This is a genomic window from Salmonella sp. FC25216, from assembly GCF_057751355.1.
On record NZ_JBDGON010000003.1, the window covers coordinates 287,304 to 344,974 of the forward strand.

55 protein-coding genes, 1 tRNA gene and 2 pseudogenes (2 of these 58 cut by a window edge) are annotated in these 57,671 nt (G+C 50.6%); 28 read left to right on the forward strand and 30 right to left on the reverse strand.

Annotation, left to right across the window (positions count from 1 at the left end; translation table 11 throughout):
- The 5 genes from endA to ruvX all read left to right on the forward strand — a co-directional run.
- Positions 1–442 carry the 3' portion of a deoxyribonuclease I gene (gene endA / locus AC3G3F_RS07595; RefSeq protein ID WP_023247112.1) on the forward strand. 266 nt of this gene lie to the left of the window's left edge, so 442 of the gene's 708 nt are visible here — the last part of the coding sequence; its start codon lies off the left edge, out of view; it ends in the stop codon at positions 440–442.
- 75 nt (positions 443–517) lie between these two features.
- A complete protein-coding gene (gene rsmE, locus AC3G3F_RS07600; protein WP_023247111.1) occupies positions 518–1,249 on the forward strand; it encodes a 16S rRNA (uracil(1498)-N(3))-methyltransferase in 732 nt (243 codons plus the stop codon).
- Between the two features lie 19 nt (positions 1,250–1,268).
- Positions 1,269–2,216: a glutathione synthase gene (gshB, locus tag AC3G3F_RS07605; RefSeq protein ID WP_053508145.1), complete on the forward strand. Its 948-nt coding sequence runs from the start codon at positions 1,269–1,271 to the stop codon at positions 2,214–2,216.
- A gap of 215 nt (positions 2,217–2,431) precedes the next feature.
- Positions 2,432–2,995, forward strand: coding sequence for a YqgE/AlgH family protein (locus AC3G3F_RS07610; protein WP_053508147.1), 564 nt, complete (start codon positions 2,432–2,434; stop codon positions 2,993–2,995).
- Positions 2,995–3,411 (forward strand): Holliday junction resolvase RuvX, encoded by a 417-nt coding sequence (gene ruvX, locus AC3G3F_RS07615; RefSeq protein WP_023247108.1) that lies wholly within the window; start codon positions 2,995–2,997, stop codon positions 3,409–3,411. Before AC3G3F_RS07610 ends, ruvX begins: the two co-directional genes overlap by 1 nt.
- A 47-nt stretch (positions 3,412–3,458) precedes the next feature.
- On the opposite strand, the gene AC3G3F_RS07620 is transcribed toward ruvX, so the two are convergent.
- Positions 3,459–4,145 (reverse strand): IclR family transcriptional regulator, encoded by a 687-nt coding sequence (locus tag AC3G3F_RS07620; RefSeq protein WP_023247107.1) that lies wholly within the window; start codon positions 4,143–4,145, stop codon positions 3,459–3,461.
- A 131-nt stretch (positions 4,146–4,276) separates the two neighbouring features.
- Positions 4,277–5,257, reverse strand: a pseudogene (locus AC3G3F_RS07625) (type IV pilus twitching motility protein PilT).
- 17 nt (positions 5,258–5,274) lie between these two features.
- Here AC3G3F_RS07625 and AC3G3F_RS07630 point away from each other — a divergent pair.
- From AC3G3F_RS07630 to hemW, 5 genes are read left to right on the forward strand one after another with little or no spacing between them, the layout of a single operon-like run.
- Positions 5,275–5,979, forward strand: coding sequence for a YggS family pyridoxal phosphate-dependent enzyme (locus AC3G3F_RS07630; protein ID WP_023247105.1), 705 nt, complete (start codon positions 5,275–5,277; stop codon positions 5,977–5,979).
- Positions 5,980–5,997: 18 nt separating this feature from the next.
- Positions 5,998–6,564 (forward strand): YggT family protein, encoded by a 567-nt coding sequence (locus tag AC3G3F_RS07635; RefSeq protein WP_001094848.1) that lies wholly within the window; start codon positions 5,998–6,000, stop codon positions 6,562–6,564.
- A complete protein-coding gene (gene yggU / locus AC3G3F_RS07640) occupies positions 6,561–6,851 on the forward strand; it encodes a DUF167 family protein YggU (RefSeq protein WP_023247104.1) in 291 nt (96 codons plus the stop codon). Before AC3G3F_RS07635 ends, yggU begins: the two co-directional genes overlap by 4 nt.
- A 7-nt stretch (positions 6,852–6,858) precedes the next feature.
- Positions 6,859–7,452, forward strand: coding sequence for an XTP/dITP diphosphatase (locus AC3G3F_RS07645; RefSeq protein ID WP_001174766.1), 594 nt, complete (start codon positions 6,859–6,861; stop codon positions 7,450–7,452).
- Complete coding sequence (gene hemW, locus AC3G3F_RS07650) at positions 7,445–8,581, forward strand: radical SAM family heme chaperone HemW (protein ID WP_088733708.1); 1,137 nt, start codon at positions 7,445–7,447, stop codon at positions 8,579–8,581. Before AC3G3F_RS07645 ends, hemW begins: the two co-directional genes overlap by 8 nt.
- Before the next feature lie 115 nt (positions 8,582–8,696).
- Here the strand turns inward: hemW and ansB are convergent, their stop codons facing one another.
- The 4 genes from ansB to trmB form a co-directional block, all read right to left on the reverse strand.
- Positions 8,697–9,743, reverse strand: coding sequence for an L-asparaginase 2 (ansB, locus tag AC3G3F_RS07655; protein ID WP_023247102.1), 1,047 nt, complete (start codon positions 9,741–9,743; stop codon positions 8,697–8,699).
- Between the two features lie 189 nt (positions 9,744–9,932).
- The gene (locus tag AC3G3F_RS07660; protein ID WP_053508153.1) at positions 9,933–10,652 is read right to left on the reverse strand and encodes a YggN family protein; all 720 of its coding nucleotides are present in this window, start codon (positions 10,650–10,652) and stop codon (positions 9,933–9,935) included.
- 49 nt (positions 10,653–10,701) lie between these two features.
- Positions 10,702–11,028: a YggL family protein gene (locus AC3G3F_RS07665; protein ID WP_001107559.1), complete on the reverse strand. Its 327-nt coding sequence runs from the start codon at positions 11,026–11,028 to the stop codon at positions 10,702–10,704.
- Positions 11,028–11,747, reverse strand: coding sequence for a tRNA (guanosine(46)-N7)-methyltransferase TrmB (gene trmB, locus AC3G3F_RS07670; RefSeq protein WP_023247100.1), 720 nt, complete (start codon positions 11,745–11,747; stop codon positions 11,028–11,030). The genes AC3G3F_RS07665 and trmB overlap by 1 nt, the downstream gene beginning before the upstream one ends.
- Positions 11,748–11,901: 154 nt before the next feature.
- Here trmB and mutY point away from each other — a divergent pair, with 154 nt between their 5' ends.
- The 4 genes from mutY to AC3G3F_RS07690 all read left to right on the forward strand — a co-directional run bounded on the left by mutY (position 11,902) and on the right by AC3G3F_RS07690 (position 15,928).
- Positions 11,902–12,954: an A/G-specific adenine glycosylase gene (gene mutY, locus AC3G3F_RS07675; RefSeq protein WP_079796056.1), complete on the forward strand. Its 1,053-nt coding sequence runs from the start codon at positions 11,902–11,904 to the stop codon at positions 12,952–12,954.
- 27 nt (positions 12,955–12,981) lie between these two features.
- The gene (locus tag AC3G3F_RS07680; protein ID WP_000091706.1) at positions 12,982–13,257 is read left to right on the forward strand and encodes an oxidative damage protection protein; all 276 of its coding nucleotides are present in this window, start codon (positions 12,982–12,984) and stop codon (positions 13,255–13,257) included.
- A 112-nt stretch (positions 13,258–13,369) separates the two neighbouring features.
- Positions 13,370–14,455 carry a membrane-bound lytic murein transglycosylase MltC gene (gene mltC, locus AC3G3F_RS07685; RefSeq protein ID WP_044136154.1) on the forward strand — a complete coding sequence of 362 codons (1,086 nt, stop codon included), beginning with the start codon at positions 13,370–13,372 and terminating at the stop codon, positions 14,453–14,455.
- Between the two features lie 216 nt (positions 14,456–14,671).
- Positions 14,672–15,928, forward strand: coding sequence for a nucleoside permease (locus tag AC3G3F_RS07690; protein WP_063390819.1), 1,257 nt, complete (start codon positions 14,672–14,674; stop codon positions 15,926–15,928).
- 81 nt (positions 15,929–16,009) lie between these two features.
- Here AC3G3F_RS07690 and AC3G3F_RS07695 read toward each other — a convergent pair whose 3' ends face one another.
- Positions 16,010–18,145 carry an ornithine decarboxylase gene (locus AC3G3F_RS07695; RefSeq protein ID WP_488394747.1) on the reverse strand — a complete coding sequence of 712 codons (2,136 nt, stop codon included), beginning with the start codon at positions 18,143–18,145 and terminating at the stop codon, positions 16,010–16,012.
- A 425-nt stretch (positions 18,146–18,570) separates the two neighbouring features.
- On the opposite strand from AC3G3F_RS07695, the gene AC3G3F_RS07700 reads away from it, so the two are divergent.
- From AC3G3F_RS07700 to AC3G3F_RS07710, 3 genes and pseudogenes are all read left to right on the forward strand, one after another.
- Positions 18,571–19,278, forward strand: coding sequence for a DUF554 domain-containing protein (locus tag AC3G3F_RS07700; RefSeq protein WP_023247095.1), 708 nt, complete (start codon positions 18,571–18,573; stop codon positions 19,276–19,278).
- 105 nt (positions 19,279–19,383) lie between these two features.
- Positions 19,384–19,459, forward strand: a tRNA-Phe gene (locus AC3G3F_RS07705).
- 159 nt (positions 19,460–19,618) lie between these two features.
- Positions 19,619–20,878, forward strand: a pseudogene (locus AC3G3F_RS07710) (tyrosine-type recombinase/integrase).
- A gap of 17 nt (positions 20,879–20,895) precedes the next feature.
- On the opposite strand, the gene AC3G3F_RS07715 reads toward AC3G3F_RS07710, so the two are convergent.
- Together AC3G3F_RS07715 and AC3G3F_RS07720 are read right to left on the reverse strand one after the other, a co-directional pair.
- Positions 20,896–21,066, reverse strand: a complete 171-nt coding sequence (locus tag AC3G3F_RS07715) for a hypothetical protein (protein ID WP_157719768.1) — start codon at positions 21,064–21,066, stop codon at positions 20,896–20,898.
- Positions 21,067–21,359: 293 nt separating this feature from the next.
- Positions 21,360–22,244: an integrase domain-containing protein gene (locus AC3G3F_RS07720; protein WP_079817054.1), complete on the reverse strand. Its 885-nt coding sequence runs from the start codon at positions 22,242–22,244 to the stop codon at positions 21,360–21,362.
- 642 nt (positions 22,245–22,886) lie between these two features.
- Between AC3G3F_RS07720 and AC3G3F_RS07725 the strand changes: the two genes are divergently transcribed.
- Positions 22,887–23,066, forward strand: coding sequence for a hypothetical protein (locus tag AC3G3F_RS07725; RefSeq protein WP_077950812.1), 180 nt, complete (start codon positions 22,887–22,889; stop codon positions 23,064–23,066).
- A 33-nt stretch (positions 23,067–23,099) separates the two neighbouring features.
- On the opposite strand, the gene AC3G3F_RS07730 is transcribed toward AC3G3F_RS07725, so the two are convergent.
- From AC3G3F_RS07730 to AC3G3F_RS07740, 3 genes are all read right to left on the reverse strand, one after another.
- Positions 23,100–23,321, reverse strand: a complete 222-nt coding sequence (locus AC3G3F_RS07730; RefSeq protein ID WP_063390984.1) for a helix-turn-helix domain-containing protein — start codon at positions 23,319–23,321, stop codon at positions 23,100–23,102.
- Between the two features lie 2 nt (positions 23,322–23,323).
- Positions 23,324–23,779, reverse strand: coding sequence for a hypothetical protein (locus AC3G3F_RS07735; RefSeq protein WP_488394829.1), 456 nt, complete (start codon positions 23,777–23,779; stop codon positions 23,324–23,326).
- Positions 23,780–23,788: 9 nt separating this feature from the next.
- Positions 23,789–24,900, reverse strand: a protein-coding gene (locus AC3G3F_RS07740; protein ID WP_488394750.1) for an IS3 family transposase whose coding sequence is annotated in 2 segments (ribosomal slippage) — positions 23,789–24,639 and positions 24,639–24,900 — 1,113 coding nt in all. Because the reading frame shifts where the segments join, the coding sequence is not laid out codon by codon here.
- Between AC3G3F_RS07740 and AC3G3F_RS07745 the strand changes: the two genes are divergently transcribed.
- Positions 24,874–25,221 (forward strand): hypothetical protein, encoded by a 348-nt coding sequence (locus AC3G3F_RS07745; protein WP_053528732.1) that lies wholly within the window; start codon positions 24,874–24,876, stop codon positions 25,219–25,221. The two genes, AC3G3F_RS07740 and AC3G3F_RS07745, sit on opposite strands and share 27 nt — an antisense overlap.
- Before the next feature lie 116 nt (positions 25,222–25,337).
- On the opposite strand, the gene AC3G3F_RS07750 is transcribed toward AC3G3F_RS07745, so the two are convergent.
- From AC3G3F_RS07750 to ripC, 5 genes are all read right to left on the reverse strand, one after another.
- Complete coding sequence (locus tag AC3G3F_RS07750; protein ID WP_053508164.1) at positions 25,338–26,480, reverse strand: Fic family protein; 1,143 nt, start codon at positions 26,478–26,480, stop codon at positions 25,338–25,340.
- Positions 26,481–27,053: 573 nt separating this feature from the next.
- The gene (locus AC3G3F_RS07755) at positions 27,054–27,434 is read right to left on the reverse strand and encodes a VOC family protein (RefSeq protein WP_024149592.1); all 381 of its coding nucleotides are present in this window, start codon (positions 27,432–27,434) and stop codon (positions 27,054–27,056) included.
- Between the two features lie 64 nt (positions 27,435–27,498).
- Positions 27,499–28,824 (reverse strand): itaconate CoA-transferase RipA/Ict, encoded by a 1,326-nt coding sequence (gene ripA, locus AC3G3F_RS07760; protein ID WP_077958016.1) that lies wholly within the window; start codon positions 28,822–28,824, stop codon positions 27,499–27,501.
- A 24-nt stretch (positions 28,825–28,848) separates the two neighbouring features.
- Positions 28,849–29,376 carry a (R)-specific enoyl-CoA hydratase RipB/Ich gene (ripB, locus tag AC3G3F_RS07765; protein WP_023247092.1) on the reverse strand — a complete coding sequence of 176 codons (528 nt, stop codon included), beginning with the start codon at positions 29,374–29,376 and terminating at the stop codon, positions 28,849–28,851.
- A 23-nt stretch (positions 29,377–29,399) separates the two neighbouring features.
- Positions 29,400–30,242 carry an itaconate degradation C-C-lyase RipC gene (gene ripC / locus AC3G3F_RS07770; protein WP_023247091.1) on the reverse strand — a complete coding sequence of 281 codons (843 nt, stop codon included), beginning with the start codon at positions 30,240–30,242 and terminating at the stop codon, positions 29,400–29,402.
- A 91-nt stretch (positions 30,243–30,333) separates the two neighbouring features.
- On the opposite strand from ripC, the gene ripR reads away from it, so the two are divergent.
- The gene (gene ripR / locus AC3G3F_RS07775) at positions 30,334–31,212 is read left to right on the forward strand and encodes an itaconate degradation transcriptional regulator RipR (protein WP_023247090.1); all 879 of its coding nucleotides are present in this window, start codon (positions 30,334–30,336) and stop codon (positions 31,210–31,212) included.
- Positions 31,213–31,259: 47 nt separating this feature from the next.
- Here the strand turns inward: ripR and AC3G3F_RS07780 are convergent, their stop codons facing one another.
- Both AC3G3F_RS07780 and AC3G3F_RS07785 read right to left on the reverse strand, forming a co-directional pair.
- A complete protein-coding gene (locus AC3G3F_RS07780) occupies positions 31,260–32,999 on the reverse strand; it encodes an arylsulfatase (RefSeq protein ID WP_488394754.1) in 1,740 nt (579 codons plus the stop codon).
- Positions 33,000–33,067: 68 nt separating this feature from the next.
- Positions 33,068–34,252, reverse strand: coding sequence for an anaerobic sulfatase maturase (locus AC3G3F_RS07785; RefSeq protein ID WP_079813150.1), 1,185 nt, complete (start codon positions 34,250–34,252; stop codon positions 33,068–33,070).
- A 511-nt stretch (positions 34,253–34,763) separates the two neighbouring features.
- On the opposite strand from AC3G3F_RS07785, the gene AC3G3F_RS07790 reads away from it, so the two are divergent.
- Complete coding sequence (locus tag AC3G3F_RS07790; protein ID WP_023247087.1) at positions 34,764–35,447, forward strand: helix-turn-helix transcriptional regulator; 684 nt, start codon at positions 34,764–34,766, stop codon at positions 35,445–35,447.
- A 105-nt stretch (positions 35,448–35,552) separates the two neighbouring features.
- Here AC3G3F_RS07790 and AC3G3F_RS07795 read toward each other — a convergent pair whose 3' ends face one another.
- The 4 genes from AC3G3F_RS07795 to AC3G3F_RS07810 form a co-directional block, all read right to left on the reverse strand.
- Complete coding sequence (locus AC3G3F_RS07795) at positions 35,553–36,110, reverse strand: DUF3156 family protein (RefSeq protein ID WP_023247086.1); 558 nt, start codon at positions 36,108–36,110, stop codon at positions 35,553–35,555.
- The gene (locus tag AC3G3F_RS07800; RefSeq protein WP_053528736.1) at positions 36,088–37,587 is read right to left on the reverse strand and encodes an APC family permease; all 1,500 of its coding nucleotides are present in this window, start codon (positions 37,585–37,587) and stop codon (positions 36,088–36,090) included. The genes AC3G3F_RS07795 and AC3G3F_RS07800 overlap by 23 nt, the downstream gene beginning before the upstream one ends.
- A 208-nt stretch (positions 37,588–37,795) precedes the next feature.
- Entirely contained in the window at positions 37,796–38,170 is a 375-nt protein-coding gene (locus AC3G3F_RS07805) for a cupin domain-containing protein (protein ID WP_023247084.1), read from the reverse strand.
- Between the two features lie 14 nt (positions 38,171–38,184).
- Positions 38,185–39,486, reverse strand: coding sequence for an NAD(P)/FAD-dependent oxidoreductase (locus tag AC3G3F_RS07810; protein WP_070804367.1), 1,302 nt, complete (start codon positions 39,484–39,486; stop codon positions 38,185–38,187).
- Between the two features lie 161 nt (positions 39,487–39,647).
- On the opposite strand from AC3G3F_RS07810, the gene AC3G3F_RS07815 reads away from it, so the two are divergent.
- Positions 39,648–41,132: an aldehyde dehydrogenase family protein gene (locus AC3G3F_RS07815; RefSeq protein WP_079796059.1), complete on the forward strand. Its 1,485-nt coding sequence runs from the start codon at positions 39,648–39,650 to the stop codon at positions 41,130–41,132.
- A gap of 148 nt (positions 41,133–41,280) precedes the next feature.
- Here AC3G3F_RS07815 and iraD read toward each other — a convergent pair whose 3' ends face one another.
- The 5 genes from iraD to AC3G3F_RS07840 all read right to left on the reverse strand — a co-directional run bounded on the left by iraD (position 41,281) and on the right by AC3G3F_RS07840 (position 45,680).
- On the reverse strand, positions 41,281–41,715 hold the full coding sequence (iraD, locus tag AC3G3F_RS07820; protein WP_070804389.1) for an anti-adapter protein IraD: 435 nt from the start codon (positions 41,713–41,715) through the stop codon (positions 41,281–41,283).
- A complete protein-coding gene (locus AC3G3F_RS07825; protein WP_488394757.1) occupies positions 41,715–42,191 on the reverse strand; it encodes an Hcp family type VI secretion system effector in 477 nt (158 codons plus the stop codon). The genes iraD and AC3G3F_RS07825 overlap by 1 nt, the downstream gene beginning before the upstream one ends.
- A gap of 737 nt (positions 42,192–42,928) precedes the next feature.
- Complete coding sequence (locus AC3G3F_RS07830; protein ID WP_053508179.1) at positions 42,929–43,852, reverse strand: polysaccharide deacetylase family protein; 924 nt, start codon at positions 43,850–43,852, stop codon at positions 42,929–42,931.
- 38 nt (positions 43,853–43,890) lie between these two features.
- Entirely contained in the window at positions 43,891–44,769 is an 879-nt protein-coding gene (locus tag AC3G3F_RS07835) for a carbon-nitrogen hydrolase family protein (RefSeq protein ID WP_023247078.1), read from the reverse strand.
- Between the two features lie 314 nt (positions 44,770–45,083).
- Positions 45,084–45,680, reverse strand: coding sequence for a TetR/AcrR family transcriptional regulator (locus AC3G3F_RS07840; protein WP_023247077.1), 597 nt, complete (start codon positions 45,678–45,680; stop codon positions 45,084–45,086).
- 372 nt (positions 45,681–46,052) lie between these two features.
- On the opposite strand from AC3G3F_RS07840, the gene uidA reads away from it, so the two are divergent.
- The 3 genes from uidA to uidC are packed head-to-tail and all read left to right on the forward strand — an operon-like array spanning position 46,053 to position 50,535.
- The gene (uidA, locus tag AC3G3F_RS07845) at positions 46,053–47,864 is read left to right on the forward strand and encodes a beta-glucuronidase (protein ID WP_063390825.1); all 1,812 of its coding nucleotides are present in this window, start codon (positions 46,053–46,055) and stop codon (positions 47,862–47,864) included.
- Positions 47,861–49,234, forward strand: a complete 1,374-nt coding sequence (gene uidB / locus AC3G3F_RS07850) for a glucuronide transporter (RefSeq protein WP_023248531.1) — start codon at positions 47,861–47,863, stop codon at positions 49,232–49,234. Before uidA ends, uidB begins: the two co-directional genes overlap by 4 nt.
- A gap of 35 nt (positions 49,235–49,269) precedes the next feature.
- Entirely contained in the window at positions 49,270–50,535 is a 1,266-nt protein-coding gene (uidC, locus tag AC3G3F_RS07855; protein WP_079813153.1) for a glucuronide uptake porin UidC, read from the forward strand.
- Between the two features lie 78 nt (positions 50,536–50,613).
- On the opposite strand, the gene AC3G3F_RS07860 is transcribed toward uidC, so the two are convergent.
- Positions 50,614–51,918 carry an MFS transporter gene (locus AC3G3F_RS07860; RefSeq protein ID WP_023248533.1) on the reverse strand — a complete coding sequence of 435 codons (1,305 nt, stop codon included), beginning with the start codon at positions 51,916–51,918 and terminating at the stop codon, positions 50,614–50,616.
- Between the two features lie 405 nt (positions 51,919–52,323).
- Here AC3G3F_RS07860 and uxuA point away from each other — a divergent pair, with 405 nt between their 5' ends.
- From uxuA to uxaC, 3 genes are all read left to right on the forward strand, one after another.
- Positions 52,324–53,508: a mannonate dehydratase gene (uxuA, locus tag AC3G3F_RS07865; RefSeq protein WP_023248535.1), complete on the forward strand. Its 1,185-nt coding sequence runs from the start codon at positions 52,324–52,326 to the stop codon at positions 53,506–53,508.
- A gap of 110 nt (positions 53,509–53,618) precedes the next feature.
- A complete protein-coding gene (locus AC3G3F_RS07870) occupies positions 53,619–55,091 on the forward strand; it encodes a fructuronate reductase (RefSeq protein WP_079817064.1) in 1,473 nt (490 codons plus the stop codon).
- Between the two features lie 11 nt (positions 55,092–55,102).
- Positions 55,103–56,515: a glucuronate isomerase gene (gene uxaC, locus AC3G3F_RS07875; protein WP_023248537.1), complete on the forward strand. Its 1,413-nt coding sequence runs from the start codon at positions 55,103–55,105 to the stop codon at positions 56,513–56,515.
- A 296-nt stretch (positions 56,516–56,811) separates the two neighbouring features.
- On the opposite strand, the gene AC3G3F_RS07880 is transcribed toward uxaC, so the two are convergent.
- Positions 56,812–57,671, reverse strand: partial view of a methyl-accepting chemotaxis protein gene (locus AC3G3F_RS07880; RefSeq protein WP_023248538.1) — the 3' portion only. The gene runs 196 nt beyond the window's last position; 860 of the gene's 1,056 nt are visible here — the last part of the coding sequence; the start codon falls outside the window, past its right edge; it ends in the stop codon at positions 56,812–56,814.

Here is a 57,671-nt window from a genome sequence, read left to right on the forward strand (position 1 = left end):
GCAATTCGGCCATCAGCGCCAGTGCTGGCAGGATGGCGGGCGAAAAAACTGCGCTAAAGACCCGGTCTATCGCAAAATAGAAAGCGATATGCATAACCTGCAACCCGCGATTGGCGAAGTGAACGGCGATCGCGGCAACTTTATGTATAGCCAGTGGAACGGCGGCGAAGGCCAGTACGGGCAGTGCACCATGAAAGTGGATTTTAAAGCAAAAATCGCCGAGCCGCCCGCCCGCACCCGCGGCGCAATCGCCCGCACCTATTTTTATATGCGCGACCAATACCAACTGAAACTTTCCCGTCAACAAACGCAGCTTTTTAACGTCTGGGATAAGCAGTACCCCGTTACCGCCTGGGAGTGCGAACGCGATGCGCGTATCGCGAAGGTGCAGGGCAATCATAATCCCTATGTGCAACGCGCTTGCCAGGCGCAAAAGAGCTAACCTACACTAGCGGGATTCTTGTTAACCCATGCCCTGGATATCCAAACGCCGGGGCCATGACGCGGATTTTTTATTATGCGTATTCCCCGCATTTATCACCCAGAATTGTTAACGTCCGGTACGCAAATTTCGTTATGCGAAGATGCGGCCAACCATATTGGTCGTGTACTGCGCATGGGGCCGGGACAAGCTTTACACTTGTTTGACGGCAGCAATCAGGTCTTCGATGCTGAAATCATTAGCGCCAGTAAGAAAAGCGTTGAAGTGCAAGTGATGAAAGGCGAAATCGACGATCGTGAATCGCCGCTGCATATCCATCTGGGCCAGGTGATGTCGCGCGGTGAAAAAATGGAATTTACTATCCAGAAATCGATCGAACTGGGTGTAAGCCTCATTACGCCACTGTTCTCTGAGCGCTGCGGCGTTAAACTGGACAGTGAACGTCTGAACAAAAAGCGCCAGCAGTGGCAAAAGATCGCCATCGCCGCCTGCGAACAATGCGGGCGTAATCGGGTGCCGGAAATTCGCCCGCCGATGGCGCTGGAAACCTGGTGCGCCGAGCAAGATTCTGGGCTGAAGCTCAATCTTCATCCGCGCGCCCATGCCAGCATCAACACCCTGCCGCTGCCGGTTGAACGTGTCCGACTGCTGATCGGCCCGGAAGGCGGGCTGTCGGCGGACGAAATCGCGATGACCGCGCGCTATCAGTTTACTGATATTCTGTTAGGACCTCGCGTTCTGCGTACTGAGACAACTGCGCTCACCGCCATTACCGCGCTACAGGTGCGTTTTGGCGACTTAGGATGAAGCGTTAACGGAGAAAATAATGATCAAGCTCGGCATCGTGATGGACCCCATCGCAAACATCAACATCAAGAAAGACACCAGTTTCGCTATGCTGCTGGAAGCCCAACGCCGTGGTTATGAACTTCATTATATGGAGATGGCCGACCTGTATCTGATTAACGGCGAAGCGCGCGCCCGCACGCGAATGTTGAGCGTGGAGCAAAACTACGATAAATGGTATGAATTGAATGACGAGCAGGACCTGCCGCTGGCCGATCTGGACGTCATTTTGATGCGCAAAGATCCGCCGTTTGATACCGAGTTTATTTACGCGACCTATATTCTGGAACGCGCCGAAGAGAAAGGCACGCTGATCGTCAACAAACCGCAGAGCCTGCGCGACTGTAATGAAAAACTGTATACCGCCTGGTTTTCCGATCTGACGCCGGAAACTCTGGTAACGCGCAATAAAGCGCAGCTCAAAGCATTTTGGGAAAAGCACGGCGATATCATTATGAAACCGCTGGACGGTATGGGCGGCGCGTCCATTTTCCGCGTTAAGGAAGGCGATCCTAACATGGGCGTTATTGCCGAAACGCTGACCGAGCTGGGCAACCGCTACTGTATGGCGCAAAACTATCTGCCCGCGATCAAAGAGGGCGATAAGCGCGTACTGGTCATCGACGGCGAGCCGGTGCCTTACTGCCTGGCGCGTATTCCGCAGGGTGGCGAAACCCGCGGAAACCTGGCGGCTGGCGGTCGCGGCGAACCCCGTCCGTTGAGCGAAAGCGACTGGGAAATCGCCCGCCGCGTTGGGCCGACGCTTAAAGCCAAAGGGCTTATTTTCGTCGGTCTGGATATTATCGGCGACCGCTTAACGGAAATTAACGTGACCAGCCCAACCTGCGTGCGTGAAATTGAAGCGGAATACCCGATCTCTATCACCGGGATGTTGATGGACGCCATTGAAGCGCGCCTGGCGAAGTAAAACGATTATTGCCCGGTGGCGTGCGCTTACCGGGCCTGCGCAATCACGCAACCCAGATCGGATAAGGCGCGTCAGCGTAGCCATCCGGCAATCTATTGCCCAATAAGGCGCAGCCGCCCTTCGGCAAAAGACGGCTTATATGAGTGACAACCGTCCGCTTTCCCCACATACTGAACGCTGTCGCTTTTTTGAACCAGGAAACAGAACCTCTGACAATGAATTTACAGCATCACTTTCTTATTGCCATGCCTGCGCTCCAGGACCCGATTTTCCGCCGTTCCGTGGTGTATGTTTGCGAGCACAACCAGGACGGCGCTATGGGGATTATTGTTAATAAACCTTTGGAAAACCTGAAAATTGAAGGGATTCTGGAAAAACTGAAAATTACGCCGGAACCGCGCGATCCGGCGATGCGCCTTGATAAAGCCGTGATGCTGGGTGGCCCGCTGGCGGAAGATCGTGGGTTTATTCTGCATACTCCGCCGTCACGTTTCGCATCCAGTATTCGTATCTCAGACAATACCGTGATTACCACCTCCCGCGATGTGCTGGAAACGTTAGGTACGCAACAGCAGCCTTCCGATGTGCTGGTCGCGCTGGGCTACGCCTCCTGGGATAAAGGCCAGCTTGAGCAGGAACTGCTTGATAACGCCTGGCTTACCGCGCCTGCCGATCTCAATATTTTATTCAAAACCCCCATTGCCGAGCGCTGGCGCGAAGCGGCGAAACTTATTGGCATTGATATTCTGACCATGCCTGGCGTTGCGGGGCATGCCTGATGAGCGGCACCTTACTGGCCTTTGACTTCGGCACAAAAAGTATCGGCGTTGCAATAGGACAACGCATTACCGGCACCGCCCGTCCGCTTCCGGCACTCAAAGCACAGGATGGCACGCCTGACTGGACGCTCATTGAACGTTTGCTGAAAGAGTGGCAGCCGGACGAAATTATTGTCGGACTACCGCTCAATATGGATGGCACTGAACAACTGCTGACGGCGCGAGCACGTAAATTCGCCAACCGTATTCATGGGCGTTTCGGGGTAACTGTCACGCTTCACGATGAACGACTCAGCACCGTTGAAGCGCGCTCCGGTCTGTTTGAACAAGGTGGGTATCGCGCCCTGAACAAGGGCAAAGTGGACTCGGCGTCCGCCGTGATTATCCTCGAAAGCTATTTTGAACAGGGGTATTAAAGCCGTTTTTGTCAGCAGGCCGGATAATGCGGTCACGGTTGCCGGGCCTACTGGGCAATAAGCTGGTTTAATGCCTTAAGCGTCTGTAAACGCGCCGCCGCCTCCGCCTCATCAATCCGCCACATTCCCGCAAAGGCCAGCGCTGCGGCGTGTCTGCCCAGCGGTTGCGCCATAGAAACTTCACCGTCAGCGTGATGCCACAGCACGTATCCCCGCTGGCGCTGCTGTGCCACATGCGGCGCCAGATTACGCCACTGCTCCGGAGTAAAGCGCTGCATTAGCGCCTCATCGCTTTCCGCCGCCAGTAACGCCATCCCTGGTACCGACTGCCAGGCCGGATACATGCGAAACCCCGCCAGCGCCTGACTTACCTGCGAACCCGGCGTAGAGTGATAAATATAGATAATCTGGTCTTCCCATAGCACGCCTAACGCTACCACGATGTCTTTGGGCGCATGTCGCTCAAGGATGGGGAACGCATGAGAAAACAGCGCTGAACCGCGAATCGCCTGCGCCGCTAAAGCGTGAATGCCTGGCCCGGGTACATAGCGTCGGTGCTCATCCTGCATCGTGAGTCCAATAGAAGCCATCGTCATTAACAGGCGATTAACGCGCGTGGTATTTATATCCATCAAGCGGGCAAGTTCGCGACATCCGATAGCACGGTCGCTGGAGACCAGATATTGCAGACAGCGAATGCCATCTATCAGGCTTTGATTCGGTTGTGATGACATCGTTAAATGGCTTCGCTGTGGTCTTAACAAAGCTGCGATTTTAACGCCGGTTCGCCAGGATACAAGCCTGCACGCCGTTCTATCCACCGCGCCAGCCAACACTTTACAAAACCAGTACGCAACCATGCTCGCTACAGCCGTCCCTGCGCCTGACGCCATTGCGCGCTCTGGGCGAACGTCATCATCCCCTGCTGCTGCCCGGTTTGTATCACGTGGGCCAACTGATGGAGTTTACCTTCTCGGATCAAATTCCCTGTGGCTGGCGTATTAATCAGTAATTCAAACAACGCCACGCGCCCATCCTGCCTGTCAGGCTCCAGTTTTTGCGATAGTACGGCGCGCAGGCTGCCCGCCAGTTGGCCACGTACCGGTTCTTTTTCCTGCGCCGGAAAACTATCCACCAATCTTTCCACCGCCTGCGCCGCGCCGCGAGTATGCAGGGTTGCCAGTACCAGATGTCCCGTTTCCGCCGCTGTCAGCGCCAGGCGAATGGTTTCGCTGTCACGCAACTCTCCCAGCAAAATGACATCGGGATCTTCACGCAACGCCGCGCGCAGCCCGGCGGCGAAAGTGGCGCAATGCTGGTTGATCTACCGCTGCTGTATCAGGCAACGCTTGCTGGCGTAACGGTACTCAATAGGATCTTCCAGCGTCAGAATATGTTTATCGGCATGTTGATTAAGATACCCCACCATCGCCGCCAGCGTGGTGGATTTCCCGCTGCCAGTGGCGCCAGTGACCAGAATCAGTCCGTTCTCACTGGCAAGCAGTGCTGGTACTATCGGCGGCGTCTGGATTTCCGCCAGATCAGGACAACGCTCGGGCAAGAGCCGTAGCGCCAGCGACGTTCCCTGTTGATGTGTGAACGCACTGGCGCGCAGGCGCCGCGTACCGGCCAGCGAAACGGCGAAATCAAGCTGGCCGTGCGTTCGCCACTGATATTGTTGCGCGTCATTAAGCCAATCAAGCAGAAGCCTGTCGACATCAGGCGCAGTAAAAGGCGCGATCTCCATCCGTCCTTGTTTGCGCCATCGCGCAGGCCAGGCGTTACACAGGTGTAGATCCGAGACGTTATGCTTTACACTAAGCGTCACAATTTCTTCCATATTCATATAAACATCCTCGGAAAATGAACGATATCGCGCATAACCTGGCACACATCCGGGACAAAATCTCCGCCGCAGCGACGCGTTGCGGCCGCTCTTCAGAAGAAGTTACGTTGCTTGCAGTGAGTAAAACCAAACCTGCGAGCGACATCGCAGAAGCCATTGCCGCCGGACAACGGGCATTTGGTGAAAATTATGTACAAGAGGGGGTGGAAAAAATCCGCCACTTTCAGGAAGCGAAAGTGGAAGGCCTGCACTGGCACTTTATTGGCCCTTTACAGTCCAACAAGAGTCGTCTGGTGGCCGAGCATTTCGACTGGTGTCATACCATCGATCGCTTGCGTATCGCCTCGCGTCTGAGCGAACAGCGTCCGGATAATCTGCCGCCGCTAAATGTTCTGATCCAGATTAATATCAGCGATGAAAACAGCAAGTCAGGCATTCCGCTGGCGGAACTGGATGAGCTGGCCGCTGCGGTGGCTGCATTGCCACGTCTGCGGCTTCGCGGACTGATGGCGATCCCGGCGCCAGAGTCAGATTATGTAAGGCAGTTTGAAGTCGCACGTCAAATGGCTGTAGCATTTGCCGGGCTGAAAGCGCGCTACTCTGACGTTGATACCTTATCTCTGGGTATGAGCGACGATATGGAGGCCGCGATTGCGGCAGGTAGCACAATGGTGCGCATCGGCACCGCTATCTTTGGTGCTCGTGATTACACAAAAAATTAAGGAAAACTGAGGAACGCCATGAATACGTTGACCTTCCTGCTCTCAACGGTAATTGAGCTGTATACCATGGTGCTATTATTGCGCGTGTGGATGCAGTGGGCCCGCTGTGACTTTTACAACCCTTTCTCCCAGTTCGTGGTGAAAATTACGCAGCCCATTATCGGACCGCTGCGCCGTATTATCCCGCCAATGGGGCCGATTGACAGCGCTTCCCTACTGGTGGCGTTTATTCTTAGCGTTATTAAGGCGATAGTGCTGTTTAAGGTGATTACGTTTCAGGCGATTATCTGGATCGCCGCGGTGCTTATCTTACTTAAAACAATCGGCCTGCTGATCTTCTGGGTTCTGCTGGTCATGGCCATCATGAGCTGGGTGAGCCAGGGTCGTAGCCCGATTGAATATGTATTGATTCAGCTTGCCGAGCCGCTGCTCAGCCCGATTCGCCGTATACTGCCTGCGATGGGCGGCATCGACTTCTCGCCGATGGTTCTGGTGCTGCTGCTGTATGTCGTTAATATGGGGATCGCTGAAGTCTTACAAGCGACAGGCAACATGTTGCTGCCGGGGTTGTGGATGGCGTTATGAGTGCTGTGACTCGCTACGAAGACGGTCTGGTGTTACGGCTTTATATTCAGCCGAAAGCCAGCCGCGACAGTATAGTGGGCTTACATGGCGACGAGGTGAAAGTCGCCATTACCGCCCCGCCGGTTGACGGTCAGGCAAACAGCCATCTGGTCAAGTTTCTCGGCAAACAGTTCCGCGTGGCGAAAAGTCAGATCGTCATCGAAAAAGGCGAGCTGGGCCGTCACAAACAGGTAAAAATTATTCACCCGCAACAGATCCCGCCGGAAATTGCGGCGTTAACTGAGTAGGTATTCCATGCAAAAAGTTGTTCTCGCGACCGGCAACGCCGGTAAAGTGCGTGAGCTCGCGTCGCTGTTAAGCGATTTTGGGCTTGATGTGGTAGCGCAAACGGAACTGGGCGTCGACTCCGCGGAAGAAACCGGCCTGACGTTTATTGAAAACGCGATTCTCAAAGCGCGTCATGCCGCTAAAATGACCGGTCTGCCCGCCATTGCCGATGACTCCGGTCTGGCCGTTGACGTTTTAGGCGGCGCGCCAGGTATCTATTCCGCGCGCTATTCTGGCGAAGACGCGACAGATCAGCAAAACCTGGAAAAACTGCTGCATACTCTACGGGATGTTCCGGACGACAAACGCCAGGCGCGATTCCATTGTGTGCTGGTTTATCTGCGTCATGCGGAAGATCCCACACCGATAGTCTGTCACGGTAGCTGGCCTGGCGTTATTACTCGCCAGGCGGCCGGAAATGGTGGATTTGGCTATGATCCCATTTTCTTCGTACCGTCTGAAGGCAAAACCGCCGCAGAGCTAACCCGTGAAGAAAAAAGCGCGATTTCCCATCGTGGACAAGCGCTCAAGCTGCTGCTGGATGCGTTACGCAATGGCTAAACTACCGCCGCTCAGTCTTTATATTCATATTCCCTGGTGCGTACAAAAATGTCCGTATTGCGACTTCAATTCCCATGCGTTGAAGGGCGAGGTGCCGCATGACGACTACGTCCAGCATCTGTTAAGCGATCTGGATGCCGACGTCGCCTGGGCGCAAGGACGTGAAATAAAGACCATTTTTATTGGCGGCGGTACGCCAAGCCTGCTTTCCGGGCAGGCGATGCAAACGCTGTTGGACGGCGTGCGTGCGCGCCTGAATCTGGCGGCGGATGCGGAAATTACCATGGAAGCGAACCCTGGCACGGTCGAAGCCGACCGCTTCGTCGACTATCAGCGCGCCGGCGTAAACCGGATCTCCATTGGCGTGCAGAGCTTTAGTGAACCTAAGCTGAAACGTCTTGGCCGTATTCACGGCCCACAAGAGGCGATGCGGGCAGCAATACTGGCAAATGGGCTTGGGCTACGCAGCTTTAACCTGGACTTGATGCATGGATTGCCGGATCAAACGCTGGAAGAGGCGCTGAACGATTTGCGACAAGCGATTGCGCTTAATCCGCCGCATCTCTCATGGTATCAATTGACGATTGAACCCAACACCCTGTTCGGTTCGCGTCCGCCGGTTCTACCGGACGATGACGCTCTGTGGGATATCTTTGACCAGGGCCACCAATTATTAACCGCCGCTGGCTATCAGCAATACGAAACGTCGGCCTATGCCAAACCCGGTTATCAGTGCCAGCATAATCTGAACTACTGGCGCTTTGGCGACTATCTGGGTATTGGCTGCGGCGCCCACGGTAAAGTCACCTTCCCGGACGGCAGGATCTTGCGCACTACCAAAATTCGTCACCCACGCGGTTATATGCAGGGACGTTACCTGGAAAGCCAGCGTAACGTTAGTGATGACGATAAACCCTTTGAGTTCTTTATGAACCGTTTTCGGTTGCTGGAACGCGCGCCTCGCGCCGAGTTTGTCGACTATACCGGGCTTAGCGAAGATATAATTCGTCAACAGATGGATGAGGCTATCACACAAGGTTATCTGACCGAGAGTGAAGATAGCTGGCAGATCACCCGGCACGGTAAGCTATTTTTAAATTCGCTGCTGGAGCTGTTTTTAGCGGAATGATGCCGTAAATGCGCAGGCCGGATAGGACCTTGCGCCCCATCCGGCAAACTACCGGATGGCGCTACGCTTATCAGACCTACAAAATTAGAGTGATAAGCGTAGCCGCCTTTAACGATTAGTACTGATTAAACATCGTTTGGATCTGTTTCGGATCTTTGGTCTGGGTTAACGCCAGTTGCAGTAAAACACGTGCTTTTTGCGGGTTCAGCGTGCCGGAGGCGACAAAGCCGTATTTTGCATCATCTACTTCCGCATCCTGCGTGGTTGCGCCAGTCGGCACACGTGAGGAACGCACCACTACCGTACCGTTATGCGCGGCGGTCGCCAGGGTATCAAAGACCGTTTTATACAGGTTGCCATTACCCACGCCTGCACTCACGATCCCGTCGTAACCTGCATCTACCAACGCTTTTGCTGGCAGATCGGACGCATTCGCATAGTTATAAATGATACCAACTTTCGGCAGCGCGGTCAGCCTGGACACGTCGAATGGGGTGGAGGTGGTATGTTTACGCTCTGGCGTACGCTGGTAGTCAATTTTACCGTTGTGAATATAACCCAGCGGGCCGTAGTTAACCGCTTTAAACGTCGCCACGTCAGTCGTATTGGTCTTAGTGACGTCGCGTCCGTCCATGACGGTATCGTTCATTACCACCAGCACGCCGCGGTTGGCGGACTGTTTATCAGCCGCTGTTACTACCGCATTATAGAGGTTAAACGGACCATCTGCGCTCATTGACGTGGAGGGCCGCATCGCGCCGACCAGTACCACGGGTTTATTGCATTTAACGGTCAGATCGAGGAAATAAGCGGTCTCCTCCATCGTATCAGTGCCGTGGGTGATCACGAAACCGTCGGTACTGTCGCACTCAGTATTGATTTTTTTCGCCAGCGTGAGCCAGACCTCATCGTTCATATCCTGCGAGCCAATGTTAACGACCTGCTCGCCTTTCACTACCGCAATGTCCTTCAGTTGAGGAACGGCATCCACCAGATTTTCGACGCCGACTTTACCTGCCGTATAATTTGATTTTGTTGCTGAATCACCGCCGCCAGCAATCGTTCCGCCGGTCGCTAAGATGGTGATATTCGGTAAAGCGAACGCCGCGCCGCTGAAACCCATTACCAGAGCAGCTAATGCCGTTTTCCTGAAAAACTCCATGTTATATCTCCAGTTATGTCAATTGGTCGCATTATCCCAATATTGCAGACGAATAATGTGACGACATACGATTAACTAGCGATATATATCTGACAGAGAGGATTTTTTAGAGATGGGTAACAAAATACAGGAAAAAACAGAATAAAAAGGCGCAGATGCGATCTACGCCATTGTTTAAAAATGGGAAGATTATTTCAGGCTGCCGACCAGCGCTTTGCGGTTGTCTTCCAGGGTCACCACGCGGCTACAGACATCTTTGCCAAATTGCTGGAAATCTTTCTCCTGGTTTTTCCATTCGTTCTGGATGGCAGTTTGCAAACCACCGAGACTGCCCATCACGCCCTGTAAAGGGTTACCGCCGCCTTTAAGCACCGCTTTGGCGCCCATTTCGTTAATGCTGTCCTGCAAAATACCGCCCATCGTCTGGTTCACCAACTGCTGACCGTCGGCTCGCACCTGGTCGATAGCCTTATAATGGAACGTCAGGCCGTCCGTACGATGTTCGATAATGCGGTTCATTTGCGCTTTTAATTGCGCATCAAGCTTCGTCAGGCGGCTGCGCATGTTACTGCTTTCGCCCACCTCTTTAGCGATGATTTTATCCAGCGCCACGCGGCCTTTTTCGACGCGCGATCGGGCGCCCTCATCAATCCACGGCAGCGCGCTTCGCAGCTCCGCCTGGTAATCTTTCGCCTGCTCGCGCTGCGCGGCGCTAAGGGTGTACTGCTTACCATTGTACATCACATTGCCGTCCGGCGTGATCACCAGGTTGCCGTTTTCACCTTTCACCTGCACCGTTTGTGGACTCAGGATCACATCGTCACGCGGTGTGACGCTGCATTTGTAATCTGCGTGAGCGGCCATCGCCGTAAACGTTAGCACTGTCGCCAGCAGCGTTTTGCGCATCATAACTTTCCCTCAAGACAAAGCGGGTCGGCATATGCCGACCCTGTACTTATTAGTCCCACCAAACGTCGAAAAGTTCGCTGGTACGGACTTCTTCAAGGTTGCGCGCTTCCAGCCACTTACGCACAATCGCCTGATGTTCTTCAGTACATTTACCGATTTCCTGCATACAAATCAGCCCTTCCCAGGCCAGGTAGCCGCTGCCATCAAACGCCAGCTTATTAGGCTCAATAACGTCATTAATAAAGTCATCGACAGTCTTATCGATCTGCTCTTCAGATGTACCTTCCGGAAAACGCCATGCCACCGAAAATCCTAATTCCTGGAATTCGTCAATGTGCATTTTTTTACGCAGACGACGACTACGGTTCTTTGCCATTACTTCACCCTCTCGAACATTAAGTCCCATACGCCATGACCAAGACGATGGCCACGTTGTTCAAATTTCGTTACCGGGCGCGATTCCGGGCGCGGTACATAATCATTGCTCTCTGACAGATTTTTGTACCCGTCGATAGAAGACATTACTTCAAGCATGTGTTCCGCATACGCTTCCCAGTCGGTCGCCATATGGAAAACGCCGCCCAATTTCAGCTTGCTCAATACCAGTTCAGCAAACGGCACCTGAACGATACGGCGTTTATTATGACGCGCTTTATGCCACGGGTCAGGGAAAAAGAGCTGAACCATCGATAAGGAATTGTCAGGAATCATTTTATGCAAAACTTCTACCGCGTCGTGGCACATGACGCGCAGGTTTTCAACGCCCTCTTCATGAGCGGACGCCAGACACGCGCCGACGCCGGGCGAATGCACTTCAATACCGAGGAAATTCTGCTCCTGGCGCGCTTTCGCCATCGCCACGAGAGACGCCCCCATGCCAAAACCAATCTCCAGCGTCACCGGCGCTTCGCGACCAAACAACGTGGCGAAATCTACCGGCGCTTCGCTGAACTCGACGCCCATCACCGGCCAGTAGTTTTCCAGCGCGTGTTCTTGCCCCTTTGTCAGTCGCCCCTGGCGACGAACAAAACTACGAATACGGCGCAGTGGGCGGCCGTTTTCATCAAATTCCGGTGAAATGACGTCGTTTTTCATAAAAGTGTAGTCTGCTGTGTTTGAGTTCTGAAAACGGGCATTATCCAAAGTTAGTTGCCGGATGCAAGCATGAAGCGCACTGCGGAAAGTTCCGGTTTACACCCTGCGGCCTCTGTGCTGCAATCTTGCCCCCGGCAATAATGAATGAGTTTCCATGCAAGCGTCTCAATTTTCAGCCCAGGTTCTGGACTGGTACGACAAATACGGGCGGAAAACGCTGCCCTGGCAAATTAACAAGACGCCTTACAAAGTATGGCTCTCGGAAGTCATGTTGCAACAAACGCAGGTGACGACGGTTATTCCTTACTTTGAGCGATTTATGGCGCGCTTTCCCACGGTGACAGATTTAGCGAATGCGCCGCTGGATGAAGTACTCCATTTGTGGACCGGGCTCGGCTATTACGCCCGCGCGCGTAATTTGCATAAAGCGGCGCAACAGGTGGCGACGCTTCACGGTGGAGAATTCCCGCAAACTTTTGACGAAATCGCCGCGCTCCCCGGCGTCGGGCGTTCAACCGCCGGCGCGATTCTCTCCCTCGCGTTAGGTAAACATTATCCGATTCTTGATGGAAACGTTAAACGTGTGCTGGCTCGCTGTTATGCTGTTAGCGGCTGGCCTGGAAAAAAAGAGGTGGAGAATACGCTGTGGACGTTGAGCGAACAAGTAACGCCCGCAAGTGGCGTGGAGCGTTTTAATCAGGCGATGATGGATCTGGGCGCGATGGTTTGTACGCGTTCAAAGCCAAAGTGCACCCTGTGTCCGCTGCAAAGCGGTTGTATCGCCGCTGCGAATGAAAGCTGGTCACGCTATCCGGGCAAGAAACCGAAACAGACATTACCGGAGCGTACCGGCTACTTTTTACTGCTACAGCATCATCAGGAAATTTTCCTGGCGCAGCGCCCTCCCAGCGGTTTATGGGGCGGATTATACTGCTTCCCGCAGTTTGCCAGTGAAGATGAACTGCGCGAATGGCTGGCGCAACGGCATGTTAACGCTGATAATTTGACCCAGCTTAACGCGTTTCGCCATACATTTAGCCATTTCCATCTGGATATTGTGCCTATGTGGCTTCCCGTGTCGTCACTGGACGCCTGCATGGATGAAGGCGGCGCGCTCTGGTATAACTTAACGCAACCGCCGTCAGTCGGACTGGCGGCGCCCGTGGAGCGCTTGTTACAGCAGTTACGTACCGGAGCGTCAGTTTAACGCCCCGGTCGATAAAGAGGATGACTTATGAGCAGAACGATTTTTTGTACTTACCTGCAACGCGACGCTGAAGGACAGGATTTTCAGCTCTACCCTGGCGAGCTGGGAAAACGTATCTATAACGAGATATCCAAAGACGCGTGGGCGCAGTGGCAGCATAAGCAGACCATGTTGATTAACGAGAAAAAGCTCAACATGATGAACGCCGAGCACCGTAAACTGCTGGAGCAGGAGATGGTGAGCTTTCTGTTCGAAGGGAAAGACGTTCATATCGAAGGTTATACGCCGGAAGATAAAAAATAGGCCCGTTGCCGAATGACGCTGCGCTTATTCGGCCAGTGAACTATGCCGGATAAGCCCCTGGCGCCGCTGTCCGGCAACGTAGCATAACGACAACACAACATGCACTCCCGGAATGATGAAAAAATTACTCGCGCTTGCTGTTATTGCGCCGTTGCTCATCTCCTGTTCCAGTTCGACCAAAAAAGGCGAGACGTATAATGAAGCCTGGGTCAAGGATACCAACGGCTTTGATATTTTGATGGGGCAATTTGCCAACAACATTGAAAATCTGTGGGGATATAAGGAAGTCTTGATCGCGGGGCCGAAAGACTACGTCAAATATACCGACCAGTTCCAGACCCGCAGCCACATCAACTTTGATGATGGGACCATTACCGTTGAAACCATCGCCGGGACGGAACCTACCGCACATCTGCGCCGGGCCATTATTAAAACGTTGCTCATGGGTGACGATCCAACCTCCGTCGATCTTTACTCCGATGTCGATGACATTAAAATTTCCAAAGAACCCTTCCTGTATGGTCAGGTCGTCGACAATACCGGTCAGCCTATTCGCTGGGAAGGCCGCGCCACAACATTCGCGGATTACTTGCTGAAAACGCGGCTCAAAAGCCGCAGTAACGGCCTGCGTATTATTTACAGTATCACCATTAATCTGGTGCCTAACCACCTTGATAAACGCGCGCATAAATACATTGGTATGGTACGCCAGGCCTCCCGTAAATACGGCGTTGACGAGTCGCTGATTCTGGCGATTATGCAAACGGAGTCCTCGTTTAACCCGTATGCGGTCAGCCACGCGGATGCGCTAGGCCTGATGCAGGTGGTGCAACACAGCGCCGGGAAAGATGTGTTCCGTTCTCAGGGTAAATCCGGCACGCCAAGCCGCAACTTCCTGTTTGACCCCGCCAGCAATATCGATACCGGCACAGCGTATCTGGCGATGTTGAATAATGTGTATCTGAGCGGTATCGAGAATCCGACGTCGCGGCGCTATGCGGTCATTACAGCCTACAATGGCGGCGCAGGCAGCGTATTACGCGTATTCTCGAACGATAAGACTCAGGCTGCGAATATGATTAACCGCATGTCACCGGGGGATGTGTACCAGGTATTAACTACCCGACATCCGTCTGCGGAGTCGCGCCGCTATCTGTATAAGGTAAATTCTGCCCAGCGATCGTATCGCCGCCGATAAACCATCGCCTCCCGCCTCTGGCTGGTCACATAACAGGGGCGGGACAGGCGAAAAGTGTTAACTACGTCACTCTTTCGCTTTGCAATCAGAAATTGTTTGCAAATATTTGTCACAGGTAACAAAAAAAGCCCTCCTCATTGATAGAATTACACCAAATCACAACGGCAAATGTGCCTTTTAAAACACCCATCCGCTCTCAGGTGTGAGGAAATTAACATGAATCTTAAGCTGCAGCTTAAAATACTCTCTTTTCTGCAGTTCTGTCTGTGGGGAAGCTGGCTCACTACCCTGGGCTCGTATATGTTCGTCACCTTAAAATTTGACGGTGCATCTATTGGCGCAGTTTATAGTTCACTGGGGATTGCCGCCGTCTTTATGCCGACCTTGTTAGGGATTGTGGCTGACAAATGGCTGAGCGCGAAATGGGTCTATGCCCTGTGCCATATCGTCGGCGCCATCACGCTGTTTATGGCCGCGGAAGTCACTACGCCAGGGGCGATGTTCTTTGTGATCCTGCTTAACTCGTTGGCCTATATGCCGACGTTGGGCTTGATCAACACGATATCGTATTACCGCCTGCAATCTGCCGGCATGGATATTGTGACTGACTTCCCGCCTATCCGCATCTGGGGCACCATTGGCTTTATTCTGGCGATGTGGGGCGTGAGTTTCTCCGGTTTCGAGCTGAGCCATATGCAGCTTTATATCGGCGCGACGCTTTCCGTTCTGCTGGTACTGTTTACCTTTACCCTGCCGCACATTCCGGTGGCGAACCAACAGAAAAACCAGAGCTGGACATCGATGCTGGGCCTTGACGCTTTTGCGCTATTTAAAAATAAGCGGATGGCGATTTTCTTCATCTTCTCCATGATGCTGGGCGCGGAACTCCAGATCACCAACATGTTTGGCAACACCTTCCTGCATAGCTTTGATAAAGATCCGCTGTTCGCCAGCAGCTTTATCGTGCAGCACGCCTCGGTGATGATGTCGATTTCGCAGATTTCTGAAACGTTATTCATCCTGACCATTCCGTTCTTCCTGAGTCGTTATGGTATTAAGAACGTTATGCTTATCAGTATCGTGGCGTGGATGCTGCGTTTCGGCCTGTTCGCTTATGGCGACCCAACGCCGTTCGGTACCGTCCTGCTGGTACTGTCGATGATCGTGTACGGCTGCGCCTTCGATTTCTTCAACATTTCTGGCTCGGTGTTTGTCGAAAAAGAAGTACGCCCGGAAATCCGCGCCAGCGCGCAGGGGATGTTCCTGATGATGACCAACGGCTTCGGCTGTATCCTGGGCGGCATTGTGAGCGGTAAAGTGGTGGAGTATTACACTCAAAACGGCATTACCGACTGGCAGACCGTGTGGCTCATCTTCGCGGGCTACTCGTTGGTGCTGGCCTTCGCGTTCGTAGCCTTGTTCAAATATAAACATGTTCGCGTTCCGGCGGGTTCTCAATCCGTCGCGCATTAATAGTTGCCCGATTTCGCAGGCCGGATAAGACGCGAAAGCGTCTTATCCGGCATTAACGCCTTATCTGGCCTGCAGGCAACGTTATTTTAAAACATACCCGTACAACCGTTTAATTCCATCGGTATCGGTCTCGCTGTACACTCCCTGCAATTCCGGCGAAAAACCGGGCAACAAATTGATGCCCTCTTCCAGCGCCAGAAAATAACGCTGCGCCGCGCCGCCCCAAATCTCCCCCGGCACCACGCATAGTACGCCCGGCGGATATGGTAATGCCCCCTCGGCAGCAATACGCCCATCCGCCTCACTGAGGCGCACCAGTTCTACATCGCCGCGAATAAAGGCGCTGTTGGCATCCTGTGGGTTCATCGCCACATGCGGCAGGCTTTCTTTGCGGAACATCGCCTTTTGCAGATCCTTAACGTCGAAGCTAACGTACAGGTTGTGCATCTCCTGACATAGCTCACGCAGGGTGTAATCGCGGTAACGCACCGGGTATTTCTGAAAAACCGTCGGCAATACATCCGCAAGCGGCGTATCGTCTTCAATGTGTCGTTCAAATTGTGCCAGCATCGCGACTAGCCGCGCCAGTTTCTCTGCGCTCTCGGCAGGCGTCAGCAAGAATAGAATCGAGTTGAGATCGCACTTCTCAGGCACAATACCGTTCTCACGCAAATAGTGGGCAAGAATGGTCGCCGGGATGCCGAATTCGGTGTATCGCCCGCTATCGGCATAAATACCTGGCGTGGTCAGTAACAGTTTACAGGGGTCGACAAAATACTGGTCATCCGCGTAGCCTTCAAAGCCATGCCATTTCGCCCCAGGTTCAAAACTGAAGAAACGACGATCGCTGGCAATGCTCTCCGTCGGATATGCCTGCCACGGCTTGCCGTCAACCTCCAGTGGAATAAAGGGCTGAAGCAGTTTGCAACGGGCGAGGATGGCTTTACGCGCGTCAATGCCCAGTGCAACGCTCTCCGCCCACAGGCGGCGACCGCTCTCCCCTTCGTGGATTTTGGCATTGATATCCAACGCCGCAAACAGCGGATAGAACGGGCTGGTTGAGGCGTGCAACATGAAGGCGTTGTTCAGGCGTTTGTGCGGGCAAAAACGCGCCTGGCCGCGAATATGGTTATCTTTTTTGTGGATCTGCGAGGTTTGTGAGAACCCCGCCTGTTGCTTATGTACCGATTGGGTCACAAAGATCCCTGGGTCGTTTTCATTGAGCTCCAGCAGCAACGGCGAGGTATCCGCCATCATATTGATAAACTGCTCATAGCCTACCCACGCGGAGTCAAACAGGATGTAATCGCAGAGATGCCCGATTTTATCCACCACCTGACGGGCGTTGTAAATGGTACCGTCATAGGTACCAAGCTGAATGATTGCCAGGCGGAACGGACGCGGCGCATCGGCTCTTTCCGGCACCACGTCACGAATCTGGTCACGCAGGTACGTTTCATCAAAACAGTGCGCATCAATACCGCCAATAAAACCAAACGGGTTGCGCGCCGCTTCAAGATAGACCGGCGTCGCCCCAGCCTGAATCAGAGCGCCGTGGTGGTTGGATTTGTGATTATTACGATCAAACAGCACCAGATCGCCGCGCGTTAGCAGAGCGTTGGTGACCACTTTATTCGCTGCCGAAGTCCCATTTAGCACAAAGTAGGTTTTATCCGCATTAAACACTTTTGCCGCAAATTTCTGCGCGTGTTTAGCAGAACCTTCGTGTATTAGCAGATCGCCAAGTTTCACATCGGCGTTACACATATCCGCACGAAACAGGTTTTCACCAAAAAAGTCATAAAAGTGACGGCCTGCGGGATGTTTTCTAAAAAATTCGCCATGCTGGTGCCCCGGACAAGCAAAGGTGCTGTTACCCATGTCGACATACTGGGTCAGGGTGTCATAAAAGGGAGGCAGAAGCTCCGCTTCGTAGCGACAGGCAGCGTTTTCCAGCTCCAGCCATTCCTGCGCGTTACCGCCTATTACCGCCGTAACGCCGGCAGGCGCACTGACGAGTTCATCCGTAAGCATAAACACCGGCAGGTGAAAACCAGTGCGTTTAAGCAACGCCAGAATGCCGCTATGGCTGTCGGCAGCGGTAATGACGACTGCGGCCACATCGGTAAAGTCGGTACTGTCCAGCGCCACCACGTTTCGGTGGGTGGAGAGTCGGGAGATGAGTTCACCGCTGGCGGCAATATTCATTGATTTCATAAGCGCAAATACCCGTTTCGGGAGTAGAGTAACCCCGGACAAGGCCCGATGCCTTGCCCAACGAGATGCCGGGTCAAACTGGATACCAGCTCCGACCGCCAGACATCAGTAAAAACAGACTGTTTCTGATTTTACTGTTGTCCTGCAGTGAGCGTGCGCTGCCCTCACCGCATAGCGGGGACGACAAAAAAAAGGAAAGAAAGGGGCAAACCTCGCGCAGTCAGGCGACAGTGAAGACAATATAAAGGCGCTATGTTCATCCCGGCGAGCCCCATGCTGGCAGGAGAAATTTCGCGCAATCATGGCACCTTTCACCAGACGGCGCAAGGTAAAATCAGCGCTCCACACGTCACAGATAATCAAGCTATCAACAGCTTAATCGCGCGATAATAGGGCAATTTAAAAAATAAATAACAGGAGTTAGTGTGGTAATTGGACCTTTTATTAACGCTGGCGCAATTTTATTCGGCGGCGTTTTTGGCGCGCTGTTAAGTCAGCGTCTGCCAGAACGGATCCGCGTCTCAATGACGTCTATTTTTGGCCTGTGTTCTCTGGGAATTGGTATTCTGCTGGTGATGAAGTGCGCTAATCTTCCGGTGATGGTGCTGGCGACACTGGTCGGCGCGCTTATCGGCGAGTTTTGTTTGCTGGAAAAAGGCATTAATGGCGCAGTCGCGAAAATCCAACAATTATTTATGGCATCGGGTAAGAAACCGACACATGAGTCATTTATTCAAAGTTATGTCGCTATCATTGTACTGTTTTGCGCCAGCGGCACCGGTATTTTCGGCGCAATGCATGAAGGGATGACCGGCGACCCGAACATTTTGATCGCTAAATCTTTTCTGGATTTTTTCACCGCCATGATTTTCGCCTGTTCGCTTGGCATCGCCGTTTCGGCGATTTGCGCACCGATGTTGATTATCCAGTTAACGCTTGCCGCCTGCGCCACCCTCATTCTTCCGCTGACCACGCCGGCAATGATGGGCGACTTTAGCGCAGTGGGCGGACTGCTGCTGGTGGCAACCGGCTTGCGTGTATGCGGGATCAAAATGTTTCCGGTGGTGAATATGCTCCCGGCTCTGTTGCTGGCAATGCCGATTTCCGCCGCATGGGCGGCATTTTTTGCCTGACGCGGCGTGCAATAACAACAAAGTGGTGATAGATTGTGCAGTCTGCGTTGATTTGAAGAAATTTCGTTGACGAAGCGAGGCGATTACGGTTTAATGCGCCTCGTTGCCCGGATAGCTCAGTCGGTAGAGCAGGGGATTGAAAATCCCCGTGTCCTTGGTTCGATTCCGAGTCCGGGCACCACCTTTCGTTTTTTATGCTTCCTTATAAATCCCTGTGTGTATGTAATTCAATAAGTTAGCATAAAAATCTTTCCTGATACATTTTGGTTTATCTCTGTGTATCCGGAAAATTGTGGGTCAGATTGAGGGTTCATTCAGTTCGATGAACGGAGAGGCCCTCATGTTGACTGACAGTAAAATCCGCGCCGCGAACCCCCTCGCAAAATCCTACAAACTCACCGATGCACAAGGTCTGTATCTGACGGTATCCGCCAGCGGCTCTAAGCTGTGGTATTTCCGCTATCGTTTTGAAGGTAAGGAAAACCGTCTGGCCTTCGGCCCCTATCCGCAGGTTACGCTGGCAGAAGCCCGAGAAAAGCGCGATGCGGCGCGTAAGCTGTTGGTATCCGGTGTTTGCCCTTCCCTGCCCCGTAAGGCGGAGAAAGCCGCCGTTGACGGTACGCGCACCTTTCAGTACATCGCCACCGCATGGCACACCAGTTGCCTGAAACTCTGGTCTGCTGACCACGCCGATAAAATCCTCACCTGCCTGAAACGCTACGTCTTCCCTGATATTGGCACAATGGACATTGCAGAGGTTGAAACCCGCCATCTGGCGCAGCTTGTTAAATCCATCGACGATAAAGGCGTTCATGACGTTGCCGGTCGGGTGCGTCAGCATCTGACCAAAATCATGCGTCATGCGGTGCAGCAGGGGATTATCAAATATAATCCGGCTTACGATCTGGATGGCGTCGTGACCCCGGTTGTGACCCAACACCATCCCGCCCTGCCCCTGAAACGCCTGCCGGAGCTGCTGGACAAGATTAAAGGCTACAAAGGGCGGGAACTGCCCCCTCTGGCGCTGGAGTTGAATCTGCACGTCTTTCTGCGTTCCAGTGAGTTACGCCTCGCCCGCTGGGATGAGTTCAACCTGAAAGCCCGTATCTAGACGGTACCTGCACAGCGGGAAGCGGTTAAAGGTGTGAGATTTTCATCGCGTGGCGCAAAGATGAAAGATGAGCATCTGGTGCCGCTGTCTGCACAGGCTGTCGCCCTGCTGGAGCAGATAAAGGAAATTACCGGAGAGTCCGTTTTCGTCTTTGCCGGTGCGCACTCAATGAACAAGCCGATGAGTGAAAACACCATCAACAAGGCGCTGCGAGTGATTGGCTACGACACCAAAACTGAGGTTTGCGGTCACGGCTTCCGCACGATGGCCTGTAGCGCCCTGAATGAATCCGCACTGTGGTCTAAGGATGCCATCGAGCGCCAGATGAGCCACAAGGAGCGAAACGGCGTGCGGGCGGCGTATGTGCATAAGGCGGAGCATCTGGAAGCCCGTATGGAAATGATGCAGTGGTGGTCGGATTATCTCGACGTGAGCCGCGAGGGGTACGTTGCGCCGTACATTTATGCGCGGCGGCATAAGGCAGCCTGAGCCAGTAGCAGCGTAATTTATTGAGAATGGAAAAGCGGTTTCCGGTTGTCCGGGAACTGCTTTTTTGCATTTAAAGATTTTATCTGCACCAGTTCATTATCATCGCTTACCTGCACCAATCCGCCGTCGCCTGTCGGTGTCAGGATTATGCCAGATACCACCGGATAAATACCGAACTGTGCCAGCATCAGCCTTTTAAGCCCTTTGGCCCTTTCCGGTCTGGCGCTGTTACCCTTAGCCGCCCTTTACCTTTATCTGGCCTTTTCCCTTTTGCTGGCGCAATCCCCAGAAAAAATACCGTAACATTGCCCCAGAATCCTGTTAATAGGCTATACCGTTCGTAAGTACCGTTATTAAGAGGAAACCGTACAAAAACCGATTAATACCCCCAGGATTAATAGGAAACTACCCAAAATTATTTGAGGCAAATAATTTTGCCCGAAAACCGATGGATAACTCGCTCTTTTCAAGGCAACGCCTATCAGCCAGTATCCTTTCGCCCGTAAACCTGCGCCACATACCGCCCGCGCCCGTCGCCGTGACCCAAATCCATCGCCGTCATTGCCAGCACTTCCTTCTCACAAAATCCCTGCGCCAGATAATGACGGATCGCATCCTGCGCCCACGCATAGCGCAACGAGTGCGGGGAATATGTGCCAGTTAACCCGAGACGTGACGCCTGACTGTGCCAGTACTTCATCGCACTTTTCAGATCCAGCTTATCTATCAACCTGCCGTGGCGATCTTCAGCCACGGTCAGCGCATTATCCAGCGCTTTTCTGACAGCGCCAGTATCAAGAATAATCGTCTCGCGGGGCCGCCTGCCTTCGGTACCGAACACCACGGTTAACCGGGGATCGCCGCGTTCCAGCGCCTGCCGCCACGTTTTCAGCGACTGTACGCTCTGCACCGCCTCCTGCGAACGTAATCCCATCAGCCTTGAGAACTCCAGCGCAGCCGCCATCCCCGGATCTTTTACGCGGGCCATCTCCAGCACGTCGCGATAGTGCTCCGGCGTGATAACCAGCTTTGTACCGTTACGGGATGCGCCAGACAGACCAAGAGAACGTTTGTTCAGCCGCTCACTCTGCGCCAGCCTGTCACGCCCGGCCTGTTTCAGAATGCAGCGCACCGCCGCCATCTCGTTTTGCAGGGAACGCTTCGTGATGCCCTGCGCCAGCCGTTCACGGACATAGCCTTCAATATGCCGCGCCTTAAGCTGCTCCACCCGGCGGATCTGCACATTCTGTGCCAGTACCAGACGTTCACAAAACCGCTGCGCCAGCTTAATGCGGTCGTGAACGGTCTTATGGCTACCGCCTGCCTGCTGCGCCAGTCGCTTCATTTCCTGTTCCAGTATTCCCATATTTTCCCCTTTTCATGATTGCTGCAAACTCATCCCAAAAACCCAAAACTTATACCGCTTTCCCCGGCGCACAGGCCAGTAGCCCCTGTTTTTTGTCGGGGCTGCGAACGATACCTGAGCGCCGGGGCGGCAGCCGTTGAGGTGTGGTGGGGCTTCGGTTGTGCTCTCAGAGCAGCCGCCCGCTTGTGCGGGTTATCCCCCGGATCGTCCAGATCCGCCTCGGTATCGGTTCATGTTCTCCTTATGGGTAAAATGGCCTGAAAAGGCAGTGTCAGAATCCAGCAATGGGCCTGTTCAGTTGAGTTTTCTGGTGCAGGTCGAAAGGGCTGCGTGCGTCACTTTCCCGCTCTGCGCGGTTAAAGTGACGCACTGGACTGGCGCAGTGTTTTTAAAATCGCAGGCTGGTGCAGTTTTACGGCCACGCGGCAGCAAAGCCTTGCGGCAATGCAGGCCGCAACCCGTAAAAGTTAAGCGTACTGACCGTCAGCAAGTGCAGACTAACCGGAATGATTCCGGCGTAGTGGAAGCCCTGACCAGTGAACTGGCGCAGTTAAGGGAGGAATTGCCTGTAAAGTTCAGCCTCTGCCGCAGTGTTATGCGACCCGGCATTTTTGCAGAGGTCCTGCCGGTAAGGCGACCATCTTGATTCATCAGGCGCTTCTTTCAGGTCATGAAGCGTTGGGCGCTGTCGACGACAGCATGGAGCAGGAGGGAGACTACGCCAGTGCCGCTGGCGCAGAAAGGAAAAACTGTTTTTGCATCAAAAAGGTTATTTGCGAACCTGAACTGCCGCGCTTCGCTTGTCTTCTCCCGATCTTCTGACAGCAAAGCCATCAGAAGATCGGGAGCGATGATTTAGCAATTTTCAGGCTTACGGTAACGGGAAGGCCAGATTTGCTCTGGCGCAGTACCCAACGCTTCGGCGATCAGCCTTTCGCCTTTGGGCCAGTGCCTTATCAGTGCGTTTGCCAGCGTGGCGGACGCCAACCCTGAGTTGCGGGAAACGGCAGAAAGCGACGTTCCGCGCTTTTTCAGCGCCGCAATAATGTCAGCGGAATGCCAGTCTGGTTGCACCATACTCATACAGTCACCCCATCGATAAATTTCACGCCGTCGGCGGTACGCAACCAGCGCGGGGCCGTGATTTCATCAGAAAAATAGTGGATCAGGTCAAACAGCAGGCAACCAAGGTAATCCCGGGTTTCCGGTAATAGCCCCTGTCCCGTCAGAACCTGCGTCAGGGCAAGGCAGTAGTGGCAAAGTTCGGTACATTCGGGATCGAAACGCGGTGAGCGGGTGGGGAGCGTATCAACGGTCAGGCTGTCCATCATGTGCTCCGGGATCGGATCGAGCAGCGAGGGCTGGAGCAGTCGTAAACAGGCATTAAGCCTGCCGCAAAGCGCCATTTTCAGCGTGGGATCGTCGTGTTCGATCAGGATTTCGGCAAACTGTTTGCAGTACTCTGCCAGTACGGTGAAATCCGTGGCGGCATTGAAGGGAACGGAGAGTAGCGGGTGTGTCTGGGTGGTGTAAATAGACCCGTTTTAGTTCCATGCATTTTTTGAGATCCCGGCCAGATAATGGTGTTGTCGGTATTCCTCCGGCGTCATATTGTTCAGCGATTCATGCGGGCGTTCACAGTTATATTCTGATAACCATTTCTCTGTGATTTCCCGCACTTCATTCAGTGTTCTGAACAGATAAAAATCGAGTATTTCTGTACGGTATGTCCGGTTAAAACGCTCAATGAAAGCGTTCTGCGTTGGCTTACCCGGCCGGATAAACTCCACTTTTACTGCATGTTTCTCTGCCCATTCAGCCAGTGCCAGCGAGATAAATTCCGGTCCATTATCCATGCGAAGCATGGCCGGATAGCCGCGGTTTGCCGCGTTCTTGTCGAGCACCCGGACCACTCGTGGGGCTGGCAGATTCAGATCGATTTCAATCGACAACGCCTCACGGTTAAAGTCATCAACAACATTGAACGTGCGAAAACGACGGCCACAGACCAAAGCATCATTCATAAAATCGACAGACCAGCTCTGGTTCAGCACTTCCGGTATGGCCAGTGGCGAGGGATTACGCACCGGCAGCCGTTGTTTACCCTTACGGCGAAAATTCAGCTTCAGCAGACAGTAAATACGGTGGATCCTTTTGTCATTCCACTGGTATCCCTGCCGCCGCAGAACCTGGAAAAGCTTCGGAAAACCGTATCGCGGGTATCGTTCAGCCGCTGCCTGCAATGCGGCAATAACGGGTTCGTCACGCGTAGAATCCGGGCGGTAATGGTAAACCGTTCTGCTCAGGTTCAGACTCCGGCAGACCTGACGGATACTGAGTCCGAATGTCGTTATCAGATGAGTGACCAGCTCACGCTTAGAGGCTGGTTTTAAAGCTTTTTTTCGATAACGTCTTTCAGCGCCCGACATTCCAGGCTGAGGTCGGCAAACATCTGTTTGAGACGTCTGTTCTCGTCCTCAGGCTCTTTTATCTTTTTAATATCAGAGGCCTCCATACCGCCATATTTAGACTTCCAGTTGTAATAGGTGGCTTCAGAGATACCGACCTCCCGGCAGACATCTTTAACCGTTCGTCCGGCTTCGACCGACTTAATCACGGCGATGATCTGATGCTCAGTAAAACGGGCTTTACGCATAGCGAGCTCCTTTGTTGGCAGATTGATTATGCCGGAGGATCTCTAAATGTGAATGGCACGATTATGCGGGATACTTACAAAGATGTCGTTAATGCTTCCGATGGATGCACCACAGAGGAAAGATTAGTAACATTTACTAAGCTTATTATTGATGACCGTATATATCCTCAAAGATTTATTTCATTTATTTTTCCAATTTTCAGTTCATTTGCACAGGGCCATTTCCTTGATATTAATTATATGAACACACTAATAAATGACGTTGAAAAAACAGAACCAGTCGGGGTCATCCCAACTATGGCAAATGAAGTCTCTAATTGAATTTAAATTTTCCAAGCAAATAAAATAAGAGATATAGCAGCTATATTAATAGCTGCTATGTTTCGTCAAAAACGACCATAAAAAAGAGTAAATAATACACTAATATATTCTTGATATCACAAATCTGGAATAAACCCTTCTTCCCGCAGAACCTTAATCACCCCTCGTATCAGATACGAGTTAGAAAACTTCGCTGTATAGGTACGCGCCCCCTCCTCTACTGGTTGAAGCAATCCCCTATCAATCAGCTTACCAAGCTGATAAGTCACCTGCGTCGGTTTCAGATCGGGCAAAACAGTGCGTAGATCGCCCGCTTTTATCGTCCCCAGTTCGACGGCACGTTTCAGAACCTTCGATTCCAGCGGGTTTGTCAGTCCTCTCTCCGACGAAAAATCGATAGCCGGATACAGGATTTTTTCACTCAGAAAAGCATGGCTTGTCAGTTGATCAACTTTCTTCAGCTCAGAGGAGATCCCCGAAAGCACATATAAACACCATTCTTCCAGCCCCTGCTCTGTTCCCTTATCGGCTAACGAAAGCATGGCGTAATAGCGTTCACGATCATTACAGAATACCGCTGTCGGATTGAGAACCCGACCACCCGCCTGAACGTTAAAACCATATTTGATAAGCAACGCATAGGTCAGCAGTCTGACTGTTCTGCCATTACCGTTGCCAAAGGGGTGTATCCAGCCAAAGCGGTGATGCACCAGCGCAATCTTCATCAGATCGTACTTTGGCTTATCGGCACGGTTAATGAAGGCTGTCAGTTCTGACATATAATCAGCAACGCGGATGTGATCCGGCGGCAAATGCTCAGACTGAGCAATGCTAACGTTATGTTGCCGATATGCGCCGGGCGTTCTGTCTCCTTCCTGTTGCAACCCGACTACTGCCAGACTATGCAACTCGCGGATAAAATATTCCGTTATCTCATCTCCGTTGCTCAGGTATTCATCGATGTACTCCATCGCAGCTTCAATATTGTTGATTTCTTTGAGCTGATCCGTCGAACTCTGTGTTCCTTCAACCTTACTTTCAACATAATCAGCAAGCGTGGTGTGGTTTCCCTCAATCCTTGCAGAGCCAAGACTCTCCAGCATGTGGAAAACTGCCTTCAACTGCGCAAACAGGATTGGATGAACATCGGTTTCCAGCCGCAGGTGCCGGAGTAACTCCAGCTCCGTCAGCGCATCGACCAAAGGGGAGTCAAAACTGGGGTTCAGAAGCGACAGCTCAAAATGCTTAAATTGGGCCATGATGTTTAGTTATCTCAACTGGTGCATGACAGCATCTCAAAAGTATAGCAAAAATACTAATAGAATCTATACATTAGAAGATATGTCGTTTCTGATTATCTCAAAAACGGTTGTTCCAACATATCAAATGTAGGTTTGGAAGATGTTCAATGCGAAGGGGTGTGGGACTTTGATTGCATAATGTAAGATGGGTTGTTTAGCGCTGCTGTGTGGAGTTCCATCCGCTATATGTGGATCTAACCCCACACATAGCAAAGCCCCCACTCACAAAACAACGATTTTTCGTGATAACCCTCACAAAACCAAAGCGATTTTTTATGGGGGCCTTCGTGGGGGCGTTATTTGAGAGAAATACCAACAAAACCAATAATAAACAACACGTTAATCGTGGATATGATTCCGAGTCCGGGCACCACCTTTCCTTTTTTATACTTCCTTATGAATTCCTCGATGTCTTCAAGTCAATAAGTTTGAACATAGACTCTTTCCAGAAATTATTGCCATATGATCTCCATCAGGCCAATATAAACGGATGCGTGATCATAATAAAGGCAGTAATAGTAAGTTTTAACATTAAACATACTGCGAAATTTCAATTAAGTTTCCATCAGGGTCCCTGATGTAGATAGACATTATCTCGCCTGTGGCTCCAGTTCTCTCAACCGGGCCTTCAACAATGGGAATGCCTGCCTGTAAGATCTCAGACACAACATTATTTATCGGTGTCGATGTAATAAAACATAAATCGGCAGATCCCGGCGTTGGTCTACTCGCTTTTGGTTCGAACTCCATTTCTTGCTGATGGAGGTTAATTTTTTGCGCTCCAAATATTAACGCTTTTCTGTTTTGTTTAAATGTTACCGCAGAAAAACCAAGTACCTCTTCGTAGAATCTTATTGTGGTTGATATATCAGATACCGTTAATACAAGGTGATCAATTCTGTCAATTATCATTTGAATAGACTCATAATGTTTATATTTTGGGGATGCTACATTAAAAAATAGCATTAACCTACTTTTAAATCAGATGCATTTTTTTTGCATCTACTCTAAGTTGCTGCCGAAAATTGGGATGCGCCAATTCAATAATCCTGAGCGCACGCTCGGTTGAAGAGAGCCCCTTCAGGTTTACGGAGCCAAATTCAGTGACTATCCAGTGCGTATCCGTTCGTGGGGTTGTTACAGGCCCCTCAAGGCGGGGAACAATACGAGAAATCGTATCATTCGCGGCCGTTGAGCGTGTCGTAATAACGGAACGACCTCCTTTAGATGCATATGCGCCTCTGACAAAATCCAATTGCCCTCCTGAAGCGCTGTACTGGTGTCCAAGCAAATGTTCAGAGTTACAGGCGCCGGTAAGATCGATTTGTAAGGTAGCGTTAATGGAGACAACATTCTCATTTTGCGCAATGATCCCCGGATCGTTAACATAATCGACAGGCCGACTAAAAAAAGAGGGGTTGTCGTTGAGATAGTCATACATATCCTTTTGTCCCATAGCGAAAGTAAATACAGACATTCCCCGGTCGATATTTTTACGCTGGTTGGTAACGACGCCTTGTTGAATCAAACTTACCAACCCCGGATTCAGCGCCTCTGTATGGACCCCCAGATCATTATGTTCCTTGAGCGCATTACAGATGAGCTCTGGTAATGCGCCGACCCCCATCTGGAGACAAGCGCCATCTGGCACAAGAGAGGCGATAATCTGACTGATAGCAATATCTTCAGCTACGGCAGTACGTATTGGTAGTTCAATTAAAGGGACATGGTTTTCAACAATGGCGTCAATTTCTGAAATATGGATTGCAGCACCTTCTCCATGAACGCGCGGCATATATTGGTTAACTTCGACAATAAGTTTTTTAGCTGTCCTCGCAATCCGGGTGGAATAATCGTTTCCAGTTCCAAAATTAAAATAGCCATACTTATCCATAGGGGACACGGTGTGAATAAAAGTATCAATACCAATATCATCAGCCAGTAATCGCGTCGCCTGATGAAAATTTGAAGGAACATAGTTAACTATTTTTCGCCCGGAGCTCTCAATCCCCTGATGTATTAAAGCCCGTTCAATACCGGTAATAAACATACTGTAGAGATGAATATAGTCACTTAGCTCATAACGGAAAATAGTGTTCCCGGCAATGTTGGCTGTTTCATAACAGTAAACCCGCAGATCGTTGATTTCTCCCCTTTTCGCTCGCTTTGCCAGCGCATTCAGCAAAGCTGGAGGCTCTGCTGCAAACATTCCCATAGAGAGGTGACTGCCGGAGGTAATTAAAGTAACCGCTTCGTCAGGCGTCACACATTTTTCGGCATACGCTGCATTAACATTCATCATGACTCTAAACCTCAGGGCGATTTCTCAATAAGCGGCGTCTTCTTCAGGCGAACATCCACGGCAATAAACTAACATTGTTCGTTCGAAGCGCATGACCTCTACACCATCCTGGTTAATACCACATGTCCGAACGGTAACGATGCCTTGTCCCGGGCGACTATTTGACAGGCGTTTGCTGAGTACAGTGCTTTCAGCATAAAGTGTATCCCCTGCGAAAACCGGATGGACGGCTTGTACCTTATCCCAGCCAAGATTGGCCACCACTTTGGCGCTGACAGTACGCACGCTCATACCGGTTAAAAGCGCCAGAGTGAACGTTGAATCAACCAGTAACTTTTTCCATTCCGTTTTGCTGGCGTAAGCCGCATCGAAATGGACCGGCTGCACATTGAGAGTGAGCAGGGTAAACCACACATTATCGGCGTCCAGAACCGTCCGACCGGGACGATGTTCAAAAATATCACCGGGATAAAAATCCTCCCAGTAAAGACCCGAAATTTCTCGGTAGCGCCCCTCGCTAATGGTTTTATAAGCGGGTAATAACGTGTTCATAATCAATTCCTCTGTTAATAAAATCAGGAAAAGATCCCTGCCCGGGCGAGTAATCGCCGGGCCTGACGGGCAACGGCTGCATCTATCATCATGCCGCTAACGATCCCGACGCCTTTGGCATTCTCTGTCAGTACTGCACGAGCATGATTAATTTCTGCTGTTGTAGGAGTAAATGCGGTGTTGATTACGCTAATCTGAGCGGGGTGAATAGCCGATTTTGCAGAAAAACCAAAACTGAGCGCCTGCAGCGTTTCCTCTTTCAGACCTGAAAAATCGCCTATATCAAAGAAGGGAGCATCTATTGCAAGAAGCCCTTTCATAGCGCAGGCAGCCACTATTCTGGCCCGCGCCAGCGCAAGAGGCTCCCAGGCAGGTGTGGCGCCAATGTCAGCCGCCATATCTGCGGCGCCAAACATCAACCCGTAGAGTCTGGGGGTGGCGTCCGCAATAGACTCTACGGCATTAAGCCCGGCAACTGACTCAATAATGCCAATAAGGCGAGTATCAGAACCGGCCATCATGATAAGACTATCCACGATTTGCAGGTGCGCGGCTGACTCTGTTTTCGGAAGAATAATGTAATCAGGAAAAAAACGGCATTCCAGTAACATATGCAGGTCTTCAATGCCAGCATGAGTATTCATTCCATTAATTCTTAATGCTATTTTTAGCGATGAGTTTGGTCGGGATGAAAGGAACTGCATCGCAATTTTCCGGGCCTGCGCCTTGTCATTCGGGGTGACGGAATCTTCAAGATCGATAATAGAAATGTCCGCCCCACTTTCAACTGCTTTTATGAAACGTTCGGGTCGAATTGCTGGAGTAAAAAGCCAGCTACGTGTCGGAGTATGAGAAATATCGGACATATTGCACCTCCTGTTAACCTCACTATGCGCTCGCCGGTTTCATTCTTCCAATATATGATGGTGCCATTCTTAATTGCTTTTGGAGATGAGGATGGAACTGCGCCATATTCGCTATTTTCTCGCCGTCGCTGAAGAGCGGCATTTCACGCGGGCTGCGACAAAATTAGGCATAGGTCAGCCGCCGCTAAGCCAACAGATTAAGGATCTGGAAAGAGAGCTGGGAGCGCAGCTATTCCGAAGAGTGCCTCATGGCGCGGAATTAACTGAGGCTGGAAAAGCATTTTATGATGTTGTTAAAGGGATGCCTGCTACCGCGACAAGAGCCGCGCTGGCGGCGCAGCGTGTTGCCAGGGGGGAGTCGGGCGTGTTAAGGGTGGGTTTTACTGCCTCTGCGGCATTTAACAGTGTGGTCCCCGGCGCAATCCGTACTTTCAAGCGGGCTTATCCTGACGTTCGTTTACAGCTTGAGGAAGGAAATACAACCCAACTGGCTGATGAATTGAATGAAGGATCGCTGGATGTTGCCTTTCTGAGACCCGGTTTTACAGGCAATGAACGGTTCCAGCTCAGGTTACTGTCTGAAGAGCCGATGGTTATTGTGCTGGCAGAAACGCATCCAGCAGCGGCGTGTAAACAGATTGCACTCTCGACTCTCAAAGATGAGTTTTTTTTACTCTTCCCACGTGAAATCGGCCTGTCGCTTTATGACGCAGTGATCGAGGCCTGCGGTAAGGCGGGCTTTGAACCGAAAATTGGTCAACTCGTGCCGCAAATTTCGTCAGTCATTAACCTTGTGTCGGCAGAGATGGGCGTGTCGATGGTTCCAGATTCAATGAGACAGGTTAAGGTCAAGGGAGTAGTATACCGCCCCGTTGCAGACCAGATGCCCGTCGCAAAGCTGGCTCTGGCATACCGGCGCGGCGATACATCGCCAACGCTGAGAAACTTCATCCTGAAAGTCACTGGCTGAATGCAGTTACGTGAGCGTTGAATAATCATTTGAAACGTAACCAATAATTAGTGACCCGATTTTGTGTTTAAAGGAATCACTAACGGAGCAGGAACTGGCTGCAATGTCTGTGGATCGACGGCCAGATAGCGCCCAGTTTTACTGTCGATACCCACATAATCGATAAGCTTGCCTTTGGCATAAAGCACCATTGTCTGTTTTGCAAATGCCTCATATGCACTACTCAGTATTTTCACTTTATCCGGATAATCTGCTGCGAGATTATGTGTTTCCAGGGGGTCACGTTGCAGGTTGAATAATTCCCATGGCGCATTACCAGCCTGTGGGAATAATGTGACAAGACGACGCAATTTCCATTTTCCATCTATCCAGGCCGCCTGATTATGGAGTTCAACGCCATATTGCGTGCGAGGCGCGTGCAGGCTTTCACCGGTCAGATAGCGTTTAAAACTCACGCCGATCATTGGCAGTGTCGGTCTTTCAGATAATGATTTACTGACATCAATACCTGCAAATTCATATAGCGTGGGCGCGACATCATACGCCGCCATCGTAGTGTGATCTATGGCGCCATTATGTATGATACCAGGACCGGAAATCATAAAACTGGTATTAATCCCCCCCTGGCCGCTGGTCGTTTTGTGATAGCGACCATAAGGTGCATTGCTGACATCAGCCCAGTGGGGGCCATAAGAGATAAATGAATTTTTACGACCAATATTTTCGTAACGATTATCAAATTGCTTCCAAAAATCTGGTTCAGATTCATAGTGAAAGCCCTCCGCCGGATTAACACCATTATCACTTAAGAAGACCAGAATCGTGTTTTTATCGCGCCCGGTCTTTTTTAACGTCTCAATAACGGTGCCGATCTGTGCATCCATATTGGCGATCATAGCAGCGTAAACCTGCATCACCTTTGCCGTGTATTTCTGCTGTTCCGGGGTCATCGCCTGCCATTCTTTATCAAGTTCCAGTCCTGGCAGAGGTATGTCATCACGCAGAAAACCCAGTTTCTTCAGACGAGCAATACGCTGACGATAGACGGCTGCATAGCCCTGTTCATACTGACTTTTAAAACGGCTAATCCATTCATCCGGCGCCTGCAGGGGATCATGTGGCGCAGTAAAGGCCAACCACGCAAAGATGGGTTGTTCCCGTGGCGTCTCACTGATCCAGCGATTCAACTGGCTGGCATAGGCTTCGCTGGAGTAAAAATGGGAGGGCAGTGAAATGCGCTGGTTGTCACGGGTGTAATAGGTATGAAATATCTCAACGGTTCCCAGCGGCACAGCATCATCAAAGTGACTGGCGCCTCCCCCCATCAAGGCGAAAGAATGACGAAAGCCCCGATCTTTTGGCGTCGAGCCTGGCGTAAAACCAAGATGCCATTTACCCGCCATCAGCGTATTGTAACCAGCATCTTTAAAGCGTTCAGCCATGGTAGTCACCCGATCAGTCAGGCGCAATTCATAGCCTTCCTTACCTATGGTATTTTCATACCACCACATACCGCCTATACCAGCTTGCTGACTGGTGTTCCCGGTTAATAGCATCGCACGGGCGGGAGCAGACATGGGAGACGTGTAATATTGACTCATCCGCACGCCGTTCTCAGCCATCGCCTGCAAATTAGGCGTTGGGATTTCCCCACCGAAGGGACTGATGTCAGAATATCCCATATCATCAGCGATAATCACGATAATATCAGGACGTTCGTTTTGTGTACTGTGCGCCGTACCGGAGAAGATAATGCTGAGTGTGGCAAGTGTTGCTTGTTTTTTCACGGCTTATTCTCCATTTCAGACTACGGATGTTGTACAAGAGCGGCGGGCAAATGCGGCAAGAAGGGCTATCAGCCCGAAAACCTGTTCACAACGTCAGCACGCCAGGCCTTCAGGCCATTCAGATCCCGGGGCCAGGCACGAAGCGGAGCCAGAATCTCCGTGAAAAAAGAGTAATAGCCGCTACAAAGTCGGTTGTAGCCGGCACTGTTGATATGTGCGGGGCAGCCTCCCTGGCAGACTATTTTCACAGAACACCGTTGACACTCCCGGCGCTGGCTTTTCTTAATACCAAAGGGAAGCCGGATTGCGGCATCTACTGCTGGAGCTAACGTATTATTAGCAAGCTGTCCCAGGTAATGCTGGCTATTAATCAGATGATCGCAGGCATAGAGTTTGCCATCCGGTTCCATGACCAGATTCGTACCGCAGCGGGCGGAGTGGACACAAGTGGCGCTGATATGCGTAAAATATTGTGCCCATGCCTGTTCAAGATTGATCACAAAGACCCGCCCCATATCGCCGCGTTTGCGCCATTGACGCCAGATATCGATCATGAAACGCCCCCAGTTATCCGCACTCAATTGGTAACTTTGCTGTAGGGCGTTGCCTTCGTTCATCAGTGGCTGAAATTGCAGATAACGAGCGCCAAGGCTAACAACATGATCGTAGATGGCTGCCGCATGGCGAGCCATGTCATCATGCACGACAATCAGTAAGTTAAAATCGACTCGATAGTGTTGTAACAATGCGATTCCCCGTAGCGCAGCCGGATAGCTGGCCTCGCCACGTTTGCCCGGACGATGGTGATTTTGCAAGTCTTCACTGCCCTCAAGACTGATGCCAATAGTAAAATTATTGTCGCGAAACAGACGGCACCAGGCATCGTTTAACAACGTCGCATTCGTTTGCAGACTATTACTGATCGTCACGCCATCAGGCGCATATCGTTGTTGAAGCGCTATTACCTTTTTATAAAAACCGATTCCGGCTAAAAGCGGTTCACCGCCTTGCCAGACAAAATTAATTTCACGCGCACTGGCAGGTTGCGCCGCAATATAGCGACAAATAAAAACCTCCAGCGTTGATTCATTCATTTTTTCTACGGGCGTTTCGCCCTGTGGGTAATAACAATAGCGGCAGGCCAGATTACACGCAGGGCCTATGGGTTTCGCCAGAATATGAAAGGGTACCAGCGCCCGGTTTTCAGTCATTACGGGGATTTGCTGTTGCCGTAATGTGTTAAGATTCAACATTATTCTGTCCTGTAATTATCATTTCTGATGCAGAGACATCACTAACATTTCGCAATAACGTCCGTCTGGTGCTGCGGGCAGAATGCCGTGAGCAAGCTGTATCTATTGACACGCCGGTTTTCTGCATAGCGCATGACACTATTGAAACGTTATTTAGCAAATCATATCTGAGCCAGAAATTAAGTCTCTGTTAACCTGCGCTGTTTCAGAAAATCATAGAACAGTCGTCTCAAAAGGATATCGTCCTGAAGGACGAGAACCGACGGCATTTTCAGGATATGAGTTCAACCACGACAGAAAAGCATTATATTAATAATTTTTAGATGTTTTTTAAAAAACAAGATGATATTTAGATTATAAATCATATATTTCAAATGGTTATGAAAAATATCGCAACACGCGTCACATTATTAACATATGAATGATTGTGTTAAATGAATGTAAATTGTATGTTTCAACAACCACTGTCTTACTGCGTCCCGGCGCGCTCATCCGGATGGAAGGAGATAACATGTCAGCCTTATCAAATACTGGCCATAATGACGGGATCACTCTCCATTGCTTACAGAGCATTGCGCAACTCATTCCTCTGTCGTCGGCAGTTTTTTATCGTGTTAATGATTATTTAAAACCGGAAGGTTATGTTTTACATAACATTTCTAATGACACACACCAACAATATCTGGAGCATTTTCAACCATTAGACCCGCTATCGCCCTCCCGGTTCGGCCAACGGGTTATTACAGTAGCGACGATGACGCCCGGTATCTGTGCCCGTCATCGCCATTATTATCATGAATTTATGCTACCTAATCATGTTTGCGACATGATTGAGATCTTTATTCGTCGGGGCCATCGTATTATCGCGGGCATTTCATTAATGCGCGATATTCCTTTTTCCAGCGAAGAGCGTTTGCGAGCACAGGCAGTACAACCCTTACTGGGCCTGGCGATTCATGATTCTCTTCAGGGAGACAACGATCTGGCGTCAATATTGACCGCAAAAGAGCGTGAAATTGTGGGTATGGTCTGCGAAGGCGCCAGCAACAAATTGATTGCCCGTCAGTTGAATATCTCTCTCTCAACAGTGAAAACGCATTTACGCAATATTTTTGCTAAAACAGAAGTGATAAATCGCACGGAACTGGTTTCCCGAACCAGAATGCCCTCGGTACAACACTCACTGAATATGTGAACGCTTTCTCTTTTATCCCGCGTCAATGGCGGGACGTTTCCCCGCGTGTCATATATGCCTGAATTAATAGCACTCTCTGAGCTGGCACTTCAATAAAATGTCATATTATCTGGCGTCGGTATCCTGTTGCAGCCATTGATTCATGACCTGATTGATCATATTTATCACACTCAGCAGAAGAACACGCTGGTGCCGCTCAAGCCGCAGATAACGGCGCAGCGGCGGCATTTTACAAACCACTTCGCTAGCAGCCCATAGCTCAATGCTGCAATACCATTCCTTATGATGTAAAACCAGAGTAAACCGACGATAATCCAGTTCACTCAGAGCCTGTTGTAAATTGGGGAAACGATTAAGATAGTTAATCAGCCCGGCAGTACTTTTACTGCCAGTAAAAATGACTGGATAACGTTTCAGCCATCCGGGCTGATGAACGCGAATTTTACCCTGCAAAGGATAATTGATTGCGCCTTTCACCCTGAATTCACAACTATAAATACTGGCCATAAATAACCGTTTTTGCTGAACATGGCAGATAACCTGGGTAAATGCATTCAGATGCAGCACGGCGCTATGCTCGGTCAATTTTTCACAACGCCAGCCGCTCAAATCACGTAACACCATGTTCATTAATGTGCTCTTAAACCAGGGGACGGAGGACATCTGGCGTCATCTCTTCATTGTTTCGCTTTTCATAATTGCCCATCGCCCGTTCCACGACCTCTTCTACGGGAAGCGGGAGGAAAGGATTAACCCGTTGCACACATAATGTCCAGAATAAGGCATAGGCGGCAGTCAATCCAAGCATAATACCGAATGGTATAAGTACATCCCGACTGTTCATTCCTGGAGGTGCAATATTAATAATGGCGATAATAATACCCACGCTCGAAATAATCTGAGGTAAGGGGAACCAGGGGGCCCGGTAAGCGCGGGGCAGATCGGGACGCCGAATACGTAAGATAACGACCGATAACGTTACCAGCAGATAAGCTACCCCCCAGGCGCAGACCGCAGCGAGGATCAGCGGAACAATGTGGTCGATATCACCGTTCAGATACCAGGCGTGTAAACAGGGAATCGCAACACCGAAAGCGATGGCGATTACCGGTGTTTTAAAGCGAGGGTGCAGCCAGGTCAGAAACCGCGGCAAAGCGCCGTCCAGCGCCATGCCGTATATAATACGCGGTACTGCAGCCATCAGAGTATTAATCGTCGCACATCCCGCCAACAACAACCCCACGCCCAGCCAGTATTGCCCGACATGTCCCATGACACGATTAGCGAAGGCGGGAATAGCCATCGGCGTATCCAGTAAAAAGATATTGTTTGCCGCATCGACGACCACATTATTTACCTGACGATTAATCGCGGCGCCATAGAGGAACATACAACCTGCTACCGCTAAAAGGCCAAGCGCCATCGCTCTGGGAATCGTACGATGCGCTTTTTTAATTTCCGGCGCCATTGGCGTTACCAGTTCACAACCGACGAACATAAACATCGCCATGCCAATATAACCAAACAGACCAGAGAGATTACTGACATCAAGCGGTGCGCCAAACCACCCAGAATGATGAGTGACCGGGGATAACATGATCCCGCATAAACCGAAGATAGTCAGGGTAGTCCACATACCGAAAGTAAGAAATACTTCCACCTTGCCAAATACTTCAACACCAATGGCATTCAGTATTCCGAAAACCACTACCATGCCGACGCCAACCATCCAGGTATTGTGCTGCATGGCCACGTGTTCATTAACAGACTCAAAGTTCACCAACGCCATGACGCCAGCGAGAATCGTTTCTGCCGTTCCGGCAAAAATGTGTACGATCAGATAAGCGCAAAGCGCACCGGTGATAGCGAAAAAACGCCCCATCCCGCAGGAAATATAGTCGTAGACGGAACCAGTCGTGGGAATGAGCGTTGCCGCTTCGGCAAAGGTGGTAATTTGCGCTTGCATCATAATAAATGCCAGTAATACCGCAAGAGCAAAGGTATCTCCCCCTGAGCCAAAACCACTGGTCACGGTCAGGATCACCGGGCTTGCCATAATCAGCCCGACGGAGCTGGCAAGCGTCGTGGGGAAACCGATAACGCCACGTTCAAGATGGCTGGCAAGTCTGTTTTTAAACATGGTCAACCTCTTCACTATTATTACAACAATAAATTACCGCTCCGGAATAACGTTTATTTATGGCAGGCATCCCATCCAGCGGGTATCGTCCTGAAGAGGGATAACGGTAAATAAATTTGTGACGCCGTCCCCGCACGCGCTAATAGCAAATGGGGAGTGAGTTATTCTCCCCAGTAATGCCAACGCTACTGACGAACAATTAAAGGATTCAGTCCTGCTTGTGGCTTTCAACTTTTGCCAGATAATGTTTTACAAAACGGGGCGTCAAAACTTTCCACGCCACTTCGGTTCCCTGTTCAACAAACCAACTATCGCCCGGTGAAAAACGTATCGGTTCCTGACCCGCGACAGTGAGTTCCACTTCCCCTTCCAGCACGGTTGCGTGCTCAGTAAAGGGATAAATCATAGTGAAACCGCCGCGGGTCGATGAAAACAGTCCACAGGTAAATACATCCTCAGGTTTACCGTAAATCATTGCGACAGCGACCTGGGGATCGCCTTCTGTTGGTAACGCCCCCAACAGGCTGACACTCCCGACTGGCTGTAATTCAGGAACAGGTTGATTGAGTTTAAAAGCGTGCATTAATGTTCTCCTGGTTAATTCCGGCCTTTCCAGAAACCGGCTGTTTGATGTATCAGTTTTCCAGCACTGACCAGCAATAGACGTAGACTATCGCGACCATAAATTGTCGCGTGGGGAATGCTACTCATCAGACGATACCGCTCGGAACCGCCATTTATTCCTTCGGCCAGAATTTTGCATACAATATGGGAGGGCGTGACACCAAATCCGGAATATCCCTGAACATAAAAAACATTATTGTGCTCACGAAGCGTGCCAATCTGCGGAAACAGATTCGCGCTACAGGCCATCGGTCCGCCCCAGGCAAAATCGATTTTAACGTCTTTCAAATAAGGAAAGACCTCGGTCAACAGAGCGCGGTTCCAGGCAGCAAAATCGTGAGGGGTATATTCAAGAAACCTTGTGGCACTGCCAAACAGCAGGCGGTTTTCTTTTGTGAGACGGTAGTAATTTATAACCGGGCGGATATCGCTGAAAGCCCCGCGCAACGGACTGATCCGCTCAACAAGCTTACTGGAGAGAGGCTCTGTAGAGACCTGATAAGAATAAGTAACCAGCGTTTTCTTATAAATTTCTGGTTCCAGATTATTGAGGAAACTATCACAGGCCCACAGCAATTTGGCCGCTTTTACGCTGCCCATCGCAGTACGTACCCGCACAGTTTTACCGTAACTGACCTCAACCACTGGTGAATATTCGAATATCTTCACCCCCAACGAATTCGCAGCCTGAGCGGAGCCCAGCAATAAATTCAGCGAGTGGACATGCCCTCCCCCCATATGCTTGAGAACACCGCAATAGACGTCGGAACCGATAACCTGCTGCACGTCTTTACCGGTATAGAGTTCAATATCGTCTTCCGGCGTAGCGGCTTTGAATTCTTTTTCCCACTGTTGCAGCGTTTTTAACTGCCGCTGGTTGTAGGCCAGATAACCATATCCGGGGACAAAATCAGCATCAATATGGTATTTACGAATTCGCTCCCGAATAATGCCTGCGCCGAGGTTCGAGATTTTAAACAGCGTCTCCATTCCCGCTGCGCCTACATATTTTTTAACGGCTTCAATGTCGTGACCTATACCGGCCATTACCTGACCGCCGTTTCGCCCGGTGCCGCCATACCCAAGATGTCGGGCTTCCAGAACGACAACATTGGTGATCCCCTGCTCCGCCAGTTCCAGCGCGGTATTGATGCCTGAAAAGCCACCGCCAATGATCACCACATCGGCATCAATATCCTCTTGCAGAGCAGGAAAATGCAACGGGTATTTTTTCGTCGCGCCGTAGTAATTCAACGCATCGATTTTTGTATTCATCGCGTTACCTTGTCATCACGCTTGACTAAGACCGCTATCACAGCACGGTAACGTTTTACAAAATATCGTCCGGAAGAATGACGTTCTTTGGAACGATATTCATTTCCAGGCAAGTATGTTGGGATGGAAAAACGTACATTCCTGACCTACAGGCACTTCTGATGAGCGATGTGACATTACTTGCCGAAGTAACCACTTTTTTACGCCAACGACACGGGCAATTTATTGCAGGTGAACGTCAGGCCGGAAACGGCACGAACTTTTCGGTCACTAACCCAGCCACCGGCAAAATCATTGCCGACGTTGTGTCGGCAACTCCTGCGCAGGCAGAACAGGCCATGCAGAGCGCCAGACAGGCGTTTGATGTCTGGCGTAAAATGCCAACGTTACAACGCGGCGCATTACTGCTGAAACTGGCTGATACTCTTGCCGCTCATCGTGAAGAGTTAGCTCAACTGGAAAGCGTGTGTTCAGGTAAAACGATTATGCTGTCGCGCGGTCTTGAACTCGATCAGTCAGTGGCATTCCTGCGTTACTTTGCCGGTTGGGCAGGAAAAATAACCGGTGAAACGCTGGATGTCTCACTGCCATCAATAGGGGAAGAGAGATACACAGCGTTTACCCAACGTCAACCCATTGGCGTGGTCGTCGGTATCGTGCCGTGGAATTTCTCAATTATGATTGCTATCTGGAAGCTGGCCGCAGCGCTGGTATGTGGCTGCACCATCGTCATCAAACCAAGTGAATATACCCCGCTGACACTGTTGCGAGTCGCTGAACTGGCTAAAGAGGCGGGTCTCCCTGATGGCGTGATTAACGTGGTAAACGGTGTTGGCGGTGAGATAGCGCAACAGCTGATCGCGCATCCAGATTGCGCCAAAGTTAGTTTCACAGGGTCAGTGGCGACAGGTGAGAAAGTCCAGCGTTCGGCAATATCGTCAGGAAAACGCGTTACCCTCGAACTGGGAGGGAAAAATGCGGCGCTGTTTCTCAATGATCTCACGGCACAAGCCATGGTCAACGGTATTCTTGAAGCCGGTTATCTGAATCAAGGACAGATTTGTGCGGCCGCAGAGCGTTTTTATCTGCCCCAGGAAAAACTGGATACGGTTATGACGCTCCTCAGACAACGGTTATCGGAGATCGCGCCCGGCTCGCCTTTAGATGAAAAAACGGTGATGGGCCCGCTGGCGAATCAGATTCAGTTTGAAAAAGTGTTGCGTCTGATTCAACTCGCACGGGAAGAAGGGGATACTATTGTTTACGGCGGTGAAACTTTACCCGGCGAAGGGTACTTTTTACAGCCGACGGCGGTAAAAGTGCGTAGTAAAAACAGTACATTGATGCACGAAGAGACCTTTGGCCCTGTCTGTAGTTTTATCGGTTATCAGAATGAAAAAGAGGCGCTTTCGCATATCAACGCTTCGCCATTTGGTCTTGCAGCAAGTGTGTGGTCGGAAAATATTTGTAAGGCATTACGCTACGCTGAAGATATTGATGCTGGCATGGTGTGGGTAAATATGCATACCTTTCTCGATCCAGCGGTACCCTTTGGAGGGATGAAAGGATCGGGTATTGGCCGTGAATTTGGTAGCGCGTTTATTGATGACTATACCGAACTTAAATCGGTCATGGTCCGTTATTAACAATCATGAAAACGTTGTATGTCCTCGTAGCAATATTAAACGAATCGACGTTCTATTAGCGTCAATAGTGCGCTGAAAATGATGCAGGCAGATCGGCCATACCGAAAGGCGGACTGCCTGCCTGATTATCAGGTTCGCTCGCTGCGTTTTATTGCTTGTGGGTAATGTTAAACGCCCGGCCCGGCGTTCCTTCCTGCGTTAACTCGCGCCATCTACCGTTAGAGTAGGCTATCTCCAGCCTTAACGGTTCAGGCTCATCCTGTAACATCGCTTCCAAAGACAACGCCAGCGTCTGATGATGGGCATCTTTTACACTGACTTTCAGCATGTTGATTCTCGGTTCATAACGTAAAATAGCAGCGCGAAGTTCACGGCAAAACCAGTTGAGAACCCGTTTATCACCCACATTTACCTCGTGCCATTCCGGCATACCCCGAGTGAGCAGCGGCGGTAACGTCTCGCCACCTGCCACAGCGCAAGAATTGAATAAACACATTAACTTGCGGCGTACCAATTCATGTGGGCTTATCCCCTCAACCAAGAGCCTGTCGAATAGCGCGACCGGAATGGCTGGCGTCATCATCATTTCTGGTCCATCGCCAGATCCCATACTGACGATCTGGACTCCTGTTGAGCGCCGTCTGATTTCTCGGCAGTGATTTGCCATTCGATTTTCGTGAAGTTCAGCGACATCGTTTCCACCGGCTTACCGCCGCCGCCGCTAACACTGAGTTGTGATATCAGCGCGTTTGTCAGGGTATAAACGATAAACGGCCGCATCTTGCCATCGTCATTGCGGCACAACGTCAGCACCGCTTTTCTAATTAGCCTCCCGCTACAGCAGTACTCATTGAGCACAGGCGTGGAGAGGTCGACAAATTTGGTGAGCGACATTTCACCAACATGCGCGCGCCCGGAAGTCCGCTCGGCGAGGCTAACATCGTTACTTACCTGCATTGCCACATTGTGACTATAAGACATGATCTCTATCTGATCTTCAAAGCCTTCAGCCTGGCTTTCGCCTTTGATATTGTCGAGCTTTAAAAAAATCGCATCCATGATTTATCTCCTTGTTGATCAGGTGGCAGTTCAGCGGCCAGACGAATACAGGCGGCTAACTCTTGTCACTCTCATTAAAAGCGCAGCGACCAAAAAACACAGCGTGAAAAGCGTCAGGTTTACAGAGGTTTTGCTAACGTTTACCCGCGTCTAATGAACGTTATTCCGCCGATTGCAACGTCAAAGATGATTTTGACCCACAGTGGCCAAATACAATTGAGGTTATACTGAATGCTCTCTGCCATATTCAATCCCTTTTATCGCAAAGTATCCCTGGCGCCGGTATCACAGCGTCGTTATTCAAAAATCGACATTTCAGAATAATAACCAGCCATATATAAAAAACACATCAAAAAACAAATATCAACTTAATTTTTACTTATTCAATAAAAAACCGCCAAATTGACTCACATCAATTAACACATGCAAAATATTAAAAATCAAAGCGTTAAATAAAACTTAATCACTATGGAAATTTTATTTTTCTGAATATTCACATTATGAATGTTATTTTCTTAATTTTTTATTTTACTGCATACACTAAAAAATGATTTAAATCAAAAAACAAATCATTCCAGTTAATTAACGCTTTTACTGAAATAAAAAAGAATTTTATACGCCTCAGGATAGCAGCCCTTTCTGATGGACAATATTAATTAACGAGCGAGCAAACAGACAACTTCTGTCCGGGTAATCCGTTACCCGGCTGATATTATTAACATTGTCATGAGGCGGTATCATTTACCAGGCCAGCCATAATCATCCGGAACCGGCGCTACGCCACGAACATCAGGACGGAGCATTTTTTGACGATCTTCTTCATCATCCACCCACACACGGGCTATCTCTTCACAGGTTGCAAACCATACGCCATCATGCCCTTTAATATGTTCAATCAAACGTGACAACATCATCATATGATGCCCATGACCGATTATCTGCGGATGAAGAGCCATCGCATATAAACCTTTTTCCTGATGGTTATAAGCATAGGTAAAAATATCCTTCCAGCGTCGCAGAACACCATCAGTATCGCTCATCCCCTCCTGGTTGCCGGTATACGCCAGTGCGGGAAAGTCATCCAGATACCAACTGACAGGAATTTCCAGAATCGCGCTAGCTGGGCCTGCGATATTTCCCGTCTCCCAATTCACCTGCCAACGCTGAGGATGGTAAGGCACAAGATCTCTCGCCATCAGGCTACTGTCATATATAAAACCGGCTTCCTCCAGAAGATCCAGCGTATTCTCGCTATAATCCCAATAGGGAGAACGATATCCCGCAGGACGTATGCCGAAATGTCTTTTATAACAGGCGAATGCCAGATCCATAAGTCGGCGTTCTGTGTCACGATTCACCAGCGTCGGGTTTTCATGATAGTAGCCATGGTGAGCGATTTCATGCCCGGCATCAAAAATCGCTTTACTGATTTCCGGGAAGGTGTCGACAGAGTGTCCGGGAATAAAAAAGGTGGTTCTGATATTATTTTCTTTGAACAATTTCAGAAGCCTCGGCACGCCAACTTGCGCACCAAACTCCCCGCGTGACATAAAGGATGGCGATGGTCGATTAAATCCGCCAAGCCATAAAGACTGAGCATCAACATCGACACCAAGATTAACCGCAATCCTTTTACCCTCAGGTAATTTTAAATATCCCATAACGACCTCCAGTTAATACATAGAAGGGACACATTTTGTTATTTAATGTGTGATGGCCAGATATTGTATATGCCTGCTTTTCTGCGTCTGTCCTTGAACGTTGTTGCTGCTCCCTCAAGTCTATTTTCATATAGAATATCGAGGTTAATTTCTCCTGAGATGACATCCTCTTTATTGACGTGCGCCTCTGCAATAATACCTTGTGGATTTTTCCACACGACATCACAGGGGCTTAAAATTGAACTTCGGGCCCAGCAGGCAGGCAATGGTCCGCCAGGATTTCCGCCCAGGCAACAGTGGACAAGGTAAATTTGATTTTCAATACAACGTGAATGGCAACAATGCCTGACTCGCCAAAATCCCTGTTCAGTAAACGTGGCGGAAGGCGTTAAAATTAACTCCACGCCCTGCTCCGCCAGTGTCGCGGCACACTCCGGAATTTCTGCTTCATAGCAAATATTAAAACCCACTCTGGCAAATGGCAGTTGAAAAACAGCCATTTTATCGCCTTCCTGAGTATACCAGCCACGTTCAGCCGGGAAGATATGCGTCTTACTGTGGGAATAATGTTCACCATCGGGTCCCCATATATGCGCAACATTTTCATATCGATCTGCCCCGGTCTGCTCCAGATGAGAGCCGGCAACGATAAACTGTCCTCTTTCTTTCGCTTCCTGTTGAAAAAGCTGCTTATAGGCATCCGTGAACTGTTCAATTAAAATAAGGTGTGAAATTGGTCTTTCTTGCCATTTTTTCAATAGTGTGAATAATTCAATGGTAAATAGTTCCGGGAAGATAACGACATCAGCACCCTTACTTTTATTAAGGAGTGCTCTTACCTTTGTTATGAAATCTTCAAAAGTGTTTATTTCAGTAACAATATACTGACAGGCTGAAACAGTAAAATTGCGTGTCATCGTGATATCCCCGACATGAAATTTAAACCCAAATTAACGTATAGTGTATAGAGGATATTATGGAATAAGCATTTCAACGTCAGGCTATTTTTTGTGAGGCTGCGCAAAATTTATGGAGTAAAAAAGTAGAAGTATTGAGCCTTTATTTACATAAAGGGTACGTTATCGATTAACGCAGCGAGTTAGAGAATCGATAAAAATCCTGGCGGAAAACAATAACCCTTACCACAATATTATTTTCAGCATCTGAAAATAACCAGGCAAACTAAATGATAACGCGCTCGTATAAAACGAACGCGTATTTTTGCCGACAACTAGCTTGCAGAGTTGCATTTTAGTAGCCCGGTTAACATAGTTCTTAACGTCGTCGCAAAACTGACGTGCCGGGCATTCTCAGCAGAGCTGCTATCCGATAAAACACCATATGTGGTAGCTAATAATAGCCTTGCCGCCATTTCTTTATCCACATCGGCGCCAATTTCCCCCTTCGCCTGCGCATCGTTAAAACGTGCAACCAGCGAGGCGATAATGGTGTGGTATTTATTGGTTAGCATTTCCGCGACCTGAGGATTACGCATCCCTTCAGCCATAATCTCTACGACCAACGCCCGCTGCGCGTAGTCTTCACGCGTGACGGCAATAGTTGACTCCACCAGATAATCCACCAGCCCAACGCCTTCCAGCGGCTCACGAAAATGGGTTAGTGCTCTTTCCTGATCTTCTAAAATAATGGCTTCAATCAGGGCCTCTTTAGAAGGGAAGTGATGATAGAGTGTGCCGGGGCTCATGTCGCTGGCCTTACAGATCGTTTTCATTGATGTACTGTGAAAACCGTTTTCAGCAAAACACTGCCTGGCGGCGCGTAAAATTCGCATCCGCGTCGGTAGTGGTTCGGTAAGTTTATTCTCCATTACGTTGACCCATTTTTCACTCTGCGTGGTGGCAGTGTACCCGGGCGCACTTCAGGCGCCTACTCTTCATCCTATTTTCTTTGATCCTCATGATATCCCTCCCGCCCCCCCCCTCACTTCCTGTATAAAAAACAACAGAACGAACGTTCGATTGAACATTTTTTGCCATATGTCAACGGATGAAAATGGTTTTATGTGACAAAAGACACAAAAATCAGGTTGCAATCCTGCTTTTTTTGATCCGCCTTAAGATCCTTCCTTTCTGCATTTTCCCTCTCGATCGCTGCGTGATAACTATTGCCCCAGACAACTGGTTAACTTGTTTTTATTGCTGGTTGACCAATGGAATTCATCAGGATTAAGGAGTAAACAATGTTACGTCCCGTAGAAACCCAGAGCCGCGAAATCAAAAAACTTGATGGACTGTGGTCGTTTTGCACGGATGCAGACGATTGCGGTATCGCGCAACAATGGTGGCGACAACCGCTCCCCCAAAGCCGCGCCATCGCCGTACCGGGTAGTTATAACGATCAGTTTGCCGATGCAGAGATCCGCAACTATGTCGGCAATGTCTGGTATCAGCTCAACGTCCGCATCCCCAAAGGCTGGGAGCATCAACGCATCGTTCTACGTTTTGATGCCGTCACGCATTATGGAAAGGTATGGGTAAATGACCACGCAGTGATGGAACATCAGGGAGGCTATACGCCTTTCGAAGCGGATATCAGCCACCTGGCGGCAGCCGGAGAGAGCATACGTATCACGGTATGCGTCAATAACGAGCTGAGCTGGCAGACTATCCCTCCGGGGGTGGTGACCCGTGATGAAACGGGGAAAAGGCAGCAATCATACTTCCATGATTTCTTTAATTACGCCGGTATCCACCGTAGCGTCATGCTCTACACCACGCCAAAAACGTTTGTTCAGGATATTACGGTGACGACGGAGATTGCGAACGATCTCTCCCGGGCCACGCTGAGCTGGAGGGTGGAGGCCAACGGTGAAGTACGCGTAGAACTGCGGGATGCCGGGCAGCATATTGTCGCCTACGGCGAAGGGGCAAAGGGCGAATTACAGATAGCGGCGCCGCGCTTATGGCAACCGGGCGAAGGATACCTGTACGAGCTGCGGGTTATCGCACAGCATCAGGGCGAACGTGATGACTATCCGCTTCGGGTAGGAATCCGTAGCGTAGCGGTAAAAGGCGAACAGTTTCTGATAAATCATAAACCTTTTTATTTTACCGGCTTCGGTCGCCATGAAGATGCCGATCTACGAGGGAAAGGATTTGATAACGTGCTGATGGTACACGATCACGCGCTAATGTCGTGGATTGGCGCCAACTCTTATCGCACGTCGCACTATCCGTACGCCGAAGAGATGCTCGACTGGGCGGATGAGCATGGCATTGTCGTCATTGATGAAACCGCAGCCGTTGGTTTCAATCTCTCTTTAGGTATCGGCTTTGATTCCTGCGAAAAACCGAAGGCGCTATACAGCGAGGAAGGCGTCAATGATGAAACACAGCGGGCGCATCTCAAGGCTATTCAGGAATTGATCGCCCGTGATAAAAACCATCCCAGCGTGGTGATGTGGAGTATCGCGAATGAGCCGGATACCCGTCCAGAAGGCGCCAGAGACTATTTTGCGCCACTGGCGCAGGCCACGCGCGAACTGGACCCGACCCGCCCTATAACCTGCGTGAACGTCATGTTCTGTGATGTGGAAACCGACACCATCACCGACCTCTTCGATGTGGTATGCCTGAACCGCTATTACGGTTGGTATGTACAAAGCGGCGATCTTGCGAAAGCAGAAAAAGTGCTGGAGAAAGAGTTACTGGCCTGGCAGGAGAAACTCCACCGCCCCATCATCATGACGGAATATGGCGTCGATACGCTGGCAGGGCTGCATTCGGTGTACAGCGACATGTGGAGCGAAGAATACCAGTGCGCCTGGCTGGAGATGTATCACCGGGTATTCGATCGCGTAAGCGCCGTTGTCGGCGAGCAGGTCTGGAACTTTGCCGATTTCGCGACTTCACAGGGCATTATGCGCGTCGGCGGTAATCGAAAAGGGATTTTTACCCGCGACAGAAGACCAAAATCGGCGGCCTTTATACTGCAAAAACGCTGGACCGGTATGACCTTCGGCGAAAAGCCACAGCAGGGAGAGAAATCATGAACCAGCCGCTTTCCTGGCGCGCTATCGTAGGCTACAGCCTGGGTGATGTCGCCAATAATTTCGCCTTCGCCATGGGGGCGCTATTCCTGCTAAGTTATTACACCGACGTCGCAGGCGTCGGTGCCGCCGCTGCCGGTACGATGCTCTTACTGGTACGCATATTTGACGCCTTCGCCGATGTGGTGGCGGGACGCATAGTAGATAGCGTCAATACCCGCTGGGGGAAATTTCGCCCGTTCCTGCTGTTCGGATCGGCGCCGTTAATGCTGTTTAGCGTACTGGTCTTCTGCGTCCCGACAGAGTGGAGCCATAGCAGCAAAGTTATTTACGCATATCTCACCTATATGGGACTTGGGTTCTGCTATAGCATGGTCAATATTCCCTATGGATCGCTGGCGACGGCAATGACTCAGGAACCGCGTTCGCGCGCCCGTCTCGGCGCGGCGCGCAGTATTGCGGCCTCGCTAACGTTTGTCTGTCTGGCCTTCCTGATCGGGCCGCGTATTACTCATTCCAGCCCGACAGAAATGGCGTCGGTCTACCTCTTCTGGACCATTATCCTGGCCATTGCCGGTATGGCGCTGTATTTCATCTGTTTTAAATCTACCCGCGAAAACGTGGTGCGTATCGTCGCGCAGCCATCGTTAAAAATCAGTCTGCAAACGCTTAAACAGAACCGCCCGCTAATTATGCTTTGTACCGGCGCGCTATGCATTCTGATCTCGACCTTCGCCGTCAGCGCATCGTCACTGTTCTATGTACGCTATGTTTTGAATGATACCGCCCTTTTCTCGGTTATCGTGCTGGTACAAATGCTGGTAGGTTCTGTGGCGTCTGCACCTCTGGTTCCCCGTCTGGTAGCGAAGATAGGTAAGAAGAATACCTTCCTGGCGGGCGCCTTAATGGGCACCCTTGGGTATTTACTTTTCTTTTATATGTCTGACCATTCAGTGCCCGTGGCCTTAACCGCTCTGGCGATTGCCGCTATTGGCCAGGGGATCACCATGACGGTAATGTGGGCGCTGGAGGCGGATACCGTGGAGTACGGCGAATATCTCACGGGCGTGCGCATAGAAGGCCTGACTTACTCGCTATTTTCTTTTACCCGTAAATGCGGCCAGGCTATCGGCGGTTCTATTCCGGCCTTTATTCTTGGGTTAAGTGGTTATATCGCCAATCAGACGCAAACGCCGGAAGTCATTACCGGTATCCGGATGTCTATATCGCTCATACCGTGCGGCTTTATGTTACTGGCTTTTATTATTATTTGGTTTTACCCATTAACGGATAATAAATTTAAGGAGATTGTTCAGGAGATAGATAAACGAAAACAGTCACAGCAACAACTTATTAAAGATTTCAATAAATAGCTTTTCGATAACAATAATATACAACAGGTTAAACAATGAAAAAATTCGCGAAGATAGCGGCTATTCCGATAGCCGTGGCCGCGGCCTGTCCTTCTGCCCTGGCCCTACAAATTTCTGATGATGAGTCCGCCTTACGTTTTAGATTGAAAAATGAGTTACGAAGAGCTGATAAGCCCAGCGCGGGCGCCGGCAGAGATATTTATGCCTGGGTCCAGGGTGGGTTAATTGATTTTAATAGCGGCTATTATTCACAACGGATTGGCGTCGAGGGTAGCGCGTATTATGTTTATAAACTCGGTGCTCGCGATAATATGAGTACGCGCTGGTACTTAGACGGACACGAGAGTTTCGGCTATGTGCTTGGCGCAATAAAAATAAAGCCAACAGAAAATAGCCGCTTAAAAATAGGTCGTTTTGGCACCGATTATAGTTATGGCAGTCTCCCCTGGCGAATTCCGCTCATCGCCAGCAGCTCACAGCGCACGCTACCGACCGCTTCCGAAGGCGCGCTGGGCTACCTGGCGCTGACGCCAAATGTAGAGCTCTGGGCAATGTGGCGTACCCGCGTTTTTCAGTGGACAGACTCAACGACCGGTATTCGCAATGAAGGCGTCTACAACAGTAAAACGGGTCAATATGATCATCATCGTCCACGCGCATTTTTCGCCGCCAGTTGGCACGACGAGAACAGCCGCTATTCCATAGGCGGCTCGCAGCAAAACGATGTCTCCCGTCAGGTACAGGGTATCTTTGAAAAACGGATACCACTAGACGATGGTTATGCCCTGAAAGGCGAGCTGCTCGGTTTTTACGCCCGGCTGGAGGGGCTAAGCCGTTCATCCACCCAGCCTAATGAGACCGGGTTGGTTAGCGGTCAGTTTACCTGGAGCGCCCCCTGGGGCAGCCTGTTTGCCAGCGGCGGCTATCTGCAACACGCCATGAACGGCGCGGTGGTCGATACCGATATTGGTTATCCCTTCTCTTTAAGCCTCGATCGCAACCGGGAAGGCATGCAGTCCTGGCAGGCGGGCGTTAATTACCGTGTTACGCCACAGCTCACCATGACGTTCGCGCCTGTCGTCACGCGCGGTTATGAGTCCAGCCAGCGCGCTGTTCACATTAAGGGGTTGGGTCTGCTGGGAGCCATAAATTATCGTATTGAAGAGGGGCCGCTAGAGGGCATGAACATTTTTCTTGCCGCTGACAAAGGGCGCGAAAAACGCGACGGTAGCGCGCTGGGCGATCGCCTGAATTACTGGGATGTGAAAATGAGCATCCAGTATGATTTTATGCTCAGGTAAGATGAAGACGGCCACCCGAAGGTGGCCGTTAGAGCCTGGTAGCGCTTCGCTTATCAGGCCTATGAAACCGAGACAGCTTTAGCGGTGAGACGCCAGCGGCTGCTCCGTCATTTGCGGGTGGCGCTTTTCTGGATCTTTAATCAGTACCCACAGAATGATGGCGCCGATAATATCGAACAGACTTAGTGCAATGAAGAACGGGCCGTAACCGATAATAGCGACCAACGCCCCCATAAACAGGTTGAAGCTTAACTGTCCCAGCCATGCCGCAGATCCTGCCAGACCGGCAACCGTCGCGACCTCATTTTTCTTGAACAGATCAGCGCTCATGGTAATGACGACAGTAGAAAGCGTCTGGTGCGCAAAACCGCCAATACTCATCAATGCAATGGCGACGTATGGGTTAGTCGTAATGCTGACAAAACCGATCGAAATCATCAAAATAGCGCCGATGGTAAAGCTACAACGACGCGCATTAATTGTGGTCATGTGCATCTTTTCCATGAAGAACTTCGCCAGGAAACCGCCTGCAACGCAACCAAAGTCCGCCGCCAGGAACGGCAGCCAGGCAAACATGGCGATCTCTTTTAACGGCAGATGCATGACGTTAATCAGATACAGCGGCATCCAGAAACTCAGCGTTCCCCATGCCGGGTCAGCCAGAAAACGAGTGATCGCCAACGCCCAGAAATTACGCTTTTTAACGATCTCTTTAACGGCCGGTTTTTTGTTGTCATCCTGGAGATAGCTTTCCTGGCCGTCTTCGATATAACGCAGCTCTTTGTGGGTGATCCACGGGTGTTTGTTTGGCGAGTTATAAATCAGGAACCAGGTGATGGCGAACAGCACGCCGATACCACCAGTAATCACAAACGCCATTTCAGTACCGATGCCGCTATCAGCAAAGGTCAGCATCGCCCAGACTACCAGCGGCGGCGCCAGCATCGCGCCAATCGAGGTGCCGATATTAAACAAGCCCCCCGCAATACCACGTTCTTTCGTCGGGAACCATTCGGCGCTGGCTTTAATCCCGGCAGGAATCGCCGACGCTTCGGTTAGCCCCATCAGACCACGCAGAAATGCCAGGCTTATCCAGCCGCCAGCCAGCGCGTGCGCCATGTTGATCAGCGACCACAACAACGCAAAGATAAAGAAGCCGATTTTCAGTCCGATGACATCCATCAAATAGCCGGTGATCGGCTGCGCAATGGTGTAACAAAGCTGGAAGGCGCTCACCACCCAGGAATATTGTTGCTCATCAAAATGGAGTTCTTTCATCATCGCTGGCGCCGCAACGCTAAGCGAGCTACGGGACAGGTAGTTTACGATGGTCCCTACGCAGACCAGGCCGATAATCCACCATCTTAATTTTGTCATCTTCATGATAAAGCCTCGTTAAAAAACATTATCTCCACGCCGTCTGACCTGTAGCGGGAAAACTGAAATCACACAAATTGGTTGACCAATCAATATTTTCTCATCCGGACCGGTCAAAATCTGGCGGCAACACTCGCCATTAATATTTCTGAAATAAATACATCAACTCATTTCAAGTTGAATGGTGAATGCTTTTTACCCGGCAAAAATTGACACAGATCAAATAAATAAAATTGGCAGACCATAAATGATGATATTTGTGATTTGGTTAGCCAATTTAAATAATAAGGTTGACATGAGAAAAATTTTGGTTGAATTTAGGGGCCAGAACGGGTTTTACAAAGCACATTTCGGTGTTGGCTGGCAATGGGTCAACCACGAAGACGTTATCGCAAGAAGAGGAAACGAGATATGAAACAAACCTGGCGCTGGTACGGACCTAACGACCCGGTAACGCTGTCAGATGTACGCCAGGCTGGCGCAACCGGCGTGGTGACGGCGTTACACCATATCCCGAACGGCGAAATTTGGTCGGTAGACGAAATCCAGAAACGTAAAGCTATCGTTGAAGAGGCGGGTCTGGAGTGGTCTGTGGTAGAAAGCGTACCTATCCACGAAGACATCAAAACCCACACCGGTCAGTACGATTTATGGATCAAAAACTACCAGCAAACGCTGCGTAACCTGGCGCAATGCGGTATCTACACGGTTTGCTATAACTTTATGCCAGTGCTGGACTGGACACGTACGGATCTGGAATATGTATTGCCGGATGGTTCAAAAGCGTTGCGTTTTGACCAGATTGAATTCGCCGCGTTCGAACTGCATATCCTGAAGCGTCCGGGAGCAGAAGCCGACTATACGGCAGAAGAGATTGCTCAGGCAGATCAGCGTTTCGCCACCATGAGCGAGGAAGACAAAGCGCGTCTGACCCGCAACATTATTGCCGGTTTACCTGGCGCGGAAGAAGGCTATACGCTGGATCAGTTCCGTCAACACCTGGCGACGTATAAAGATATCGATAAAGCAAAACTGCGTGAACATTTCGCCTATTTCCTGAAAGCCATTATTCCGGTTGCCGACGAGGTTGGCGTGCGTATGGCCGTTCACCCTGACGATCCGCCGCGCCCTATTCTCGGCCTGCCGCGCATTGTCTCTACCATTGAAGACATGCAATGGATGGTAGACACCGTCAATAGCATGGCGAACGGTTTCACCATGTGTACAGGATCTTACGGCGTGCGCGCCGACAACGATCTGGTTGATATGATCAAACAATTTGGTCCGCGCATCTACTTTACGCATCTGCGCTCTACGCTGCGCGAAGAGAATCCGAAGACCTTCCACGAGGCCGCCCATTTACACGGCGATGTGGATATGTATGAAGTCGTTAAAGCGATTGTAGAAGAAGAGCACCGTCGTAAAGCCGAAGGTAGCGATGATCTGATCCCGATGCGCCCGGACCACGGTCATCAAATGCTGGACGATCTGAAGAAGAAAACGAATCCGGGTTATTCCGCCATTGGCCGTCTGAAAGGGCTTGCGGAAGTTCGCGGTGTCGAACTGGCTATCCAGCGCGCTTTCTTTAGCAAGTAACCTTCTCTCGCATGGCGCGACGCGTCATGCGATTTCCCCTACTCAATGCAATAGCAACATGCCTCGCCCCGGAGATCGTGGGCGAAGACGTCGAATGACAGGAGTTTGCAATGGAACAGAATATCGCCACCGCCCAGGTTTCCGTCGCCCGCCCAAACTGGGACAAATCACGTCTGGTATCCCGTATTGTGCATCTGGGCTGCGGCGCGTTTCACCGCGCGCACCAGGCGCTCTTTACCCATCATCTACTGGAAAAGAGCGACAGCGACTGGGGCATTTGTGAAGTAAACCTGATGCCGGGTAACGACGCGCGGCTGATCGCGAACCTGAAAGCGCAAAATCTGCTGTACACCGTTGCAGAACGCGGCGCAGAAAGCACCGAACTGAAAATTATCGGTTCAATGAAAGAAGCGCTGCACCCTGAATTCGACGGCCATGCAGGGATTCTGGCGGCAATGGCGCGCCCGGAAACCGCGATCGTCTCCTTAACCGTGACCGAAAAAGGCTACTGCACCGACCCCGCCAGCGGCGAGCTTGATGTCAATAACCCGCTGATCCAAAACGATCTTGCCCATCCACAGCAGCCTAAATCCGCCATTGGCTATATTGTCGAAGCGCTAAACATGCGCCGGGAGAAAGGACTGAAAGCCTTTACCGTGCTGTCGTGCGATAACGTGCGCGAGAATGGTCACGTCGCGAAGGCTGCCGTCCTCGGTCTGGCGAAAGCTCGTGATGCCGCCCTCGCCGCATGGATTGCCGACAATGTGACCTTCCCCTGCACCATGGTTGACCGCATTGTTCCGGCGGCGACCGAAGAGACGCTACAACTGGTTGCCGACCAGTTGGGCGTTTATGATCCCTGCGCTATCGCCTGCGAACCCTTCCGCCAGTGGGTCATCGAAGATAATTTTGTGAATGGCCGCCCGGATTGGGACACCGTCGGCGCGCAATTCGTTGCAGACGTCGTACCGTTTGAAATGATGAAGCTACGTATGCTTAACGGCAGTCACTCTTTCCTCGCTTATCTGGGTTATCTCGGCGGGTATGACACTATCGCCGATACCATGACCAACCCGGCTTACCGTCGCGCGGCGCTCGCGCTGATGCTTGATGAACAAGCACCGACGTTGTCGATGCCGGAAGGCACCGATCTGGAAGGATATGCGAATTTGTTGATTGCGCGTTTCACTAACCCCTCGTTGAAACACCGCACCTGGCAGATCGCGATGGATGGCAGTCAGAAACTGCCGCAGCGTCTGTTGGACCCGGTACGTCTGCACTTGCAACAAGGCGATGACTATCGCCGCCTGACGCTAGGCGTCGCCGGATGGATGCGTTACGTCGGCGGTGTGGATGAACAAGGTAAAACCATTGATGTCGTCGATCCGCTGCTCGCGCAGTATCAGGCGATTCATCAGCAATATCAGACGCCGGAAGAACGCGTACGCGGGCTACTAGCCATCGAGTCTATCTTTGGCAACGACCTGCCGAAGAATCGCGAATTTGTGCAAGCCGTTACCAACGCTTACCAACAGCTATTGCAGAACGGCGCGAAGGCCACAGTAGAAGCGCTGGGAGAGTAAGGAGATAAATCATGGCTACGTTTATGACTGAAGATTTTCTACTTAAAAACGACATTGCCCGCACGCTGTACCATAAATACGCCGCGCCCATGCCGATTTATGACTTCCACTGCCATTTAAGCCCGCAGGAAATCGCCGACGATCGCCGTTTCGATAACCTCGGTCAGATCTGGCTGGAAGGCGACCACTATAAATGGCGAGCGCTACGAAGCGCAGGCGTGGATGAGTCGCTGATCACCGGCAAAGAGACCAGCGATTATGAAAAATATATGGCCTGGGCCAATACCGTACCGAAAACGCTGGGTAATCCGCTGTATCACTGGACGCACCTTGAGCTACGCCGTCCATTTGGCATTACAGGCACGCTGTTCGGACCGGATACCGCGGAAAGTATCTGGACGCAGTGTAATGAGAAACTGGCGACGCCGGCCTTTTCCGCGCGCGGTATTATGCAGCAGATGAATGTGCGGATGGTCGGAACCACCGACGACCCGATAGATTCTCTGGTATATCACCGCCAGATAGCCGCCGACGATAGCATTGATATTGAAGTCGCGCCAAGCTGGCGCCCCGACAAAGCTTTCAAAATCGAACTGGACGGCTTTGTCGATTACCTGGGGAAACTGGAAGCGGCGGCAGATGTCAGCATTACCCGTTTCGACGATTTACGTCAGGCGCTCACTCGCCGTCTCGACCATTTCGCCGCCTGCGGCTGCCGCGCGTCCGATCATGGCATTGAAACGCTGCGATTTGCGCCGGTGCCCGACGACGCGCAGCTTGACGCCATTCTTGGCAAACGTCTGGCTGGCGAAACGCTGAGCGAACTTGAGATCGCCCAGTTTACCACGGCGGTGCTGGTCTGGCTGGGCCGTCAGTACGCCGCGCGCGGCTGGGTAATGCAGCTACATATTGGCGCGATCCGTAACAATAATACCCGTATGTTCCGCCTGCTGGGGCCGGATACCGGCTTTGACTCCATTGGCGATAATAACATTAGCTGGGCGCTCTCCCGTTTGCTCGACAGTATGGATGTGACCAATGAACTGCCCAAGACTATCCTCTATTGCCTGAACCCACGTGATAATGAAGTCCTGGCGACCATGATCGGTAACTTCCAGGGGCCGGGAATTGCCGGAAAAGTGCAGTTTGGTTCCGGCTGGTGGTTTAACGATCAGAAAGACGGGATGCTGCGCCAACTGGAGCAACTGTCGCAGATGGGACTGTTAAGTCAGTTTGTCGGGATGCTGACCGACTCCCGCAGTTTCCTTTCTTATACGCGACATGAATATTTCCGTCGTATTCTCTGTAACCTGCTGGGACAGTGGGCGCAGGACGGAGAGATTCCTGATGATGAAGCGATGCTAAGCCGTATGGTGCAGGATATCTGCTTCAATAATGCCCAGCGTTATTTCACGATTAAATAATCGCTATTAATCTGTGAGCACAGGTTTCAGGTATTTCGAGGGGCAGGAAGGCGGTAAGAAAGTGAGAAATTTATCAGTAACGAATTTTTCCAGCCATCTGGCCTCCGATAAAAAGCAAAGATGTCGCTGATTAATCCCGAATCACTTACTAAGGTAAGTGATTCGGGTGAACAAACACAGCCATCTTCTGCGTCATGCTTCTTTTCTCTGTTCGGAATAACTCGAGTGCAGAAAGTGTGATACCTCAGTCCTGTCGATGATGGCTCCTGTTAGCTATACGGCAATAACTCATGGCTTCACGGTGTGGTTTCTTTTAATAAATCGACAGCCAGCATTTCCAGTTGGTTAACAACTTCATTACTGGAACGCTCCATTCTGTCGAGTTCTTGCGACATCGCATTCATATCGCCTGCGGTAAAATAGTTCAGCGCAGAGTGACCAGCGGTATGCACCTCTTTATGTGGCGCTTCCAGACTACGGAAACTGTAGTAGTTGCTAAACTGCTGTCCTTCAAAACCGTAGTACCATTTCCCCAGCCGGCACTGATCGTGCATCGTTATTTTACTGTTTATGTCTTTATTTAAGAGTAACTTGTAGACTTCCATTTTCCAGATAACATGGTCAACTTTAACAATATTCAAAAACTGCACCGTAGAGATATACTGCATGACCGATTTCATGCTCAGCGATTTATCAATGACGATGCCAATAGACTCCACAATTTGATTTATATTAGTCGTAATATTATCAATAACTGGTTGTTGGTTATCCAGCACCTCACTCACTCTGGCCGTATTATCTTTGATTACAGAGGTTAGCGTACTAACGCTTTTCGAACTATGTTTAACATCTTCGGACAGGTTTTTCACTTCTTTCGAAATAACGCTAAAACCACGCCCGGCATCCCCTACACGCGCGGCCTCGATCGCGGAGTTAATCGCTATCAGGTTGGTCTGGTTAGCGATCTTCTGTATCTCTTTAATACACGCATTAATTTGCGTTAAGGAGGTATTTAAGTCGCCCATACGACAGCCAATATCCGATGAAGTCGTGCCAATTTCAGTGATGAATTCCACGAGCGATTTTAATGAACTTCTGGCTTTATCATTCTGTTCGTTAAGTTCATTAATGCGTTCTTTTTCAATGTTTAGCTGCT

Bases quoted from the DNA above. Each gene is read 5' to 3' on its own strand.
- AC3G3F_RS07620 (WP_023247107.1), bottom strand. From the start codon at position 4,145: ATGTCATCACAACCGAATCAAAGCCTGATAGATGGCATTCGCTGTCTG.
- AC3G3F_RS07840 (WP_023247077.1), bottom strand. From the start codon at position 45,680: ATGGAGAATAAACTTACCGAACCACTACCGACGCGGATGCGAATTTTA.
- ripA (WP_077958016.1), bottom strand. From the start codon at position 28,824: ATGATGAATGTTAATGCAGCGTATGCCGAAAAATGTGTGACGCCTGAC.
- AC3G3F_RS07720 (WP_079817054.1), bottom strand. From the start codon at position 22,244: ATGGGAATACTGGAACAGGAAATGAAGCGACTGGCGCAGCAGGCAGGC.
- AC3G3F_RS07745 (WP_053528732.1), top strand. From the start codon at position 24,874: ATGCTCAGTAAAACGGGCTTTACGCATAGCGAGCTCCTTTGTTGGCAG.
- iraD (WP_070804389.1), bottom strand. From the start codon at position 41,715: ATGATGACGCCAGCCATTCCGGTCGCGCTATTCGACAGGCTCTTGGTT.
- AC3G3F_RS07630 (WP_023247105.1), top strand. From the start codon at position 5,275: ATGAACGATATCGCGCATAACCTGGCACACATCCGGGACAAAATCTCC.
- gshB (WP_053508145.1), top strand. From the start codon at position 1,269: ATGATCAAGCTCGGCATCGTGATGGACCCCATCGCAAACATCAACATC.
- ripB (WP_023247092.1), bottom strand. From the start codon at position 29,376: ATGAACACGTTATTACCCGCTTATAAAACCATTAGCGAGGGGCGCTAC.
- hemW (WP_088733708.1), top strand. From the start codon at position 7,445: ATGGCTAAACTACCGCCGCTCAGTCTTTATATTCATATTCCCTGGTGC.
- AC3G3F_RS07645 (WP_001174766.1), top strand. From the start codon at position 6,859: ATGCAAAAAGTTGTTCTCGCGACCGGCAACGCCGGTAAAGTGCGTGAG.
- AC3G3F_RS07715 (WP_157719768.1), bottom strand. From the start codon at position 21,066: ATGCTGGCACAGTTCGGTATTTATCCGGTGGTATCTGGCATAATCCTG.
- rsmE (WP_023247111.1), top strand. From the start codon at position 518: ATGCGTATTCCCCGCATTTATCACCCAGAATTGTTAACGTCCGGTACG.
- uxuA (WP_023248535.1), top strand. From the start codon at position 52,324: ATGAAACAAACCTGGCGCTGGTACGGACCTAACGACCCGGTAACGCTG.
- AC3G3F_RS07610 (WP_053508147.1), top strand. From the start codon at position 2,432: ATGAATTTACAGCATCACTTTCTTATTGCCATGCCTGCGCTCCAGGAC.
- yggU (WP_023247104.1), top strand. From the start codon at position 6,561: ATGAGTGCTGTGACTCGCTACGAAGACGGTCTGGTGTTACGGCTTTAT.
- AC3G3F_RS07810 (WP_070804367.1), bottom strand. From the start codon at position 39,486: ATGAATACAAAAATCGATGCGTTGAATTACTACGGCGCGACGAAAAAA.
- AC3G3F_RS07830 (WP_053508179.1), bottom strand. From the start codon at position 43,852: ATGGGATATTTAAAATTACCTGAGGGTAAAAGGATTGCGGTTAATCTT.
- AC3G3F_RS07835 (WP_023247078.1), bottom strand. From the start codon at position 44,769: ATGACACGCAATTTTACTGTTTCAGCCTGTCAGTATATTGTTACTGAA.
- uidC (WP_079813153.1), top strand. From the start codon at position 49,270: ATGAAAAAATTCGCGAAGATAGCGGCTATTCCGATAGCCGTGGCCGCG.
- AC3G3F_RS07805 (WP_023247084.1), bottom strand. From the start codon at position 38,170: ATGCACGCTTTTAAACTCAATCAACCTGTTCCTGAATTACAGCCAGTC.
- uidB (WP_023248531.1), top strand. From the start codon at position 47,861: ATGAACCAGCCGCTTTCCTGGCGCGCTATCGTAGGCTACAGCCTGGGT.
- AC3G3F_RS07750 (WP_053508164.1), bottom strand. From the start codon at position 26,480: ATGGCCCAATTTAAGCATTTTGAGCTGTCGCTTCTGAACCCCAGTTTT.
- AC3G3F_RS07800 (WP_053528736.1), bottom strand. From the start codon at position 37,587: ATGTTTAAAAACAGACTTGCCAGCCATCTTGAACGTGGCGTTATCGGT.
- AC3G3F_RS07680 (WP_000091706.1), top strand. From the start codon at position 12,982: ATGAGCAGAACGATTTTTTGTACTTACCTGCAACGCGACGCTGAAGGA.
- AC3G3F_RS07690 (WP_063390819.1), top strand. From the start codon at position 14,672: ATGAATCTTAAGCTGCAGCTTAAAATACTCTCTTTTCTGCAGTTCTGT.
- mltC (WP_044136154.1), top strand. From the start codon at position 13,370: ATGATGAAAAAATTACTCGCGCTTGCTGTTATTGCGCCGTTGCTCATC.
- AC3G3F_RS07860 (WP_023248533.1), bottom strand. From the start codon at position 51,918: ATGAAGATGACAAAATTAAGATGGTGGATTATCGGCCTGGTCTGCGTA.
- AC3G3F_RS07870 (WP_079817064.1), top strand. From the start codon at position 53,619: ATGGAACAGAATATCGCCACCGCCCAGGTTTCCGTCGCCCGCCCAAAC.
- AC3G3F_RS07790 (WP_023247087.1), top strand. From the start codon at position 34,764: ATGTCAGCCTTATCAAATACTGGCCATAATGACGGGATCACTCTCCAT.
- AC3G3F_RS07785 (WP_079813150.1), bottom strand. From the start codon at position 34,252: ATGTTGAATCTTAACACATTACGGCAACAGCAAATCCCCGTAATGACT.
- ripR (WP_023247090.1), top strand. From the start codon at position 30,334: ATGGAACTGCGCCATATTCGCTATTTTCTCGCCGTCGCTGAAGAGCGG.
- trmB (WP_023247100.1), bottom strand. From the start codon at position 11,747: ATGAAAAACGACGTCATTTCACCGGAATTTGATGAAAACGGCCGCCCA.
- AC3G3F_RS07695 (WP_488394747.1), bottom strand. From the start codon at position 18,145: ATGAAATCAATGAATATTGCCGCCAGCGGTGAACTCATCTCCCGACTC.
- uxaC (WP_023248537.1), top strand. From the start codon at position 55,103: ATGGCTACGTTTATGACTGAAGATTTTCTACTTAAAAACGACATTGCC.
- AC3G3F_RS07660 (WP_053508153.1), bottom strand. From the start codon at position 10,652: ATGATGCGCAAAACGCTGCTGGCGACAGTGCTAACGTTTACGGCGATG.
- AC3G3F_RS07730 (WP_063390984.1), bottom strand. From the start codon at position 23,321: ATGGTGCAACCAGACTGGCATTCCGCTGACATTATTGCGGCGCTGAAA.
- uidA (WP_063390825.1), top strand. From the start codon at position 46,053: ATGTTACGTCCCGTAGAAACCCAGAGCCGCGAAATCAAAAAACTTGAT.
- ripC (WP_023247091.1), bottom strand. From the start codon at position 30,242: ATGTCCGATATTTCTCATACTCCGACACGTAGCTGGCTTTTTACTCCA.
- AC3G3F_RS07825 (WP_488394757.1), bottom strand. From the start codon at position 42,191: ATGGATGCGATTTTTTTAAAGCTCGACAATATCAAAGGCGAAAGCCAG.
- AC3G3F_RS07815 (WP_079796059.1), top strand. From the start codon at position 39,648: ATGAGCGATGTGACATTACTTGCCGAAGTAACCACTTTTTTACGCCAA.
- AC3G3F_RS07755 (WP_024149592.1), bottom strand. From the start codon at position 27,434: ATGATAATTGACAGAATTGATCACCTTGTATTAACGGTATCTGATATA.
- AC3G3F_RS07795 (WP_023247086.1), bottom strand. From the start codon at position 36,110: ATGTCCTCCGTCCCCTGGTTTAAGAGCACATTAATGAACATGGTGTTA.
- AC3G3F_RS07665 (WP_001107559.1), bottom strand. From the start codon at position 11,028: ATGGCAAAGAACCGTAGTCGTCGTCTGCGTAAAAAAATGCACATTGAC.
- mutY (WP_079796056.1), top strand. From the start codon at position 11,902: ATGCAAGCGTCTCAATTTTCAGCCCAGGTTCTGGACTGGTACGACAAA.
- AC3G3F_RS07635 (WP_001094848.1), top strand. From the start codon at position 5,998: ATGAATACGTTGACCTTCCTGCTCTCAACGGTAATTGAGCTGTATACC.
- ruvX (WP_023247108.1), top strand. From the start codon at position 2,995: ATGAGCGGCACCTTACTGGCCTTTGACTTCGGCACAAAAAGTATCGGC.
- ansB (WP_023247102.1), bottom strand. From the start codon at position 9,743: ATGGAGTTTTTCAGGAAAACGGCATTAGCTGCTCTGGTAATGGGTTTC.